The 57,671-nt window shown below is 58.4% G+C and carries 51 protein-coding genes, 1 tRNA gene and 2 pseudogenes (2 of these 54 cut by a window edge); 31 read left to right on the forward strand and 23 right to left on the reverse strand.

Annotated features, from left to right (window positions below; all coding sequences use genetic code 11):
- The 3 genes from ttdB to F2S13_RS18705 form a co-directional block, all read right to left on the reverse strand.
- Positions 1–166 carry the start of a L(+)-tartrate dehydratase subunit beta gene (ttdB, locus tag F2S13_RS18695; RefSeq protein WP_166363442.1) on the reverse strand. Its footprint begins 443 nt before the window's first position, so only the first 166 of its 609 coding nucleotides appear in the window; the start codon lies at positions 164–166; its stop codon lies beyond the left edge, outside the window.
- Positions 163–1,062 (reverse strand): L(+)-tartrate dehydratase subunit alpha, encoded by a 900-nt coding sequence (gene ttdA, locus F2S13_RS18700; RefSeq protein WP_166363444.1) that lies wholly within the window; start codon positions 1,060–1,062, stop codon positions 163–165. The genes ttdB and ttdA overlap by 4 nt, the downstream gene beginning before the upstream one ends.
- Before the next feature lie 62 nt (positions 1,063–1,124).
- Entirely contained in the window at positions 1,125–2,465 is a 1,341-nt protein-coding gene (locus tag F2S13_RS18705) for a dicarboxylate/amino acid:cation symporter (protein ID WP_166363446.1), read from the reverse strand.
- 197 nt (positions 2,466–2,662) lie between these two features.
- On the opposite strand from F2S13_RS18705, the gene F2S13_RS18710 reads away from it, so the two are divergent.
- A complete protein-coding gene (locus F2S13_RS18710) occupies positions 2,663–3,589 on the forward strand; it encodes a LysR family transcriptional regulator (RefSeq protein ID WP_166363448.1) in 927 nt (308 codons plus the stop codon).
- 115 nt (positions 3,590–3,704) lie between these two features.
- Positions 3,705–4,127 (forward strand): PA0061/PA0062 family lipoprotein, encoded by a 423-nt coding sequence (locus F2S13_RS18715; RefSeq protein ID WP_166363450.1) that lies wholly within the window; start codon positions 3,705–3,707, stop codon positions 4,125–4,127.
- A gap of 38 nt (positions 4,128–4,165) precedes the next feature.
- On the opposite strand, the gene F2S13_RS18720 is transcribed toward F2S13_RS18715, so the two are convergent.
- The 3 genes from F2S13_RS18720 to F2S13_RS18730 form a co-directional block, all read right to left on the reverse strand.
- Complete coding sequence (locus F2S13_RS18720) at positions 4,166–4,453, reverse strand: helix-turn-helix domain-containing protein (protein WP_166363452.1); 288 nt, start codon at positions 4,451–4,453, stop codon at positions 4,166–4,168.
- 2 nt (positions 4,454–4,455) lie between these two features.
- Positions 4,456–4,770: a type II toxin-antitoxin system RelE/ParE family toxin gene (locus F2S13_RS18725; RefSeq protein ID WP_166363454.1), complete on the reverse strand. Its 315-nt coding sequence runs from the start codon at positions 4,768–4,770 to the stop codon at positions 4,456–4,458.
- Between the two features lie 332 nt (positions 4,771–5,102).
- On the reverse strand, positions 5,103–5,975 hold the full coding sequence (locus tag F2S13_RS18730) for a LysR family transcriptional regulator (RefSeq protein WP_166363456.1): 873 nt from the start codon (positions 5,973–5,975) through the stop codon (positions 5,103–5,105).
- Positions 5,976–6,139: 164 nt separating this feature from the next.
- Between F2S13_RS18730 and F2S13_RS18735 the strand changes: the two genes are divergently transcribed.
- From F2S13_RS18735 to F2S13_RS18765, 7 genes are all read left to right on the forward strand, one after another.
- Entirely contained in the window at positions 6,140–7,363 is a 1,224-nt protein-coding gene (locus tag F2S13_RS18735; protein ID WP_166363458.1) for a cyanate transporter, read from the forward strand.
- 83 nt (positions 7,364–7,446) lie between these two features.
- Positions 7,447–8,217: an ABC transporter substrate-binding protein gene (locus tag F2S13_RS18740; protein ID WP_166363460.1), complete on the forward strand. Its 771-nt coding sequence runs from the start codon at positions 7,447–7,449 to the stop codon at positions 8,215–8,217.
- A gap of 112 nt (positions 8,218–8,329) precedes the next feature.
- Positions 8,330–9,019: an ABC transporter permease gene (locus F2S13_RS18745; RefSeq protein ID WP_166363462.1), complete on the forward strand. Its 690-nt coding sequence runs from the start codon at positions 8,330–8,332 to the stop codon at positions 9,017–9,019.
- Positions 9,016–9,729, forward strand: a complete 714-nt coding sequence (locus F2S13_RS18750) for a histidine ABC transporter permease HisM (protein WP_166363464.1) — start codon at positions 9,016–9,018, stop codon at positions 9,727–9,729. The genes F2S13_RS18745 and F2S13_RS18750 overlap by 4 nt, the downstream gene beginning before the upstream one ends.
- A gap of 25 nt (positions 9,730–9,754) precedes the next feature.
- Positions 9,755–10,522 carry an ABC transporter ATP-binding protein gene (locus F2S13_RS18755; RefSeq protein ID WP_166363466.1) on the forward strand — a complete coding sequence of 256 codons (768 nt, stop codon included), beginning with the start codon at positions 9,755–9,757 and terminating at the stop codon, positions 10,520–10,522.
- 67 nt (positions 10,523–10,589) lie between these two features.
- Complete coding sequence (locus F2S13_RS18760) at positions 10,590–11,789, forward strand: amidohydrolase family protein (protein WP_166363468.1); 1,200 nt, start codon at positions 10,590–10,592, stop codon at positions 11,787–11,789.
- A complete protein-coding gene (locus F2S13_RS18765; RefSeq protein WP_166363470.1) occupies positions 11,786–13,255 on the forward strand; it encodes an amidohydrolase family protein in 1,470 nt (489 codons plus the stop codon). The genes F2S13_RS18760 and F2S13_RS18765 overlap by 4 nt, the downstream gene beginning before the upstream one ends.
- Positions 13,256–13,347: 92 nt before the next feature.
- Here the strand turns inward: F2S13_RS18765 and F2S13_RS18770 are convergent, their stop codons facing one another.
- Positions 13,348–14,238 carry a helix-turn-helix domain-containing protein gene (locus F2S13_RS18770; RefSeq protein WP_166363472.1) on the reverse strand — a complete coding sequence of 297 codons (891 nt, stop codon included), beginning with the start codon at positions 14,236–14,238 and terminating at the stop codon, positions 13,348–13,350.
- Positions 14,239–14,441: 203 nt separating this feature from the next.
- On the opposite strand from F2S13_RS18770, the gene pobA reads away from it, so the two are divergent.
- Together pobA and F2S13_RS18780 are read left to right on the forward strand one after the other, a co-directional pair.
- Positions 14,442–15,629, forward strand: coding sequence for a 4-hydroxybenzoate 3-monooxygenase (gene pobA / locus F2S13_RS18775; protein WP_166363474.1), 1,188 nt, complete (start codon positions 14,442–14,444; stop codon positions 15,627–15,629).
- A 151-nt stretch (positions 15,630–15,780) separates the two neighbouring features.
- A pseudogene (locus F2S13_RS18780) lies at positions 15,781–16,758 on the forward strand (amino acid permease); the annotation flags it as partial.
- Between the two features lie 75 nt (positions 16,759–16,833).
- Here F2S13_RS18780 and F2S13_RS18785 read toward each other — a convergent pair.
- The 4 genes from F2S13_RS18785 to F2S13_RS18800 all read right to left on the reverse strand — a co-directional run bounded on the left by F2S13_RS18785 (position 16,834) and on the right by F2S13_RS18800 (position 24,313).
- Positions 16,834–17,877, reverse strand: coding sequence for a patatin-like phospholipase family protein (locus tag F2S13_RS18785; RefSeq protein ID WP_246237937.1), 1,044 nt, complete (start codon positions 17,875–17,877; stop codon positions 16,834–16,836).
- A 26-nt stretch (positions 17,878–17,903) separates the two neighbouring features.
- Positions 17,904–21,344: an adenylate/guanylate cyclase domain-containing protein gene (locus F2S13_RS18790; RefSeq protein ID WP_166363478.1), complete on the reverse strand. Its 3,441-nt coding sequence runs from the start codon at positions 21,342–21,344 to the stop codon at positions 17,904–17,906.
- A 392-nt stretch (positions 21,345–21,736) separates the two neighbouring features.
- Positions 21,737–22,939 (reverse strand): HD-GYP domain-containing protein, encoded by a 1,203-nt coding sequence (locus F2S13_RS18795; RefSeq protein WP_166363480.1) that lies wholly within the window; start codon positions 22,937–22,939, stop codon positions 21,737–21,739.
- Between the two features lie 333 nt (positions 22,940–23,272).
- Complete coding sequence (locus F2S13_RS18800) at positions 23,273–24,313, reverse strand: GGDEF domain-containing protein (RefSeq protein ID WP_166363482.1); 1,041 nt, start codon at positions 24,311–24,313, stop codon at positions 23,273–23,275.
- Between the two features lie 206 nt (positions 24,314–24,519).
- Between F2S13_RS18800 and F2S13_RS18805 the strand changes: the two genes are divergently transcribed.
- Positions 24,520–24,885, forward strand: a complete 366-nt coding sequence (locus F2S13_RS18805; protein ID WP_166363484.1) for a histone-like nucleoid-structuring protein, MvaT/MvaU family — start codon at positions 24,520–24,522, stop codon at positions 24,883–24,885.
- Positions 24,886–25,199: 314 nt separating this feature from the next.
- On the opposite strand, the pseudogene F2S13_RS18810 reads toward F2S13_RS18805, so the two are convergent.
- Positions 25,200–25,400, reverse strand: a pseudogene (locus F2S13_RS18810) (Lrp/AsnC ligand binding domain-containing protein); the annotation flags it as partial.
- Between the two features lie 323 nt (positions 25,401–25,723).
- Between F2S13_RS18810 and F2S13_RS18815 the strand changes: the two are divergent.
- A tRNA-Phe gene (locus tag F2S13_RS18815) sits at positions 25,724–25,799 on the forward strand.
- A gap of 285 nt (positions 25,800–26,084) precedes the next feature.
- On the opposite strand, the gene F2S13_RS18820 is transcribed toward F2S13_RS18815, so the two are convergent.
- From F2S13_RS18820 to F2S13_RS18835, 4 genes are all read right to left on the reverse strand, one after another.
- Positions 26,085–26,315, reverse strand: coding sequence for a DUF6429 family protein (locus tag F2S13_RS18820; protein ID WP_166363486.1), 231 nt, complete (start codon positions 26,313–26,315; stop codon positions 26,085–26,087).
- A 60-nt stretch (positions 26,316–26,375) separates the two neighbouring features.
- Positions 26,376–27,956 (reverse strand): toll/interleukin-1 receptor domain-containing protein, encoded by a 1,581-nt coding sequence (locus F2S13_RS18825; protein WP_166363488.1) that lies wholly within the window; start codon positions 27,954–27,956, stop codon positions 26,376–26,378.
- A gap of 21 nt (positions 27,957–27,977) precedes the next feature.
- Complete coding sequence (locus F2S13_RS18830) at positions 27,978–28,925, reverse strand: hypothetical protein (RefSeq protein WP_166363490.1); 948 nt, start codon at positions 28,923–28,925, stop codon at positions 27,978–27,980.
- Positions 28,926–29,157: 232 nt separating this feature from the next.
- Positions 29,158–29,484: a DUF3077 domain-containing protein gene (locus tag F2S13_RS18835; protein WP_166363492.1), complete on the reverse strand. Its 327-nt coding sequence runs from the start codon at positions 29,482–29,484 to the stop codon at positions 29,158–29,160.
- Positions 29,485–30,088: 604 nt separating this feature from the next.
- On the opposite strand from F2S13_RS18835, the gene F2S13_RS18840 reads away from it, so the two are divergent.
- The 4 genes from F2S13_RS18840 to F2S13_RS18850 all read left to right on the forward strand — a co-directional run bounded on the left by F2S13_RS18840 (position 30,089) and on the right by F2S13_RS18850 (position 32,935).
- Positions 30,089–31,276, forward strand: a complete 1,188-nt coding sequence (locus F2S13_RS18840; RefSeq protein WP_166363494.1) for an NnrS family protein — start codon at positions 30,089–30,091, stop codon at positions 31,274–31,276.
- 10 nt (positions 31,277–31,286) lie between these two features.
- Positions 31,287–31,727: a CopD family copper resistance protein gene (locus F2S13_RS18845; RefSeq protein WP_166363496.1), complete on the forward strand. Its 441-nt coding sequence runs from the start codon at positions 31,287–31,289 to the stop codon at positions 31,725–31,727.
- Positions 31,728–32,029: 302 nt separating this feature from the next.
- On the forward strand, positions 32,030–32,155 hold the full coding sequence (locus F2S13_RS29650; RefSeq protein WP_281354573.1) for a hypothetical protein: 126 nt from the start codon (positions 32,030–32,032) through the stop codon (positions 32,153–32,155).
- Between the two features lie 162 nt (positions 32,156–32,317).
- The gene (locus F2S13_RS18850) at positions 32,318–32,935 is read left to right on the forward strand and encodes a dTMP kinase (RefSeq protein ID WP_166363498.1); all 618 of its coding nucleotides are present in this window, start codon (positions 32,318–32,320) and stop codon (positions 32,933–32,935) included.
- A 549-nt stretch (positions 32,936–33,484) separates the two neighbouring features.
- Here F2S13_RS18850 and F2S13_RS18855 read toward each other — a convergent pair.
- From F2S13_RS18855 to F2S13_RS18870, 4 genes are all read right to left on the reverse strand, one after another.
- Complete coding sequence (locus F2S13_RS18855) at positions 33,485–35,503, reverse strand: FUSC family protein (RefSeq protein ID WP_166363500.1); 2,019 nt, start codon at positions 35,501–35,503, stop codon at positions 33,485–33,487.
- A gap of 46 nt (positions 35,504–35,549) precedes the next feature.
- Positions 35,550–36,824 carry an MFS transporter gene (locus F2S13_RS18860; RefSeq protein WP_166363502.1) on the reverse strand — a complete coding sequence of 425 codons (1,275 nt, stop codon included), beginning with the start codon at positions 36,822–36,824 and terminating at the stop codon, positions 35,550–35,552.
- 61 nt (positions 36,825–36,885) lie between these two features.
- On the reverse strand, positions 36,886–38,040 hold the full coding sequence (locus F2S13_RS18865; RefSeq protein WP_166363504.1) for an acyl-CoA dehydrogenase family protein: 1,155 nt from the start codon (positions 38,038–38,040) through the stop codon (positions 36,886–36,888).
- 81 nt (positions 38,041–38,121) lie between these two features.
- Positions 38,122–38,298: a hypothetical protein gene (locus F2S13_RS18870; protein WP_166363506.1), complete on the reverse strand. Its 177-nt coding sequence runs from the start codon at positions 38,296–38,298 to the stop codon at positions 38,122–38,124.
- 326 nt (positions 38,299–38,624) lie between these two features.
- On the opposite strand from F2S13_RS18870, the gene F2S13_RS18875 reads away from it, so the two are divergent.
- Complete coding sequence (locus F2S13_RS18875; protein WP_166363508.1) at positions 38,625–40,154, forward strand: 3-hydroxyacyl-CoA dehydrogenase; 1,530 nt, start codon at positions 38,625–38,627, stop codon at positions 40,152–40,154.
- Between the two features lie 24 nt (positions 40,155–40,178).
- Positions 40,179–41,417, forward strand: a complete 1,239-nt coding sequence (locus F2S13_RS18880; protein ID WP_166363510.1) for a CaiB/BaiF CoA transferase family protein — start codon at positions 40,179–40,181, stop codon at positions 41,415–41,417.
- 68 nt (positions 41,418–41,485) lie between these two features.
- Here F2S13_RS18880 and F2S13_RS18885 read toward each other — a convergent pair whose 3' ends face one another.
- A complete protein-coding gene (locus F2S13_RS18885; protein ID WP_166363512.1) occupies positions 41,486–42,244 on the reverse strand; it encodes a sulfite exporter TauE/SafE family protein in 759 nt (252 codons plus the stop codon).
- A 187-nt stretch (positions 42,245–42,431) separates the two neighbouring features.
- On the reverse strand, positions 42,432–43,904 hold the full coding sequence (locus F2S13_RS18890) for an aldehyde dehydrogenase family protein (RefSeq protein WP_166363514.1): 1,473 nt from the start codon (positions 43,902–43,904) through the stop codon (positions 42,432–42,434).
- 226 nt (positions 43,905–44,130) lie between these two features.
- On the opposite strand from F2S13_RS18890, the gene F2S13_RS18895 reads away from it, so the two are divergent.
- Complete coding sequence (locus tag F2S13_RS18895) at positions 44,131–45,153, forward strand: AraC family transcriptional regulator (RefSeq protein ID WP_166363515.1); 1,023 nt, start codon at positions 44,131–44,133, stop codon at positions 45,151–45,153.
- 45 nt (positions 45,154–45,198) lie between these two features.
- Here F2S13_RS18895 and F2S13_RS18900 read toward each other — a convergent pair whose 3' ends face one another.
- Positions 45,199–46,209 carry an AraC family transcriptional regulator gene (locus tag F2S13_RS18900; protein WP_218583989.1) on the reverse strand — a complete coding sequence of 337 codons (1,011 nt, stop codon included), beginning with the start codon at positions 46,207–46,209 and terminating at the stop codon, positions 45,199–45,201.
- Between the two features lie 601 nt (positions 46,210–46,810).
- Between F2S13_RS18900 and antA the strand changes: the two genes are divergently transcribed.
- The 11 genes from antA to dmpG form a co-directional block, all read left to right on the forward strand.
- Complete coding sequence (gene antA / locus F2S13_RS18905) at positions 46,811–48,196, forward strand: anthranilate 1,2-dioxygenase large subunit (protein ID WP_166363517.1); 1,386 nt, start codon at positions 46,811–46,813, stop codon at positions 48,194–48,196.
- 1 nt (position 48,197) lies between these two features.
- Positions 48,198–48,689 (forward strand): anthranilate 1,2-dioxygenase small subunit, encoded by a 492-nt coding sequence (antB, locus tag F2S13_RS18910; RefSeq protein WP_166363519.1) that lies wholly within the window; start codon positions 48,198–48,200, stop codon positions 48,687–48,689.
- Positions 48,690–48,706: 17 nt separating this feature from the next.
- Entirely contained in the window at positions 48,707–49,735 is a 1,029-nt protein-coding gene (gene antC / locus F2S13_RS18915) for an anthranilate 1,2-dioxygenase electron transfer component AntC (protein ID WP_166363521.1), read from the forward strand.
- A gap of 113 nt (positions 49,736–49,848) precedes the next feature.
- Complete coding sequence (locus F2S13_RS18920; protein WP_218583990.1) at positions 49,849–50,784, forward strand: SphA family protein; 936 nt, start codon at positions 49,849–49,851, stop codon at positions 50,782–50,784.
- Between the two features lie 49 nt (positions 50,785–50,833).
- Positions 50,834–51,955 carry an NAD(P)-dependent alcohol dehydrogenase gene (locus F2S13_RS18925; protein ID WP_166363523.1) on the forward strand — a complete coding sequence of 374 codons (1,122 nt, stop codon included), beginning with the start codon at positions 50,834–50,836 and terminating at the stop codon, positions 51,953–51,955.
- Between the two features lie 322 nt (positions 51,956–52,277).
- Positions 52,278–52,823, forward strand: a complete 546-nt coding sequence (locus tag F2S13_RS18930) for a 4-hydroxylaminobenzoate lyase (protein WP_166363525.1) — start codon at positions 52,278–52,280, stop codon at positions 52,821–52,823.
- Positions 52,824–52,876: 53 nt separating this feature from the next.
- Entirely contained in the window at positions 52,877–53,479 is a 603-nt protein-coding gene (locus F2S13_RS18935; protein WP_166363527.1) for an NADPH-dependent FMN reductase, read from the forward strand.
- Positions 53,480–53,579: 100 nt separating this feature from the next.
- Positions 53,580–55,082 carry a 2-hydroxymuconic semialdehyde dehydrogenase gene (locus tag F2S13_RS18940; RefSeq protein ID WP_166363529.1) on the forward strand — a complete coding sequence of 501 codons (1,503 nt, stop codon included), beginning with the start codon at positions 53,580–53,582 and terminating at the stop codon, positions 55,080–55,082.
- Positions 55,083–55,098: 16 nt separating this feature from the next.
- On the forward strand, positions 55,099–55,890 hold the full coding sequence (locus F2S13_RS18945) for a 2-keto-4-pentenoate hydratase (RefSeq protein ID WP_166363531.1): 792 nt from the start codon (positions 55,099–55,101) through the stop codon (positions 55,888–55,890).
- Between the two features lie 6 nt (positions 55,891–55,896).
- Entirely contained in the window at positions 55,897–56,859 is a 963-nt protein-coding gene (locus F2S13_RS18950; protein ID WP_166363533.1) for an acetaldehyde dehydrogenase (acetylating), read from the forward strand.
- Positions 56,852–57,671, forward strand: partial view of a 4-hydroxy-2-oxovalerate aldolase gene (gene dmpG, locus F2S13_RS18955; protein ID WP_166363535.1) — the 5' portion only. The gene runs 209 nt beyond the window's last position; 820 of the gene's 1,029 nt are visible here — the first part of the coding sequence; its start codon is at positions 56,852–56,854; its stop codon lies off the right edge, out of view. Before F2S13_RS18950 ends, dmpG begins: the two co-directional genes overlap by 8 nt.

Raw genomic sequence — 57,671 nt, forward strand, 5'->3', positions numbered from 1 at the left:
TCGCCCCGCCGCGCAGATCAACCGGCAACTCGCGCTTGAGCTCAATCAGCCGACGGTGAGCCACATCTCGGCAGGTCACCAACTGGCCGGTAAGGTAAACGACATCGCCGACATTGAGGCCTGCGAGATCTTCATCCTTGATCGGGGTGTTGAGCACTTTAATCACAGTACTACTCCTTCATGAGAGAGGATGTCGTAGGACAGATCGGCATTGATCCGGATTTTCCCGCGGCGGTGCGCCCAGCAGCCTGTTGACACTGCAACACCGATGGTTGATGGGTGTCGCGCCGAGGATTCGATGTTCACGCCCATCACGCTGCTGTTACCGGTCAAGCCCTGTGGGCCGATGCCGATCTCATTGAGGCCTTCCTCCAGGAGCTTTTCCATCAATGCAGCACTTTCATTGGGGTGGCTTGAATCCACAGGGCGCAGGATCGCCTTCTTGGACAGACGCGCTGCCGTCTCCACCGAGGTGGAAACGCCGACGCCGACCAGCAGTGGTGGACAAGCGTTGATGCCGCGCGAGGTGATCACGTCGAAGACGAACTCGGTCACACCTTCGTAACCTTGGCCAGGCATCAGCACCTTGGCAGAACCCGGGAGGGTGCAGCCGCCACCAGCCATGTAGACGTCGATGAGCGCGTAATCGGCATCGGGGATGATTTCCCAGTCCAGCCACGGGATCTTCGAGCCCGTGTTGGTACCGGTATTCTTCTCGATGAAGGTTTCCACGGCGTTGTGGCGCAGCGGACCCTTGATCGTCGCTTCTTTCGTTGCGTTTTCCAGGATGTTTTCAAGCTCTCCCAACAATGGGAAGCGGGCACCAGCGGCAATGAAGTACTGGATGACACCCGTGTCCTGGCAGCTTGGGCGATCCAGCTTGTCGGCATAGTCCTGGTTCTCCGCCATCGAGTCGTACACCGCGATAGCCAGCGGATTGGTTTCCGCAGCGCGTAACTGGGCGGTTTTCTTCTTGACGTCGGTTGGGAGACGCTTGCCAATGTAGGCTGTAAACTTGGCCATCACGTCGGTCAGCGTTTCAACGGCTGATTCTTTATCCACTTTCTTCTCCTCATTGCATCACAAGACTTGTCTTTCGGGGTTTTGACGACGTGTTCGTTGAGTCAGGCGCCAGTGGCTGTGGTTGTCGGTTCCACCACCTGGTTTCGTGATACCGCTTGCTGTGGCTGTTTCTGTTCCGGCAGTGGGCTGCCATTGAGAACCTGCTCCACTCGTGATTTGTCGAGCGCGCCGACCCATTTGGCGATCGCCATGGTGCCGACCGCATTGCCGATCGTGTTGGTAATGGCGCGGGCCTCGGACATGAAGCGGTCGACCCCGAGCAACAGCACCATGCCGGCAACCGGGATGTTGTCCAGCGAGGCCAGGGTTGCGGCCAGGGTGATGAAGCCGGAGCCGGTAACGCCCGCAGAACCTTTCGAGCTGAGCAGCAGTACGCCGAGCACGATCAACTGATCGGTCAGTGTCAGCGGGGTGTTGGTGGCCTGAGCGATGAAGATCGCCGCCATGGTGTAGTAGATGCACTGGCCGTCAGGGTTGAAGGTCAGGCCCGAGGGGATTACCAGGCCCACCACTGGCTTGGAAACGCCGACGTTCTCCAGCTTGGTCATCAGTTGCGGCACCACCGATTCAGACGAACTGGTGCCCAGTACGGTGAACAGCTCTTCCTTGATGTACTTGAGGAACTTCCACAGGCTGAAGCCGGACAGGCGTGCGACGAAGCCGAGGACGATGACCACAAACAGGAAGCAGGTCACGTACATGGTCGCCATCAGCTTGCCAAGCGAAACGATGGAGCCCAGACCGTACTTGCCAACGGTGAAGGCCATCGCGCCACAGGCAGCCAGTGGGGCAAGGCGCATGACCATGCCGACGATGTAGAACATGCCGTGGGAAAAGGCTTCCAGCACGTCGACCATGGGTTTGCCGCGTGGCCCCAGATGAGAGAGCGCGATGCCGAACAGGGTCGAGAAAAGCAGGATCTGCAAAATCTCGTTCTTAGCAAAAGCGTCGGTGACGCTCGCAGGAATGACGTGCAGCAGGAAGTCCGTGAAGCTGCCGGAACCGCTCGCCGCGGCTGCCGTGTAATTGGAAATACTCTGGATATCGAGGGTGGCGGGGTCGACGTTCATGCCTTGGCCGGGCTGCACGAAATTGACCACGATCAGGCCCAGCACCAGGGCGAACGTCGAGAGAACCTCGAAATAGATCAGCGCTCTTACGCCCACCCGGCCGAGCTCTTTCATGCTCTCCATCTTGGCGATGCCGAGCACCACGGTGGCGAAAATGATGGGGGCGAAAACCATCTTGATCAGTTTGATGAACGCATCGCCGACGGGCTTCAGATCGGTGCCGACTTGCGGCCAGAACACACCGAGCACTATGCCGATGGTCACGCCTATCAGAACCTGGACGTACAGCTTTCCTATGAGTCGCTTGGCCATTGTCTTCTCCGCATTATTGTTGTGAGTCGGATGCTTACTGGCGGCTGGGCTACCACACGGAGCAGGCGAAGCCGTGCTGTAGCAGTCAAATAGCCCAGGTCTTTTTGTGGTGGTTAATCACGGGAGTTAAAGGTAATGGTTTTTCAGGAATGGTGTAATACAATGGAATTTACTTCATTGTTTCCCTCAGGTTAATTATGAATCCGATATCGGAGCTGGCCTTTTTTACCCAACTGGTCAAGGTGGGTAGCCTTACGGCTACAGCGCGGGAGCTGAACCTGACGCCGCCCGCGGTCTCCAAACGACTGGTTCAACTGGAGCAGCGGCTCGGTGTGCGGCTGCTCAATCGCACCACGCGCAGCATCAGCCTCACGGCCGAGGGCGAGACCTACCTGATCAATGCACAGCGGATACTGGGCGAGATCGAGGAAATGGAGCGCCAGGTATCCAGCAGTCGGGCGGAACCGAAAGGTCTGCTACGGGTAAATGCACCTTTGGGTTTCGGGCGCACTCATGTGGGCCCTGCGGTGTCTTCGTTTGCCAAACGCTATCCGGAAGTCGAGGTGCAACTGCACCTCACCGACCGGCCTATAAACTTGCCGGACGATGCGATCGACGTTGCCATCCGCTTCGGGGAGTTGCCCGACTCCCGGTTGATCGCCAGCAAGATCGCGGTGAACCGCCGTCGCTTGTGCGCAGCGCCGGCCTACCTGGAAGAGTTTGGTCACCCGGAGTCCCCGAAGGATCTCGCCCAGCACGACTGCATCGTGCTCCGCCAGAACGACTCAGCCTTCGGTAGCTGGCGGCTGAGCCGGGGTAAACATACCGAGACGGTCAAAGTGCGTGGTCGCCTGAGCACCAATGACGGAGAGGTGGCGTTGAACTGGGCGCTGGATGGCCAGGGTATTCTGATGCGCGCCGAATGGAACCTCGCAGGTCACCTGCGCTCTGGCCGGCTGGTAGAGGTGCTGAGTGATTACGAGACGCCCCCGGCGGATATCTACGCTGTCTATCTCGAGCGCCTCAATCTGTCCGCGAAGGTCTCCTGCTTTGTTGAGCACCTGCGCGACTTCTTCCGACGCAACGCCGACAAGCCGGACGATAGCCTCGCGGCGTGGCAGTGAGCCGTCTGAAAACGCTACGATCAACAGCGAAAAGTTATCGGGCAAGGCACAGCTGCTGGCTGCCGACGTATCTGGTCGGCGTTATGCTGAATGCTTAATCCTTGGGACATTCAGCATGAGCAGGTTAATGCTGTTACTCGCCGTCAGCGTTGTTGCTGGCTGTCAGACCCCGATACCGGCGGCCAATCCGCAAAAGGCCTGGGTCGACTTGTCGACGCCATTCCCCAACGACAGAGTGCTGTTGGCCGAGCGGCTGGATAAACAGCGGTTGAGCGATGGGCGCTTTTTCGAAGTCACGCCCGGCAGCCATGAGCTGATCGTCCGGTTCGATTTCGAAGTGCCCGGTAGCGGGGGCCTGGGTGTGATGGGCGGCCCGTCCACACGCACATGCTACCTGACCGTCAATTACGATCATTTCGAAGCTGGTCAACGCTATGTGCTCGAGGGGCGCTCGATGTCCTTCACGCCCGAGGCATGGTTGTACAACGCCAGGCGCGAGATTGTTGCGCAAGTCAGTGAGACCTTTTGCCTTGCGTGAGGCGAATCTTGCCGGCGACGCGGTCCGCCTGAAGCCTCTCAGCCAGCAAGCGCACTGAGCACGTGTACAGGGTCGTTATGAATGGCCTTCAAGAGCGCTTTGGCCGGACCTGTGGGTTGGCGCCGTCCTTGCTCCCAATTTCGCAGGGTGCTCAACTGGACATCAATCATTGCAGCGAACTTGGCTTGGGTGAGCCCCGTGGCCTTGCGAATCTCTTTGACCTGGAGCGCATCGACGGTGAATTCACGAGAAGGCTGTCGTTCGCCACGTACGATTTCGTCCATTTGCTGAACGCTTTCCATCAGTTCTTCAAAAAATTTACTCATGGTTACCTCCAGTGATCAATCACTGCTTTCAGCGCTTTACATTGATCGGTTGTCAGGTCTTGCTGTTCGTTCTTTGGATAGATCATCAGTAGAGCAATTTGCGACGCTGACACAAAGTGATAGTAGATCACTCGCGCTCCTCCACGTTTACCGTGACCTTTAGCCCCAACGCGAATCTTGCGTATGCCGCCGGTGCCTTCGATCACATCGCCTGACGCAGGGTCACTGATAAGGGCTTGCTGAAATCTCACGTAGGTCTCGTCATCCAGCAGCTCCTTGACGCGTCTGGTGAATATCGAGGTTTCGATAAAAATCATGAGGTGATTGTACGCCAATGACTTACATGGTGCGAGTCGAATGGATCTCTGCAATGGGAGTCCACCCGGTTATGAATTTCAAACGATGCGAGGAGGGTAGAGCGCGGTTTCAGGGCGGGCAACCACGGCACGGACTAGTGTTGGGTAGGATATTTCCTAAGCAAAAAAATCGCTAAGGTTCGAAGCTCGCGGCAATCAGGTGTGTGTTCTGTCTTGGCCTTTTCGCTGGCAACCCAGCAACAGGTCGCCAATATCCTCTGAGCTATGAATGGCTGTTTCAGAGCAAAGCGCCTTAGGTATGCAGCCGCACCCCAATGTGTTGTTTGCGCACGTCAGCCGACGTGGCCGGTCACCTGGGCACACAACTTTGTCAGCTGTTCGGCCAGGTCAATCACGCGGCGTGGTGCGTCGGCGCGCAGGTGTAGTGCGATTTCCAGTGCCGCCAGTTCAGGGAAAGACTCGGCCACGCCCAACCGTCGGTGGCCGGGCAGTGCAAGGCGCGAAGGGAGCACGCTGACGCCCAGACCATCGGCGACGGCCGAGCGCACGCTCGCCAGGCTCGCGCTGCTGTAGCCGATGCGCCAGCGGCGGCCGGCGCTCTCGAGTGCGTGGATCATTTCATCGCGATACAAGCCGCCGACCGGAAACACCACCAGTGGCAGCGGGTCGCGCTCATACGTCGGCTCGTTGAGGCTGTCGAACCAGGAGAGCGGTTCGGGCCAGGCGGCGTGCCCGACAACCTGTCCCGGGCGCTGTTTGACCAGCACCAGGTCGTAGTCGCCTGCACAGAACTGTTGCCATAGGGTGTTGCTGAGTCCACTGCTGATCTCAAGCCTTATCGCCGGGTTCGCGCGTGCGAAGGCGGCAAGCGTCGGGGTCAGCAAGTCTGAGGCGAAGTCTTCTGGCACGCCGATGTGCACCTCGCCCTGGGCGTTGCCCTGGCGTAATTCTTCGACCACCTCTTCCATCAGCCCAAGAAGCCTGCGTGCGTAGCTGAGCAAGCGCTCGCCGTCCTCGGTGGTGACGACGTAACGCCCGCTGCGGTTGACCAGCTCGCAGCCGAGTTGCTCCTCGAGTCGCTTCAACTGTTGGCTGATGGTCGACTGGCTCAGGTGCACGCGTTCCCCGGCGCGCGTGAAGCTACCGCTCTCTACCACCGCGACGAAACTCTTGAGTAGCAACGGATCGATCAGCGTCGAAGTCATTACGTAATCCACTAATTGTCATTCGAACATTTCATTTCCGAATAATAGCACCTGCTCTTAGTCTTGAAGAACAGCGGCTGATGCAGCCTGTTGGCCAGATTCCCCAAGGTAAATGTGATGACAAGTAACGTGACGTTGAAGCCCGCACCCGAGAAGTACGCGCCATGACTGACCGCGCATCGGCTGTCATCGCAACGGGCGTGTCGCGCGTGGCTGAGGTGTCACTGGCCGCACTGGTGCTCCTGGTGCTACTGGGCTTGAATCTGCGGCCATTCCTGACGTCGGTCGGGCCAGTGCTCGATCTGGTACGCGCCGACATCGGCCTCGATTTTCGCAGCGCCGCGATGCTGACCACCTTGCCCTTCGTGCTGATGGGCCTGATTGCCTTCATTGGCATCGGTGTCGCACGTCGCTTCGGCGAGCGGCGGGCGCTGGCCGGCGCATTATTGCTATTGATGCTTGGGTGCGCGTCACGCGCCGTGGTCAAGGACGGCGCGCAGTTGATTGCCAGCGCCGGTATCGCCGGCACCGGCGTGGCGGTGATCCAGGCCTTGATACCGGGTGTCGCCAAGCGTTGGTTCGCTGACCGTATAGCGATGGTGATGGGGCTCTACTCGGCGGCATTGGTTGGCGGCGGGGCGCTTGGCTCGCTGGCAAGCACATGGCTGAACGCGTATGGCGGCTGGCGGTTGGGACTTTCCATGTGGGCCTTGCCAGCGCTTGCAGTGCTCCTGCTCTGGCTGGTGTGTGCGCCACGCACGCCGCCGATAGCGACTGGCGGACCTGCGCCGGTCAAAACCGGCAGCTTCTTCAGGAATCGGCGTGCATGGCAGTTGGCTGCCTACTTTGGTCTGACCAACAGCGGCTACTCGAGTCTGGTGGCATGGTTGCCTTCCTTCTATCAGCAGCAGGGCATGGGCCTGCAGGCCTCGGGCAACTTGCTCGCGTGGTTGGCGATGTTCCAGGCGACGGCGGCGTTCGCAATGCCGATGCTGGCCCGCCGCAGCGCTGATCGGCGCGCTGCCTTATGGCTGACGATCGCGCTGCAGGTCGCGGGCTTCGCAGGCTTTGCGCTTGCCCCCAACGCAGCGCCGTGGGTGTGGGTCGGATTGGTCGGGTTTGGCCTGGGCGGGTTCTTCTCGCTCAGCCTGATTGTCAGCCTCGACCACCTGGCCAGCGCGCAAGCGGCCGGCACCTTGGCGGCCTTCGTTCAGGGGATTGGTTTCATGCTCGCATCGAGTGCTCCCTGGCTGATCGGCTGGCTGCGCGACTCCGGCGGGAGCTTCATCACCGGCTGGTGGTTGCACATCGGGGTGCTCGCCGCGATGGCGGTGCTGACTTTCAAGTTCTCCCCGGCGAGCTACCGACGCAGCATGCAAGAGGTGTGACCCGGCGGACTTTTTATAGGGAAAACCCTATAGAGGTCGGCCACTTTTAAAACCCCAGTACCAGTGTGCCTACGGAGATTGATATGAAGAAGTTTGCAGTTTCAGTTGTTCTGGCCTTGGCCGCCAGTGGTGTCTATGCGAAAGACTTGCAAGTCATTCGTTTCGGCGTTGACCCTACTTACGCCCCGTTCGAGTCGAAGGCGCCGGATGGCACCCTTGTGGGCTTCGATATCGATCTTGGCAACGCGATCTGCGAAAAGCTGAAGGTCAAATGTGTATGGGTCGAGAACTCCTTCGACGGCATCATCCCGGCGCTGAAAGCCAAGAAGTTCGACGGCATTCTTTCCTCCATGAGTGTGACTGAGAAACGTCAGGCGCAGATAGCCTTCTCCGACAAGATCAATAATGTCCTGCCCCGTCTCGTTGCGAAAAAAGGCTCCGATCTCCTGCCAACGCCCGAATCCCTTCAAGGCAAGCGTGTAGGGGTCGAGCAGGGCTCCACGCAGGAAACCTATGCCAAAACTTACTGGACGTCGAAAGGCGTCACCGTAACGACATACCAGAACCAGGACCTGGTTTACCAGGACTTGATCGCAGGCCGCCTGGATGCAGCGCTGCAATCTTCCGTCCAGGCCGATCTGGGTTTTTTGAAAACCGAGAGAGGACGTGATTTTGCGTTTGTCGGCCCAGAGTTGCGCGACCCGAAAACCCTCGGTGTGGGTGCCGGGATTGGTTTGCGCAAGGAAGACAATGAGCTTCGCGAACAGATCAATGGGGCGCTTGCCGAGATTATCAAGGACGGAACTTACAGGACGATCTCCGATAAATATTTCTCCTTTGATATCTACAACTGATTGATTTCAAGTCGACTACGACTCCAGGCTTTTGCGGCATTTAAAAACAAGAAAAGTACTGCTGAACAAGATAGGCAGCATCGGCTGAGCTATCGTGTTCAAGGAGAATGCAATGTCCTTGGTAGACTATGGGCCGCTGATCGCGAGTGGCACCTGGATGACACTGAAGCTGGCGATATTATCGCTGCTGGCGGCAGTGCTGATTGGTTTGGCAGGCGCCAGTTCCAAGTTGTCAGGTAATAAGTGGCTGCGCAATAGTGCCACCCTCTACACCACGATGATCCGCAGTGTTCCGGATCTTGTGACCATGCTGTTGCTGTTCTACAGCATTCAGATACTCCTCAATCAGGTCACCGAAGGGCTTGGTATGGATCAAATTGATATTGATCCCTTCCTCGCGGGTGTAGCGACGCTCGGGTTTATCTACGGTGCTTATTTTACCGAGACCTTCCGCGGTGCTTTCCAGGCGGTCCCGCGTGGTCAGATCGAGGCGGCCATGGCCTATGGCCTGAGCCCATGGCAGGCGTTCTATCGCATTTTATTCCCGCAAATGATGCGTTTTGCCTTGCCGGGTATTGCCAACAACTGGCAGGTCATGATCAAGGCGACCGCGCTGGTGTCCATCATCGGTCTGTCCGATATCGTCCGGGCCACCCAGGATGCCGGCAAGAGCTCCATGCAACTGTTCTATTTCACCGTGATCGGCGCGCTGATTTATCTCGCCATTACCACGGTCTCCAATGGCGTCTTGATCTGGCTCAAGCATCATTACTCTGTCGGCATTCGGGAGGCTGAACTGTGATCGCTATTATCCAGGAATATTGGCAAGCGTATTTGTGGTCGGATGGCGCCAACTTTTCCGGTCTGTCCATCACCCTGTGGCTGCTGGTGCTGTCGATCGCGATCGGTTTTGTCATGTCGGTGCCGCTGGCCGTGGCTCGGGTATCAAAAAACCGGTTTATCCGACTGCCAGTCTGGTTTTACACCTATGTGTTTCGTGGCACGCCGCTCTATATCCAACTGTTGATCATCTACACCGGTGTCTACAGCCTGAGCGTGGTGCGCGAGCACGCATTCCTCGACATGTTCTTTCGTGAAGGCTTCAACTGCACGGTGCTGGCGTTCGCGCTCAATACCTGCGCCTACACCACGGAAGTCTTCGCTGGCGCGATCAGGTCGGTGCCGTACGGCGAGGTCGAGGCGGCCCGTGCCTTCGGCTTGTCGAAGTTCAACCTGTACCGCCGCATCATTCTGCCCTCGGCGCTGCGTCGCGCACTGCCGTACTACAGTAACGAGGTGATCATGATGCTGCACTCGACCTCGGTGGCGTTTACCGCCACGGTTCCTGACCTGCTGAAGGTCGCCCGCGACGTCAACTCGGCGACCTATGCATCGTTCGAGGCCTTCTTCATCGCTGCACTGTTGTACGCGGTGATCGCGCTGTCGCTTGTCTGGCTATTTCGTCGCGGTGAAACCCGCTGGCTGGCCTTCCTGAAACCCCAGGCCGCCTGAAGGCCGCCTACGCAGAGTCAACACCATGTACAAACTGACCGTAGACGATCTGTACAAGAACTATGGCAACCACGAAGTGCTCAAGGGCGTGTCGATCAAGGCCAGGGCAGGCGATGTGATCAGCATCATCGGCTCTTCGGGTTCGGGCAAGAGTACCTTCCTGCGCTGCATCAACTTCCTCGAGCAGCCGAACTCCGGGCGAATCACGGTGAACGCCGAGGAGATTCGCACCGAGAAGGACAAGAACGGCGGGCTGCGCGTGGCCAACCAGAAGCAGCTGCAAAGCATGCGCACCAAACTGTCCATGGTGTTTCAGCACTTCAACCTGTGGGCGCACATGTCGGTGCTGGAAAACGTTATCGAAGCGCCGATGCATGCCCTGGGCCTCAGCCGCGATGAGGCGGTGGCCCGCGCACGCAAGTACCTGGCCAAAGTCGGCCTGCCGGCCAGCATGGAGGACAAGTACCCGTCGCACCTGTCCGGCGGCCAGCAGCAGCGTGTGGCGATCGCCCGGGCCCTGGCGATGGAGCCGGAAGTGATGCTGTTCGACGAGCCGACTTCGGCCCTCGACCCCGAGCTGGTCGGCGAGGTGCTGAAGGTGATGCAGGCCCTGGCCGAAGAGGGCCGGACCATGGTGGTAGTGACCCACGAGATGGCCTTTGCCCGCGAGGTGTCCAACCACGTGATCTTCCTGCACCAGGGCAAGATCGAGGAAGAAGGCAGCCCCGAGCAACTGTTCAAGCACACCAGGAGCGAGCGCCTCAAGCAGTTCCTTGCAGGCAACTTGAAGTAGCCCCCGTAAACAGTGTCCCCGCAGGCGTTCTGGCGGCGGGGCTCACTCAAGCAGTGATGAGGTTCAAATGAGCAATTCGTTCTGGTTGCGTAATGTCCGCCCCTACGGCGGCGCAATCGAAGACATACAGATTATCGAGGGTCGTATCGGCGATCGTCAGCCCGCCAGTGGCAATCCAGTCGCTGGCGCTGACCTTGACGGGCAAGGTCAACTGCTCGTGCCGTCACTGGTGGAAAGCCACATCCATCTGGACAAGACCCTGTGGGGGCAACCCTGGCGGCCGCACAGTGCAGGCCCGAACCTCAAGGCGCGCATAGCCAATGAGCGGCAAATCCTGCGCGAGCTCACATCTCCCATTGCCGAGCGGGCCGGTGCTCTGCTGGAGCAATGCATAGCTCGCGGCTCGCTGATGTTCCGCTGTCATGTGGACGCCGATCCCGAGCTGGGTATCGAGCATGCGCAAGCCATGTTGGAACTGCGCGAACGCTACGCCGACCTGGTGGATATCGAGTTCGTCACCTTCCCTCAGATTGGCCTGGTAAACCGCCCGGGGGTCGAAGCATTGATGCGCGAAGCCCTGGAGCTGGGGGTCGAGGTAGTAGGGGGGTTGGACCCCTGCGGCATCGACAATGATCCCATCGCGCACCTCACGACCATCTTCGAGCTTGCGGACAAGTTTGATCGCGGTATCGACATCCACCTGCATGACGGTGGGGAGCTGGGGCTCTGGCAGATTGCTCGCATCATCGATTTCACCGAGCGCTATCAGCGCCAGGGGCAAGTGATGATCAGCCATGCGTTTTGCATGGGCATGAAAGACTGGGCTCAAGTGCTGCCGTTGGCTGAACGCCTGGCGGCCAATCGAATTTCACTGATGACCACGGCGCCAGCGGACATTGCCATTCCGCCCTTTACCGAGCTGCACTCGGCGGGGGTGAATGTCTGCCTCGGTTCGGATGGCATTCGCGACGCCTGGACCCCAATGGGCAATGGCGACATGCTCGAACGCGCGATGCTGCTCGCCTTGCGCTGCGGCATGCGAACCGATCCTGAAATCTGCACAGCCTTCGAAGCCGCTGCCGGCAATGGTGCGCGGGCACTTGGGCGGAGTGACCACGGATTGGCATCGGGGCAGACAGCCAACCTGTTGTTGCTGCCTGCAGAGACATTGGCCGAAGCCGTCGTGGGGCGCCCGCTGGCGCGGACGGTGATCAGCCGCGGAGTCGTCGTGGCGAAAAATGGCAGTCTGCTCAGGAGCCGCCTGTGACTCAAAATACGCTCAACAAAGTAGACCTGCTCATCGAGCACGGCGTGGTCATCACCGTGGACGAGCAACGGCGCGTGATTGCCGACGGCGCAGTGGCCGTGCTCGGCAACCGCATCGTGGCGGTGGGGCGCACGGATGAACTGCGGGCTCGCTTCACGGCGGAAAAAATCATCGATGCCCGCAACAAGGCGGTGCTCCCTGGCTTGATCGACAGCCATGCCCATGCTGGCCATGCCATGCTGAAAACCATCGGCGCCGGGGAGGGGGATGCCTGGATGCAGGCGTGCCAGACCATCTATACCTCGGCCTCCGGCGTCGAGTTCTGGGAGGTCGAGGCCAGGTTGTCGGCGCTGGAGCGGCTCAAATGTGGCACCACCACTGGCGTGTCGCTATTGGGCGGAGGTGATTCGATCATGCGGGTCGACGACCCGGTTTACGCCCAACGCCACGCCCAGGCCATCGCCGAAATCGGTACCCGCTCGGTAGTGGCCGTCGGGCCGTCGGGGCCACCAGCGCCGCGCACCTACCTGGACTGGTCGACCGAACCGCCCACTCGGCGCGACGTCAGTTTCGAGACCATGTTCGAAGTCTGCGAAGAAATTGCCAGGAGCTGCGACGGCATGGGTGACGGCCGGGTGCGCGTCGCCATCACGCTGCCGGTTTACGCGCCCCAATACGAGCCCAGCCATCGGGAGCTGGCACCGCTGTTTCGCCAGCAAGCCCAGGACTACCTGGCTCTGGCCCAGCGCCATGGCCTGACCTTCACCCAGGATGGCCACCGCGGCGGCACGCTGGCGCTGGCCCACCGCGAACTGGGCCTGCTCGGCCCGACATCCTTCATGTCCCACTGCATTGACCTGACAGAGGAGGACATCGCCCTGTGTCGCGAGACCCAGACCAAGATCGTGCACAACCCGAGCGCCATCATGTCGATCCTGGGTCGCTGCCCGGTACCGGAACTGATCGAGGCCAATGTCACCGTCGCCCTCGGCTCCGACGGCGCCGCCCCGGACCGTGGTTACGACATGTTCCGCCACATGTTCCAGTGCATGCATTACCACCGCCGCCATTTCCGCGACCCGGACATCCTGCCCCAGGGCAAGGTGCTGGAAATGGTCACTATCGACGCCGCCAAGGCACTGTCGATGGACCATGAGATCGGTTCGCTGGAAGTTGGCAAGAAGGCTGACATCATTCTGATCGACCTGTTCAAGCCGCACCTGATGCCGATGAACATGCCGGTCCACCGTATCACCTGCTTCGCCAACGGCGGGGACGTATGTACCACCATCGTTGACGGCCGGATCCTGATGGAAGACTACGTCGTATGCGCCGTCGACGAGGCGGCGGTGCTGGCCGCGGTGCAAGAGGAGTCGGAACGCATGCTGGACCGTAGTGGCTTGCGTCATCTGACCGAAGAATCGCAAAACCTCTGGCGGGCGGCACGGTATCCCGCGGCAGGTTGAGTGATGCGGCTGAAAATGCCCGCTCAAAATAAAGGGCACCAGCAGCTTCTGGAATTGCCAGCAAGCCTGAATATCAGGCCTTGCTGGCAAATTCAGGCACCGCTGTCGCGGTGGCCGGCAGCCTGGCGGAAGGTGTTCGGTGTCTGGCCGCTGAGGCGGCGAAAGAAGCGGGAGAAGTACGTCGGGTCGCTGAAGCCCAGACTGTCAGACAACTGACTGATGCTCATGTTGGTGTAGATCAGGTTGCGTTTGGCTTCCAGCAGCAGGCGCTGATGAATGATCTGAAGCGCTGTTTGTCCGGCCAGCTCCCGGCACAGGGTGTTGAGGTGCACGCTGGAAAGACCAACACGGTGGGCGAAGGTTTCTACCGAGAAATGCTCGCGGTAGTGCTGTTCTACCAGCTTGATGAAGTTGCTCAGCAAGTGCTGATTTCGTTCGCCACTGCTGCTCGGTGGTGTGTTCAGTTGTCTGTGACGGCTGATCCAGACCATCAGCACACTGACCAACGAGTGCAATACCACGTCGCGTGCGGGCTCACTACCGTCGTACTCCTGGTGCAGAGCAGTGAACAGGGTGTTGATGTAGCGGCGATCACGCCCCACCGGGTAGCAACCTGAGGAGGCCAGGACGGTCAGGGGCGCGCCCAGTTGTGCTTCCAATCTGGCCACCAGCGGGGCTCCCAGGGTGAGCACGTACCCCTCGATGTTTTCCGAGAACTGGAAACCATGCACGGTCATCGGCGGCGTGACCTGAATCGCCGCTTCCAGCACATCACTGCGCCTGCCCTCGATCTCGACTACCGCCTGACCACGCTGCACGTAGAGCAGCTGGAACAGATCGGCATGGCGGTGCGGCTTGATCTCCCAATGGTGCAAGCTGCTGCGTTTGGGAATTGACTCACAGTGCAGCAGGTCCGGGGTTGGCCATGCCTGGTTTTCGCCATACAGCTTGAATACAGGGATGCTGGAAAGACGGCTTTTCATCGCGCGTAATGACCTGATGAGGTTAGACCTTTCGGATCTTTCGGACCGTTCGATAATCGAACAGACTTTGTAAAAGTGCAATTTAAGCCGGGAATATCACCTTTTTTCCAGTGTTTTGTCAGCAAAAATGCAGGGGCAAAATAAATCTAAAAAATCCAGTCGCGGCATGCAATCGGCTGGATTGCCCATGTGAGAGCAGAATAATGAAAACTCAGGTTGCGATTATCGGTGCCGGTCCATCCGGACTTCTGTTGGGCCAATTGCTGCATAACGCTGGCATCGACAACATCGTCCTCGAACGCCAGACACCCGATTACGTCCTCAGCCGGATTCGTGCCGGAGTGCTGGAGCAAGGTACTGTCGACATGCTGCGCGAAGCCGGTGTTTCCGAACGCATGGATACTGAAGGCCTGGTCCACGATGGCGTCGAACTGCTGGTTTGCGGAAAACGCATCCGTGTTGACCTCAAGGCACTGACCGGTGGCAAGACCGTGATGGTCTATGGCCAGACCGAGGTTACACGGGACCTGATGGACGCCCGCACCGCCAACGGCGCGCCGATCATCTACTCGGCCGAAAACGTGCAGTTGCACGAGATGAAGGGCGAAAACCCTTACGTCACCTACGAAAAAAGTGGCGAAACCCATCGCATCGACTGCGACTACATCGCCGGCTGCGACGGTTTCCACGGTATCGCACGCAGAAGTATCCCTGCCGACGTGCTCACCCACTATGAGCGAGTGTATCCGTTCGGTTGGTTGGGCCTGTTGTCCGACACACCGCCGGTTAACCATGAGCTGATCTATGCCCATCACGACCGTGGTTTCGTCCTTTGCAGCCAGCGCTCGCTGAGCCGCAGCCGTTACTACCTGCAAGTGCCTCTGACCGACAAGGTCGAAGCGTGGTCCGATGAGCGTTTCTGGGGTGAACTCAAGACACGCCTGCCGCAAGAGGTGGCCGACAAGCTGGTGACCGGTCTTTCGTTGGAGAAGAGCATCGCTCCGCTGCGCAGTTACGTGGTCGAGCCGATGCAGTACGGCAAGCTGTTCCTGGTCGGCGACGCGGCGCACATCGTGCCACCTACCGGCGCCAAAGGGTTGAATCTGGCCGCCTCCGATGTGTGTTACCTGTATCGCATCCTGGTCAAGGTCTACAAGGAAGGCCGTACCGACTTGCTGGAAAAATACTCCGAGTTGGCGCTGCGTCGTATCTGGAAAGGCGAGCGTTTCAGCTGGTTCATGACCAACCTGTTGCACGACTTCGGTGATCACAAAGACGCATGGGACCAGAAGATGCAGCAAGCCGACCGCGAATACTTCTTCAACTCCCACGCTGGCCTGGTCAATATCGCGGAGAACTACGTGGGCCTGCCTTACGAAGACGTCGAGTAATCAGGTTGCTCGCAACCTGTACCCGGAAACTTTGGTGAGCTGCATGCAGCGGATACAGATCTGCATTGGTTGGATATCGCCCGTCCCGCAGACGCTCCACATTCCTGGCTGAAGCTTTGCCCTCCCAAGTACAATAAAAAGGGTAAACATCATGTCCAGCAGTTTTACGTTGGCCCCAGGCCTCAAGCAGCGTCACGTCACCATGCTTTCCATTGCCGGCGCCATCGGTGCCGGCCTGTTCATCGGCTCAGGGCACGCCATCGCCTCCGCAGGTCCGGCCGCGATTCTGGCCTATATCTTTTCCGGCACGCTGGTGGTGCTGGTCATGCGCATGCTGGGCGAAATGGCCGTGGCCTCGCCCGATACCGGCTCCTTTTCGACCTACGCCGAGCGGGCCATGGGGCGCAGCGCCGGCTTCACCATCGGCTGGCTGTACTGGTGGTTCTGGGTGTTGGTCATTCCGATCGAAGCCATTGCCGCCGCGGCCATTCTGCATGCCTGGTTTCCTGCAGTGCAGACGTGGGAGTTTGCCATAGCGGTCACCGCCCTGTTGACCGTAACCAACCTGTTCAGCGTCGCGCGTTATGGCGAATTCGAATTCTGGTTCGCCATGCTCAAGGTCATTGCCGTACTGGGCTTCATTGCGCTGGGCGCGCTGGCCCTGGTTGGTGGACTGCCTGAGCGGGAAGTGAGCGGTGTCCTGCAACTGAGCAAGGACTTTGGTGGCTTCATGCCCAATGGCATGACCGCGGTGGTCGGTGCGATGCTCACCACGGTGTTCAGCTTCATGGGTACGGAAATCGTCACCATTGCCGCCGCCGAATCCCAGAACCCATCGAAGCAGATCACCCGCGCAACAAACTCCGTGGTCTGGCGCATGGGGATTTTCTACATTGTCTCGGTCTTCCTCATCATCTCCATCGTGCCCTGGAATGACCCGATGCTCAGGGAAGTCGGCTCTTATCAGCGCGCGCTTGAGCTGATGAATATCCCCCATGCGAAAATGATCGTGGATATCGTGGTACTGATCGCCGTGGCCAGCTGCCTCAACTCCGCCATCTATACGGCCTCACGCATGGTCTACTCCCTGAGCAAGCGCGGCGACGGTCCCAAGATGCTGCAGAAAACCACCGTGCAAACCCTGGAAGTGGCTTCAACGCAAAGCGCTTGATCGCCAGCCAGCTTTTTCGTGTCATGGCGGCGTTCAAAGAAATTCCTTTCGGATGTCGATGCTCGACCGTTCGCCAATATTCCGGTAGTTCTGCGCGAGCCACGCCTCGGCCTCGCGTCGTCCGTTGTCGCGCAGTCCACAGAGGAAGTCCCAGTCCGCGTTGTACTTGCTGGACACGCTAAGCGCACACATCGCCTCGTCGGACTTGATGGAGTGGATCAGCATCTCCTTCATTTCGTTGCGATCGACCTTGCCTTGCTGAATGAGGTCGGTGACAAAAGCGATGGTGCGCAGCTCACGCATCAGCGACGAGTTGAAGCTGATTTCACTGATGCGATTGAGGATGTCGGCAGCGGTAATGGGCACGCCCGGACGGACGAGCGGGTTGATGTGGACGATCACCACATCGCGCGTATTGCAGTGGTAGATCAACGGAAAAATGGCCGGATTGCCCATATAGCCGCCATCCCAGTAGTTCTGCCCGTCGATCGTCACCGCCTGGAACAATGTCGGCACACAGGCCGAAGCCAGCACGGCTTCGGCGCTGACTTCCTCGCCCGAGAAGATGCGTATCTTCCCCGTCTCGACATTGGTCGCACACAGATAGAGGTGGAACGGGCATTGGCTTCGCAAGGCGGCGAAATCGACCTGACTCTCCAGCACCTCCCGCAACGGACTCAAGTTGCGGCGATTGAACTGGTAAGGCGAGAAGATACGAAGCGTCATGTCCGCGAACGTATACATGGGTGAATAGTCCAGCCCGAAACTGTGCTTCCCTTTCAACCATGGCACCCAGCGCAACGGGTTATAACGCTCGGCGGACTGCGCCACGGCGTACCAGAAATCGTGCAGCGCCTGGCGCGCGCCGGCCTCGTCACCGTGCAGCATGCCATTGGCCAGCACAACGGCATTCATCGCACCGGCACTGGTCGCGCTCACGCCTTCAATGGCAAGCCGGCCGTCCTCGAGCAACCGATCGAGCACGCCCCAGGTGAACGCACCGTGCATCCCGCCGCCCTGCAGAGCTAGCGCGATCGGCTTACGCCCGTCACTGCCTCGAGGCTGTCCGTTCTTCATGGTCATCACCCTTTGTCATCGAGCGTTCATCCCCCGTTTGATGCCCATGCATCGAGCAGCGCCTTGGCTTGTAGCGAATCAACGCTGTCGAAACCTTCGGTGAAGAAGCTATAGATATCGGCCAGCATTTCTCTGGCCGTCTCCTTGTCTCGTGTTTCCCAGAGCTGAGCAAGGCTCACGGTGGCGCGTAGCTCGAATGACTTTGCCCCTTGTTGACGAGCGATCGAGATCGCCGTTTGGAAGCATGCTTGCGCTTCTTGCCACACGGAAGAATCCAGTCGGTCTTGCCCTGGACATTGCAGGGTAAGGGCGCCCTTGAGGCGGTGCAGCTCTGCTTCGTAAAAGTGCTCGCCTGTTCTGTTCACCATAGCCAGAGCGTCGGCCACGGCCTTCAATCCTGCCTGCGGTTGCCCGGCGCGCCCGTGCGCTGCGGCCAGCAGGGCCAGAAAATAAGAACATCCAAGCTCTGATCCGGCTGCGCGGTAATTGGCGATACCGTTGGTTATCTGAGCGATTCCCTCGTCAATGTGGCCCTGCTCGGTGCGGGCCCAACCTTGAAGAATATTCCCCCTTGCCAAATACAACGGAAACCCTTGTTCGAGAGAAAGCTTGATGGCGGCATCTGCATACTCTTCGGCGAGTTGTACGTCGTGCCGAAACTGTCCCAGTATCGACGTAGCGGACAGGGTGAAGGCCAGGCTTAATGGGTGGGCAATCTTCCTGGCCAGAGCAAGGGCATCCTGGCTGCGCATGCTTGCCTGATTGGGAAAACCCAAGTACCAAAGGCTCCAGGCCGAAAATGTCAGGGCATAGCCCGGATCCATGCCGTACGTAATGGCATGTGTGCGATGGCGATCAGGGTCGTAGAGGACACGCGCCCGCTCCTGATGGTCAAGGGCATTTTTCAGATCACCCTGGAAAAGCAATGTCTGCCCAAGTGCCGCATGGGCTTCCACGAGCAAGTCTGGATCCTGCGCGGTTTGCGCAATACTGAACAAGCGTTCAGCCAGTTCGCATGCAGTTGTGCATTCGGCGCGCAACTCGTAGTAAGTCCACAGCCCCTGCAGCGCAGGGAAAAGCACCGAGTCGTCCCCGACTTGCGCGCATAGCGCCAGTGCGCGGGTGTAAGTGGTCGCTACTTCGGGCGCACTAAAGCCGCGCACGGCCATCACGGCCGGCCCAAAGGACAGTAACAACGCCAGCTCCTGATGAGCACGCGCGGGCGTGTCGGGCAAATGCTTGAGCAATTCCAGCGCTGCGCCGAGGTGACGCATTGCATCGAGATGGGCGGAATGCTGGAGGGCCTGTTGTCCGGTACGGTGAAGGTATTCCACGGCCTTCGGAACATTGCCGCTCAGCCTGTAGTGGTGCGCCAGTTCGCTGCAGTAATCCGCGATGCGAGTGGGGAACAGTGCCTCGATGGCCTGCGCCGTGCGCTCATGCAGCGCGCTACGTCGCTCCGTGAGTAGCGATTGGCCCGCGATCTCCTGTGTCAGCGCATGCTTGAACGAATATTCCACCTCCGGAAATGCGGGCCGCTGGTAGATGAAGTCTGCGGCCTCCAGTCGTGCGAGCAGATCGCACAAATCTTCGTCCCGCCCAACACAGATGCACTGGATCAGACTGAATGGAAACTCTTTGCCGATAACGGCGAGGGTCTGCAGCAATTCCTTCTCCGCTACCGGGAGGCGGTCGATACGGGCGGCGAGTACACCCTGCACGGTGGTGGGAATATGCAGCGCAGCCGGAGTTTGCTCGATCCGATATTGACCGGCTTCACCCAGCAGCCATTTCTCCTCGACCAGCGTTTGCACCACTTCCTCCATGAAGAAAGGGTTGCCCTCCGTCTTATCCAGGATGAGCTGTTTGAGGGGGATGAGGGCAGGATCGTCCCCAAGCAGAGTCGCGAGCATTGCCTGTGCTTCGACCGGGCCCAGCGGTTCGAGCCGCAGTTGGCTGCAATGACTCGCGCGCGTCCAAACAGGCTGATACTCGGGGCGGTAGTTCACGAGGAGCAGGATCGGGGTGCTTGCCAAGTGGTCGATCAAGTACGCGAGGAATGCTTCGGTTTCGCCGTCCAGCCATTGCAAATCCTCGAACAGCAGCTCGATCGGTTGATTGCGGCTCTCGCGTGCAAGAAGTTGAGTGATCGCGTCGAAGGTGCGATCGCGCCGGATCTGTGGATCCATTGCCGCGAGCACTGAACTGCGTTCGCCGATACCCAGCAGATAGAGCAGGTAGGGCACGAGATCCTCGAAGCTTCGCTCGAGCGCAAGGGTCTTGCCCATGACCTTTTCCCGGCACCGACGCTCGTCGTCCTGGGCGGTGATCTGAAAATAGTTGTTCAGAAGCTCGATGAGCGGGAAATAGGCAAAGGCCTTGCCGTGCGACACTGAGAACGTCTCCAGCACCAGACATCCGTGCCGCGAGCGCTCCTTGAACTCAAGAAACAGCCGCGACTTCCCGACGCCGGCTTCACCTATCACCGCGACGACCTTACTGTGGCCCGCTTTGGACTGTTCAAGCGCCTGATACAGGTGGTCGAGCTCGACCTGGCGGCCGACGAACCTGGCCAGCCCGCGGTGTGCCGACAGTTGCAGGCGTGTGCGCAGCGCGCCGAGACCCTGCACCTCGTACACAACAAGGGGGTCGGGAATGCCTTTGACCTGGGCGGCCCCCAGCGCCTTGAATTCGAAATAACCTTCCGCCAGCTTGTACGTAGGCTCGCTCACCAGGATCGACGAGGGTGCGGCGATTCCCTCCATCCGGGAGGCAATGTGGATCGTGTTCCCGACCGGATCGTAATCGGTGTGCAAATCGTCCGTGCGGATCGAGCGTACGACGACCTCTCCGGTATGGATGCCGACGCGGATTTGCAGGGGAATGCCTTTCTCCAGGCGAATGCGGTCGCCATGTCGGCGTATCGCCTGCTGCATGCGCAGTGCTGCATACAACGCCCGCTGCGGATGATCCTCATGGGCGATGGGGGCTCCGAACAGCGCGAGTATGCCATCGCCCAGTGTCTTGGCGACGTAGCCTTCGTAGTGGTGGACGGCTTCCATCATCAGCGCGACAACTGGCTCGATCAGGCGGTGGGCCTCTTCCGGATCGAGGTCGTGGATCAACGCCGTGGAACCGGCCATGTCGGCAAACAATGCCGTGACGGTCTTGCGCTCACCGGCGGTCTCGCCCCGGGCTTCCATGGCCGCCTGTTCGGCGCGGATGCGCTCGGCAAGGTGGTGGGGCGTGTAATGAATGGGCGCTGGAGAGGGCTCTGAAACGGGCTCGGGGCGTGGGGATGACGCAGCAGGCGCATCGGTCAGCGGCGCGCCGCATTCACTGCAAAATTTGGCGGACAGGCCCGCCTCGTGACCGCAGCGCGGACAGCTGCGAGACAACCTGACGCCGCACGCTTCACAGAAGCTGGCCCCGGAGGGATTCTCGAGTCCGCAGTTTGCGCAGCGCATACGATCTCTTCCCTTTTGCACGCGTTCAAGAAGACCACTCAAAAGACGGAAAAGCGTGACATCGATCTGGAGACAGACTGAAGTCGTCGGGCTAGCAGCCCTTGTTTCAAAGATACGTTTGTATCGTTGTATCGAGAAGTAAAATTCACTGACTGAGGAGGACTTGTGATGTCCTGCTTCGAGAAGCAGCGAGATAGGGGGATCTCGGCTCTGATCCACAGATGATCTTCACCCAACCGGTGAACTACGAGCTTCCCGAGGACGGCATCATGGCATTAAAGGTTGAGGATCGTGTTCGGTCGGCAAGACGGTGGAGGAGGGAGGTAAAGTTGGCCAAGCCAGCCATATCCCAGCGCCGTTTGGGGCCGTGTCGATCACCTGGTCAGAAAAAGTCAGACCGCGGAGGTCGATAGACCCGTCCAGAGGGAATCGAGCTGACTAAACCCCCACTTCGCTGGACTCTCTCGGCTAATGATTTTTTCACGCCCTACTAATTTGGCGAGGTCAATGATTTCATGAGGAACGGGTCGATTGGAATGCGTTGAGAAAAACACCTTGACCTGTGGTGTCAACAGCGATTTTTCATGCTGCTCCATTACTACTCCCAGCAGCCCACTTTCCAGTCTAACCAGAGCACCCACCGGGTAAACACCGATTGTTCTAATGAACGCGTGCAGTATTTCGGTATCGAAGTGGCCTTGCCATGTCGCCATCTGATGGATAGCCTCGGCGGGATCCCAACCGGGTTTGTAAGGGCGTGTCGATGTCAGCGCATCGTACACATCGCATACCGCTCCCATGCGCGAAAATAGACTGATCTGCTCGCTGGCCAGGCGATGTGGGTAGCCACTGCCATCGTACTTTTCGTGGTGGTGCAGGCATACATCAAGCACTAAATCACTTACGTATTGATTATCGGTAAGTATGTTGATTGCCGCTTTCGGATGCTTGCGAATAATTTCAAACTCTTCGTCGGTGAGTTTCCCAGGCTTGTCAAGGATTGTCTCAGGGATCGCGATTTTGCCGATGTCGTGCAACAGCCCTGCGATGCCTGCCTCAAGTATCAAGTCTTGACTCAGATTCAACTCGTGAGCGAGGGCGATCATGAGCGCGCTGACCGCCACCGAGTGCATGTGCGTGTAGTCGTTGGCAGTCTTCAGGCGCGCCAGGCTGATCAGTGCACTGGGGTGGCGCAGCACTGAATCGGAGAACTCCGAAACCAGTTCGCCAACACGGGCCAGTTTTAGCGGCTGGCCCATGCGCGCCTTGCGGAACATCGCAACCACGGCCATTTTGGCCTCCGCACAGAGCTTTTGTGCTTGAGGCAGCTCAGCCGCTAACGTCGTCAAGTCTCGCGGTGCAGAACTCACTATTGTCGAGCGCTGTGGCACCTCAAGTCGCCCGGACGCGGCATCTATCCCCTTGCCGACATCAATCCACACTTCATGAACAGCCGAGTCCTTGATACGTTTCAGATCATATGAAGTCTGGATCAGGAATCCTCCCTTCCAGAAAGTCGGATCTATTCCTGAATCGCTGAATTCATGGACATACATGCCGAGGCAAAGCTCATGAACAGGGATAAGCTTGATCATTACCAGGTAATATCCATATACAGATAGCCGCTATTTGCCAGAAATCGATCACCCACGTGAACACTAGCACATTGATATCATTTTTTCCGGTGGCGCGCATTAGCCTGGGGCAGCTACCAGAACAGGGCCACCAACGTCCCCCCCATGGCACAAGTAATAATTATGACAATGACGAAAACCACGTCGAGCAACGTTGGACGCAAGCTCATCTAACACCCTCCATGTGAATGATCTGAATAATAGCTCATGGCTATCATCCGTCCAGAATTATCCATGCGGCCAATAAGGGTTTAGCTACAAATAATCTCTGCCCCTCCATTCGTAGTCGGTGAGCTACCCTTGGACCTGGTTGCGCCCATTGCGCTTGGCTTGGTAAAGCGCATCATCGGCGCGAGTCAGGAGTGTTTCCAGATTGTCACCCGTTTCGGCGAGAGCAACACCGAACGACGCGGTTATGGTGTCGAGCACCTTGTCGGTGTTTCGCGCCGTGATCCGTAACTTCTGGATTTTCAGGCGCAGTTGCTCAGCGAAGGCATGGGCGCTGGTGATGTCGGTGCACTCCTGCAGGATGACGCAGAACTCTTCACCACCATAACGTGCCGCCAGCGCATGGGGTGGAAGCGAGTTGCGCAGCACCTGGCCGACATGCTGGAGTACACGGTCTCCCAAAGGGTGACCGTACTGGTCATTGAATTGCTTGAAGTGATCAATATCCAGTATGACCAGAGCCACACCCCGAGGGGAATTGTTCAGCGCTTGCTCCAGCAGGCGAGTGAAGGTGTTTCGGTTGAGCACCTGAGTCAGACTGTCCAGCGTCGCAGCCTGTTGGGCGCGTTCCAGCTTTTCTCGCAGACTTTTGATCTCATTTTGAGCAGTGCGTAGCTGGAAGAGGAATAGTGCTTGCTGATCCTGCATAAGCTGAGTGCTCTGTTGCAGCTCGCTTAATATCTCGGGCAACCTTTCGTTGATCGGATCCTCAAGCATTTCCAGGCAGTGACCGAGGCTGGTCTGAAAGTTTTGGCTCCCCTTCACACTGCGCGAGACGTCGCGCTCCATGTCGTCAACCAAATTGATTGCTTGTTGCTGACCCGCGCGTGCGTCCTCCAACTCGTCGCGAATAATGTAGTCACGAAAAAGCTGGGCAGCGGATTCGGGGGGGAAACTGCCAAAGTCTTTGACGGCTTTATCCAGGCGGCGATTGAGTTCGGGTTCCTGGCCTTTGCTGTAGGTGTACCAGAGGGCGTAGTGCACCGGGTTAGGTGGAATGTTGTGACGCACCATCAGTGGTACAGCTTGCTTGAGCAGGGCTGCCGCCTCGCGGGTGTCCTCTGGATATTGCGCCAGGGCAGTCGCACGCTTCTCTGATTGGCTCATAAGGTCACGGTCGTTGTTTGTTGTTGGCAAATATACAACAAGAGATGCATAAGCATGCGTCGGCCAAACGGTTACTCAAGCAATTTTTAATTCAGGACACCTCTCTAGAGATTTGCCTTTACGATTCTCATGGATGACGAGGTCGGAGGTATCATTTAGCATCGACTTGTTAGCGTCCCAATCCTAATTTTAAGGAACGAATCTACATGTCTCGTCTTGCCGAATTCAGAAAGTTGGAACAGCAGCTCGCTCAGCAATTGGCCGAGCTGGAAGCCCTGAAAAAAGACTCCGGATTGCAGAAAGAGATCGAGTTTGAGACCAAACTACGGGCTTTGCTTGCCGAGTACGGGTTCAGTCTCACGAACGTTATTAAGCTGCTCGACCCTCAGGCCAACCGTCGTAGTGTCGTTCCGACCCCGTCGAAAATCACCCGTAAAGCACGGGAAATGAAGGTGTACAAACACCCTGTATCCGGGGAGCTGGTAGAGACGAAGGGGGGGAACCACAAGATTCTTAAAGAGTGGAAAGCCGAGCACGGTTCTGCGACCGTGGAGTCCTGGCGAGTTCAGTGAATCTCGTAAGCCGCTTTCTTGGGGATAGATAGAGGGCGAGATCAGTATCAACAAAGTGCTGGTCGAAGAGTTGAACTGCAGTCAATGCAATGGCACCAGGGAAAGCAAAACCCCGGAGGTTGGCCCTTCCGGGGTTTTTATGTTCTCCCTGTCTCCCTGTTGGGAAGAGAACATGGCGAAATGGTATCTGAAAGATGCATCTCCATCATGTCGATGCGCGACACTTGGGCGTAGTTCCCCGGGCAATCTAAGAAATCGCCCAAGCCTGCAACGCTCGGATCGCTTGATGTAATTGCATCGCCTTGGTACCGCGCTCAGTCACGAGAAATCGTGGGAACAAACAGGCCGGATTTCACGGTACTCATGGACACCAACGTCTTGAAGCGATTGACGTTATTGCCCTCAAAAAACAGCTCGCGCGTCAGATGGGTGTATTGCTCCATGTTTTTCACCAGCATGATCAGGACGAAATCGCACTCGCCGGCGACGTAGTAGCACTGCTGAACCTGTGGACACCATCGGGAATGGCGCGGAGGGCCAGGAAGGGGCGACGCCACTGCATAACGCGCTGTATGACTTCAACGACGCGATCCTGTCGACGGGCGCACGTTATTTCGCTGAAGTAGTGCGTGTAAGCCTGCCGACCTAGGTAGTCGTGCGTTGGCGATGTAGCCCAGCCATCTGGCAAGGACGGGCTGCATCGTCAGCGTAGTGGAAGCCAGACTCGACTTTCGCGAGGTTTTCCAAATGACGGACAATCGTAAGCATAGGTATTTATTGAGTTTTTTTGAATTCGTGCTTGACGTCACAGCCGTAAAAAACGTTTAATTCCGCCGCGGCCCAGATAGCTCAGTCGGTAGAGCAGGGGATTGAAAATCCCCGTGTCGGCGGTTCGATTCCGTCTCTGGGCACCACTACTTCCAAACCCCTGACGCCTATTGGCTTCAGGGGTTTTCTATTTTTGGCCGCCGCAGCTAGCTACTGGAATTGCCAGCAAGCCTGAATATCAAGCCTTGCTGGCAAAGGCTTTATGAGAAGCAAGGGGCACCTGTGGGAGCTGGCTTGCCAGCGATGCGGGCGACGCGGTCCGTCTGAAGCAACTCAGCCAGACAGAGCGTTGAGTATGTGTACAGGGTCATAGGTGCACCTAGGGTGGCCGTAGCATGAAGTCAGGTATCCGAGTCGGATATGTGGCCCACTCAAGTTCTCACCCCAAACAGTCGGTCGGCTATCTGCCGGCCTTGCTCCAGCCCTTCCGTCGTCAACCAGATCGATTTGTTCTTGCTCACCGGATTACTGATCAGGCCTTGTTCATGCAACCGGTTCATGGTTTCGAAGTCGAACCCTTTCCAGGCATTGCCGTTGTCGAAACTGAAGGTTGCCAACAGGGCAAGCACGGCTTCTTCAATCAGTTTGTTGTCGTATTCCATGATCTTTGCTCCGCTCTTACTCAAATGTCGGAATCCAATATACGAACCAGTGCCTGTCCGTCATTCCTCTTCGTGCTCCACTGGATTGACGACAGGCCGCAGTGCCTCTGCGAGGTATGCAATGTCTTCATCCAGTCGCACATCCGATATTTCCATGGCGCTGTGTTCCAGCAAGCTGGCCAGCTCGGCGGGCAGGTCCTGAGGGCGGGGCAGCTGGGTACCGCCGACCAGCACCGGTACGACATCGAGCTGCAGGGCTAGAGCCTGAGCAATTTCGTAACGGACGATATCCTTCGGATCGTCGAGGCGGCGCTGGCCGTCGCGTGTGGCAATCAGCCAGCCGGGGCCGATCAGCACGACGACCGCGTGGCAGCGGGCAAGGGTGTCGGTGATGCGCTGCACAAAGCGCTCGCCGGGTTGGATGTCTTCCAAATCGATGAACACACGCTCGACACCGAAGTATTTGCCCAGGCGATCGGCGATCAGGCGGGCGTAGGCGGTGCTGTCCACTCGGCGGTAGCTGATGAATATGCCGGGGGCGTGTTCGTCTCGGCGCCGGTGCCGGCTCCAGGCGCGGTACAGTGGCAATCCTGCGCCCAGTATCAGCACAAGGTCGCCGAAAGCGACGGCGGCGAAAAGCGTCGGATTGGCACGCACTCGCTCGAAGAACGGTGCATTGATCGCAACGCCTTCGCGCGCTATCCATGCCGTGCCGCGCAACGTCATCATCAATGCGTCGGGTGAAACCTCGAGCTGTGTGGCGGTCAGTGCCGGCGCGCTCGGCCCGAGATCGCAGATGCCCTCTGCAAGCCGGCCGGCTCCACGCCAGTAGGGACCACGTGGGGGCGCAGAGCAGGCGAACTGGCGCAGGTGAGGGTTGGCGCCATTGCCTGAGCTGACGCCGGCCGCCCGCAGTGGGAGTGCGCCGTTGCTGTCACCGGTACCGAAGATGAAATGCCCCGCCGGGCTGGCCGACGCCCCGGCGACAGCGCGCAAAACCACTCGCACACGCAGACTCTGGCCTTCGGTAACCACAAGGTTGAGGGGGAGCGCCGCCGGCAGCAACCAGCGACGTCCGCCAACGGTCAATTGGCGCATCGGTGCTGTGGCGGCGAAGAGATCGTCGCCAGACGTCGCTATTGTCAACGAAAGTTCGGTGCCTTGTGCGCGCAGTTCGAAGTACGGGTTACCACGTGCTTCCTGCGGCAGCTGGAAGAGCTCGACGCGGGCTTCAGCGCTGCCCTCCTGCGGCTTTGGATTCACCGTGAGGAAGGTGCGGGCGTTGCCGACATCTTCACTCAGTAACTCGAGTGCTCCTTCATCACTGGGCGGATCGAACCCGGCGACGCGCAGAGTCGCCAGTGTGTCCGCCGACAGGGAGGCACCCTCGAAACGTACGTCCACTCTATCGCCTGGCCGACTTTCGTAACGGATCAGCGGCGTCGTACTGGAAGGGGCGATCAACTTCAGGCGCTCGCCTGGGGCAGCGGCAAACGGCGGCGCACGGCTCGCATCGAGGGGAAACGGCAGTCGCGCCAGCATGCCGTTGCCCACAAGGGTGGCGAGAATCAACGCGATCCACACCGCACGCACCAGATACATGCCGGAGCGGGGTAAAGTGGACGCCTCCTCTTGTCGCATCCAACCACCCTCCGTGCCGATTCAGGGTTGCACTTCGACCGCGCGCGGCGACCATGCGATCACCCAGTCGCCCGGATCTGTCGCCCAGGCGCGGACATAAAGTAGATGCGCTCCACTGGAGGCCTTGCCGGCCTGATTCAGACCGTTCCAGTATAGCGGCGGCTGGCGCCCAACCCAGGTGTTGCGCGCCACCGACTGCTGCACAGTCTCGCTACGCACAAGCACCAGACGCGCGCTGCCGTCGCGGCCATCGAGCCGGGCGATGTCGATGCTGGCTTTGTTGAAGTCCGATTTCGAATGAAAACTGTAGTAAGCGCGCTCGCCGGTGGCCAACTGCAGGCGCTCGGGCTCGAACACCACTTCGTCGATCGACACCGAGCCCACCGCCAGCGGACCCGCGCCGAGTCCGTATAGCCGCACCACCGGCAAGCTGCCATCGCCTTTTCCGCTGACACGTACGCTCACCGTACCGACGGTGAGCACCTTGCCAAAGCTCGCCGGCAATTCCACCTTGAGCAGCTGCCGCTGGCGCACTTTGCTTGTGGCTGGCGGCGCAGATAGCCGAAAACGCGTCACGGTGCGGTCGGTATTGAATTCGAGTTCGACGAATGCACCGGGAGCGACATCGTAGACGGCCACCACCGGCCAGCCACCCTTGAGCACGGCCTCAAAGCTGAGGCTGGCAAAGGCGTAGACAAGGGGCAGCCGTGGCCCTTCGCGTGCCAGCGCCACTGCTTGGGGGTTGCTGCGGCTGATGTCGTCTCTCCCGGGACGATCGCCATGACCGTTGCCACCGCCTCCAGTGCCACCACCAGTACCGCCGCTTCCACCGTCGCCGCCGCCACCGCTGCCGGCACCGCAACTGCTGCTCGGCGGGAAAGAGGGGCCATTCGATGCCTCGACCAGTGCCACGTTCATTGCGAGCATGCAGATCAGCAGGGTCAGGAACCGGGGGGCTTGTCCGATCATGCCATGTCACCAATGGGTCATCGCTGCGTGAGCACCGAGCGAGAAAATAACTTCAAAGTGAACTTGTGATCGAGCGAAGCACACGACACCTGGATACTACCGGGCAGCGCAGTCACGAGTGTCAGCATAGCAGTGGGTAACAGACCCGATGGCGCCTGCGCATATGGGCGCAAGCCAGCAAGCCTGACTATCAGGCCTTGCTGGCAAAGGCTTTATGAGGAAAGACGCAAAATCAACCTTCGGCTTTTTCCGAACGCGCGGCAGCCTCGGTTTCAATCCCATCCACCACGGCATCCACTAATGCCTTGGCCATTTCGATGGAGTGGAAGGTCGACCACAGCAACCCCGTGTTGGCGTCGGTATCGCTGATACAGATCTGGTAGGTGGTTTCCCGCGCGCATCTGAGCGACAGGGAGGCATGTACCAGTGCATCTTCGGCGCTGATGCCGCCGCACACGGCAAACAAGGGGCCATGGCCGGCATCACAGGTGCCGAAGGCGGTGGCTACGGTTTTGTAGAGGTCTTCAGAGGAGGGTGGATCGGGAACGATTTTTTTCATGATGAAGCTCCTAGGTGTGTACATGGGAGCTACCACTTTTCGCTTGCACACGAATGGGTGGCAGCTGTGCGCAGGTGTGCAAGACCGATCACCTAGCAACTCGGCAGACCCGAAAGTCTCCCGCGCACAGCCGCCATAAATCACCTCGCGAAGGAGGTACTCCAGCGAAGGTTATGGCGTTGTTTGTAACTAGGTTGACCCGAGCTTGCACACTCGATCGCTGATTTTGCAGCGACCGAACGAGACTAGATCGCGGACCAACCAGACGCAACCTTCAGGAGGGCGACACGGGTTGTAGGATAATTCCTTAAGTCGAATTCAAGAAGGAAATTCCTCTTGAAATCCGTGGAAGAGGGTGTCGCGCCATGACTGCGTGGCCTTCAAGGAAACATGGGACGGTGGCATAGGTGCGCAACTATCCGGCGGTGGATGGAACCCACCCGGTGAAGGGTTATTTCCGCATCCTTCAACTGAGCAAGATAACCCAACCAATAAGACCAGGTGCGACTAGCCCGAGGCTTGATTTGCGTCATGTTGACTATCAACAGACCTGCGACACTGAAGTGTCTATCGCATCCGCGCAGGCCTGCCTTTTGGAGAGACCATGCAGATTCTCGACAAACGCAAGGCGATGAGCACGTGGCCTTTGCTACGCCTGGGTTTTCGCCCCTTTTTCCTGCTGGGCAGCACGTTGGCTGCCGTGGCTATTGTGTTCTGGATTTTCGCCCTGCAGGGCCACATCTTCACGGGTCAGCCTTTGGGAGGTTGGCTGGCATGGCATCGGCATGAGCTGGTATTTGGTTTTGCCGGCGCCATCATTGCCGGTTTTCTGCTGACCGCGGTACAGACGTGGACGGGGCGCGCCGGCCTGTCCGGCACGCCGCTCGGCATGCTGGTGGCAATCTGGTTGGTGGCGCGTGTGGCATGGTGGACGGCTTCGCCACTGTTGCTGTTACTGGCCAACGTGCTGTTCTTTGCCGGTGTGGCAACGGTCATGGCGCATTCACTTTGGGCTGTGCGGCAGACACGCAATTATCCGATTGTGGCGGTGCTTGTGTTGTTGCTGGTCGCCGACCTGCTGACACTGCTGGGGGTGCTGCAGGCAAACGATGGCTGGCAGCGGCAGGGCGCCTGGGCTGCAGTCTGGTTGGTCGCTGCCATGTTGGGATTGATTGGTGGGCGGGTGATTCCATTTTTCACCCAGCGAGGTCTCGGGCGAGCCGCCGCCGTCCAGCCCTGGGTCTGGTTGGACTGGGCTCTGTTGGTTGTCTGCGCCATGGTGGCGATCCTGTGTGCGTCAGGTGTGGCTCTGCAGGTGCATGCCTGGCTGGGGCTGGTGTTCACCGCCTTGGCCGTGGGCCACGGCATTCGCCTGCTGCGCTGGTTTGATCGCGGCTTGCTGCGCGTACCTCTATTGTGGTCACTGCACCTGGCGTATGCCTGGCTGGTGATAGTCTGCATCGGTATGGCGCTCTGGCATTTCGGCCTGATTGGCGCTAATAGCCAGGCGCTGCACGCCCTCACGGTCGGCGCTTTGGGCGGTTCGATCCTGGCCATGCTGGCGCGGGTCTCGCTAGGTCATACCGGGCGTGCGCTGGAGCTGCCACGCGGTTTTGCCTTTGCATTCATATTGCTCAACCTGGGTGGCTTGTTCCGTGTACTGGCTGTCGGTGCCTGGTATCAGCCGGCGCTGTGGCTGGCGGCTTTCTGTTGGGTCGGCGCGTTTGTCCAGTATCTCTACTGCTATGCGCCCATGCTCTGTCGCACTCGCGCTGATGGCCATCCGGGCTGATGGAGAAGGTATGAGTTATCTGTTGTTGAAGTTCATCCACTTGATGGCGGCAGCCTTCTTCATTGGCGGTGTGTTCTTCGAGGTGATGATCCTCAGTCCCGCAGCCCGACAGTTGGATCAGGCGCCCCGTGAGCAACTGGCGAAGGCCTTGGGCGTGCGGGCGCGCCGTGTCATGCATTGGGTCATACTGACGCTGTACGGCGCGGGCCTGGGGTTGGCCTGGCAGTATCGTGCGGTGCTGCACGATCCGTTGGCCAGCAGCTTTGGCACCTTGTTGGCGCTGAAAATCGGCCTGGCCCTGAGTATCCTCGGTCACTTCATCTACGCGGTTTACCTGATGCGTACGGGGCGCATGACAGCGCTGCGATCCCGGTGGATCCACCGCAGCGTACTGGTACATATGCTCGGTATCCTGTTTCTGGCCAAGGCGATGGTCTTGCTGTCCTGGTGATGCGTGGCAACATGTTCTTCGACTATCGCGCTCTCAAACGACAAGACTGTCATGAAATGATAAGAAACTGTCGTCCAATGAAAAGCTGACAACCCTCCCTCGGTTCATAAACTCCTCCTCACGGCCTGCGCGCAAAGCCCAGCTATTCAGCGGCTCGCCATGTCCGGCGTATGACCTTCAGTCCTGAAGAGAACAGCAAGGTGTGCGAAGAACATTCGGTGAATGCCGAAGGCTCCGACGCTGAAGACGTCGAACCAACCCAGTGTCGTCCGCGCTCACGGGACAAAGAAAGAGAAGGGATCATGGATCTTCGTATTACGGCGGCCGATTGGATGTGCATAGTAATGGCAGTTGCCAGCGGGCTGGCGTTGCTGTCCCTGGTCATCTGGTGGGATGCGTTCCAGGTACTCTTGCACCGCCTGACCTAGCTCACCCTGCGACCTTCCTTTCCCACGAGCAGCCAGAAACTGGGTTAGAGTGTTCATCAATGGCTGTTCATAAGGACCCTCCACTCGATACGCGTAGTCGCGCCAAGCGGTTCCAGCGAACGAACCGGGCAAAAAAACCGTATATCAATCGATATTTGAAGAATGAATCGTTCGCTGTTTGTTTCTCTGGATGGGCCCAAGGGGACCGGCAAAACCACACTTTTGGAGGCCGTTACCAAAGCACTCCGGGCCGACAACAAAAAGGTGATCCGACTTAGCGAGGCGAAAAGCGATCCCTGTAGGGGTGAAACAATGGCCCTCGTTAACAAACTCGTCAGAAATCCCTCCCGTGATTTGGAGTTGGGAGTTTGTGAGCGCCTGGCTGATAGCCGTACCTGGATTTCCCAGCACGTGCTGGCTAAACAGCCACCCGGCAGCATCATCCTGATCGATCGCTGGTACCCGTCTGATGCCGCGTTTCGCCGGATAGTCCCGTTTGCAGAAATTCTACAGTTGAACATTGATCGAAACGTGCGAGTACCAGACCTGCATGTCGGGGTTGTCACCGACCCTGATATTTCATGGGCGAGGGCTGCGGCACGATCGCGTGGGCTGAGCAGTACTGTGATGCACAAGCTGGAAGAACATGTCGCTTGTACCCAGGCGTTCGAGCGAGCGATTGCAGATCACGGCTGGGTTTTATGCCGTAATGAAGGAACAATCGAAGACGCAACGATGCAGGTGATTTCCGAGATCTATAGAGTCCTTCAATGCCCGTAGGCGAAGTTCGCTGCGCCGGCTTTGATGCGGTTTAGATGGCCGTAGATAAAGATCGTTAGCAGGATCCAAGGGGTGATTTGTCGCTACAGTGATAGCCTGCTGATGCTTTGATCTGGGTGCCTGTCATCGAACTCTGAGCCGAAGCAGCCCGAGGTGGGTCTTACATGATCAGACGGTTCGAGCGTCGATTGCTGGATATTTATGCCAGGAGGAAAGCAGACTGGTAGGGAAACGACAGGACGTCAAGCTGCTCACTTCGCTTGAGGCATTTGCCGGCGATTGAGCAGCTTGGCCAAGGTGACATAGCTACAGCGCCATGGTTATGTTCTATGAACGAATTTTACAACGTTGCCAGCGGAGCTGACACCTTCAAGGACGCGAAGTGCTTAAGCTGATCGAAAATGCCATATCGAGTTTGAGTTCAAGCGGTTGATGAAGTGGGGGGACCGCGTGCATTCTCAATGCAGTATTTAACTTATGGGCGATGTTGATTGTTCACGGCAAGTAAAAAACAAGCTCTCGCAGTTACTTATGATCTATGCAGTAACATCATGTGTACGCCGAGATGTTCATGAGTGAATTTGCACTCCACCGCCGCCAAACAAACTGCAACTGCAACACCGCCGCCTGCGCCAGTTCCTGTCGCCTCACGGTCAACTGTGTGTCCGCTTCCAGCACCTTGAGCAGCTGTACGCTGGGCTCATCCAGCCGCGTAATCTGTTCCAGCGCTGGCGGACCCTGTTTGAGCAGGCGAGCCACATCGTGCATATACCGATCACGTTCGCGCGCCGTCGGGCCGGTAGCTTCGGTCAGGCAGCCGCGCAGATGCAGCAGTTCGCCACCCAGGTCGAGGCTGTGGAGGCCGTTGTACCAATGCAGGTTGGGTTCATCCGGGTATTGGGTGCGGTAGCGCCCCAAGCGCATCAGGCGGTCGGCCATGCGGCCGCCGAACCAGCCTTCGGCCTGTTCCAGTGGCCGCTGGGTGAGCTGGGAGAGGTCGGCCAAGGATGCTTCGACCAGCCGGCGATGGTGCCGCAAGCCAGGCCCCAGGGTCACCAGCCGGAAGACCACGACGGCAATGCCAACCCCGAACAAGGTGGCCAAGGCTCCGTTGAGGTAGCGTTCGAGGTCGTAGTTCATGACATTTCTAGGCGCGACGTTGGTAACGAAGAAGATGCAGAACGCCGAGGCAATGGGAGCGATGCTGGGTTGGCTCAGGCACAGCGAGGCTATGAACAGTGGTATGCCGAGCCCCAGGCACAGCATGGGGAAACCTTCCCAGGCGGGCAGCAGGCCGTAGGCGACCAGGGCCGCGATCGGCACCGACAGCGCGATGCCCTTGAGGAAGCTCAGCGCCGCGTCGGCAGGCGCTTCACGCCCGGCAAACAGGCTGAGCACCACGCCGCAGCTCGACACCGCGCCAAGCCCGGCAGGCCAGGCAGTGAACACCCAAAACCCGGCCACCGCAAGAAAGGCCAAAGCGCTGCGTAGACCGGACATGACGCCTTGCTCGATATCTCGGTGCCAGGCCAGCGGCCCAGGGACATTGCTGACAGGCTCGCGTTGCTCCACTGCCTTGAGTGACTGCACGGCGACGTTGGCCAGGCGCAGCACCACGGTCATGCGCATCAGGCACGCGCGCACCTGTGGATCGAGGCCCTCAACCAGCAGGCTTTCATCCAGCACGATAGCCTGCTGGTCGAGGGCCGCTTTGGCGCCATCGGCCAGCGCCCGGGCGACGCCTTTGATCAGAGGGTCGACGTAGTCGCCCGACGCCTGGTCCAGTGTCAGACGAAGGCGCGCTACGCCACGGGTCACGCGCAGCAGGCTGAGCAAATCACGGCTCATCACCTGCAGCGCTTGCGCCCGCAGGCGCCCCGAGGAACCCTCGAACGCGGCATGATCGCGCTGGGAGTCCACCGAAACGATGCGGCCCAAAGCATCGAGCAAGCCCTGGCGCTGGTCGACACCAAGCAGCTCGGATGCCGCCGCGGCCATCCCGGACTGCCAGGCTCCACGGGCCTGGAGCGCGAGCTGGCGTTCGAGGCGACGCGGCCACAGCAAGGTGCTTACGAGCGATGCACAGACGATACCCAGGGTGATTTCAAAAAAGCGCGCCTGGGCTTGATCGAAGATATTCAGCGGCGCGGCGGTGGACGGCAGGGCAACGATCGCGGTGGTGTAGCCGGCGAGCACGAAACCATAGGACGCGTTGTTGCGGTACAGCGAAGCCCCTGCCGTGCAAAAGCCCAGCCAAAGCGCCATACACGGCAGGAACAGCCAGGGTGACTGGCCGAGCAGGGCGATCATGCCCAGGGAGACCACCGCGCCGACAAGGGTGCCCAGCAACCGGTAGGCACCCTTGGACAGCACCATGCCACTCAATGGCTGGTTGACGATGAACACCGTAATCAACGCCCATTGCGGCTGCTGCATTTGCAGGATGAACGCCAGGTACAGCGCCAGGCCGCCGCCGAGCATGTTCTTGACGGCAAACTGGAGCGCCGGGATCGACGGGTTGAAAAGCGCCTTGAAGAAATCGTTCAGTGCTCGTGGGAGGGTCGGCATTGTATTCAAATCAACTTGGCTGGCTGAAGCGGTGTCGTTATCGAAACTACTGCTTCTGTGGGTCGAACTGCTTGTCCTTGATAAGCAGCGCCGGAATCAGGCCACAAATGAAGTAGGCCGCGCCCATGACGAGGAAACCCACGCCAATCGAGCCATGAGAAGCGAGGAAACCGATTGCGGCTGGCGCAATCGCTGCGCCCAGGCGCCCGATGTTGTAGGCGCCTCCTACGGCAGACCCGCGGAATTTGGCCTCGAAGCTTTCAGTCATGTAGGTGGCGTTCACACCGTATGGAATGCCATACAGGAATCCGAACACCACCAGCATCCACAGGATATTTTCCGGGCTTTGGAAAAGTACGATCACTGGCAGGAAGATCGCGGTGCCCAGCGCCCCAAAGGCGAACACAGCACGGCGCCCCAGACGGTCAGCCGCCACGCCGGCAAGCACCTTGCCGAGGATCATGGCGGTGTAGGTACCAACCATATAGCCGGTCATGGACTGCAGGTTCATGCCCAATTCGCTTTCCAGGTACGTCGGCATCCAGTTGTTCACGCCGTAGTAGCCGAACTGCAGAAAGCCGGCAGTCAGGGACCAGGAAATGAACATGCGTCGAGCCTGTGGATCAGCAAAAATGAGCTTGTACTGGCTTTGGTGTTTTTCGGTGGTGACCTTTCTGATGCCATTCACTTTTTTTCTGACGCGTTCGGCCTGGGCCTTGAGCCATGCTTGTGGTTCTGGAACAAGACCTTGCATCACTACGGCCAGGATCACCGGGATAATGGCAATGTAGAACAGCCAGCGCCAGCCATGGGTCGGCAATATCCAGCCGGCCAGCAGGGTCGCGACGATATAGCCCACCGACCAACCTGCTTGCAACGTCCCCAGCACCGTAGTGCGGTAGCGGGTGGGTACATATTCGGCCATCAGCGTATTGCAAGCCACATACAGCGCGCCAATCCCCAATGATGCAAAAAACCGGGTGATCGCGAACTGCCAATAGCTATGGGTCAGGCCCAGCACTACCGTGCCGACGGAAAAAAGCACGATACTCCAGACCACGGTTTTAACCCGGCCGAAACGATCGCAGGCCCAGCCACCGTAGATGCCACCGATGGCCATGCCTGCCAGGGTGAAGCTGCCCAGGCTACCGGCCTCAACGTTGCTCAAGCCAAACTCGGCCTTCAGGCTGCTCAGGCTGTAGGAGAGCAGCATCAGGTCGGCGCCGTCGATCAATAATCCAAGAAAGCAGAAGACGAATACCAGCACCCACGTGCTGGTTTTGGCCTGTGCAATTGCACTGGCCTGAGCAGCAGCATCCATAACGTTACCTTTTTTATTCATGGGAACAGGGGCTTGAGCCCGGAACCGATGGCGCGCGGCCTCAGCCTCGAGCGTCGCGGATCATGTTGCGGGCGATAACCACCTGCTGGATTTGCGTGGTGCCCTCGTAGATGCGGAACAGACGCACGTCCCGATAGAAACGTTCGATCGCATACTCACTGACGTACCCCGCGCCCCCATGGATCTGCACGCAACGGTCGGCAACCCGTCCGCACATCTCGGTGGCGAACATCTTGGCGCATGAGGCTTCGGTGCTGACGTTGCGGCCTTCGTCGCGCTTGCGCGCGGCATCCAGCACCATGCACCGGCTTGCATAGATTTCAGCCTTGCTGTCGGCGAGCATGGCCTGAATGAGTTGAAACTCCGCGATGGGTTGGCCGAACTGTTTGCGTTCCAGCGCGTAGCGCAGGGCATCGTCGAGCATTCGCTCGGCGGCGCCGACGCTCAGGGCGGCAATATGCAGGCGACCCTTGTCGAGCACTTTCATTGCCGTCTTGAAACCGACACCCTCGACGCCGCCAATCAGTTGGCTGGCAGGCACCCGGACATTGTCGAATATCACGTCGCAGGTGTGCGCACCTTTGTGGCCCATTTTGTGGTCGGGCTTACCGAGTGAAACGCCTGGTGTTCCGCGCTCGACAATAAAGGCACTGATGCCGCCGGCACCCTTGATCTGGGGATTGGTGCGCGCCATCACGGTGTAGATGCCTGCGTGCGGGGCGTTGGTGATGAAGCGCTTGGTGCCATTGAGGATATAAGTGTCGCCTTCGCGTACGGCGCTGGTTTTGAGCGAGGCTGCATCTGAGCCGGAGTCCGGTTCAGTCAGGCAGAAGGATCCAAGCAGCTCCCCGCTGGCCAGCCTGGGCAGGTAGTGATGCTTCTGCGCTTGCGTGCCGTCCAGGAGGATACCGATGGAGCCGATCCCGTTGTTGGTACCTATATAGGAGCGGAACGCCGGTGAAGTGCGGCCCAGCTCGAAGGCAATATTCACCTCCTCTTCCATGGTCAAGCCCATGCCGCCAAACTCTTCCGGGAGCGTCAGGCCGAACAGACCCATTGCGCGCATCTGCTCGACGATGTCTGGAGGAATCGAATCGGTCTCGGCCACTTCATTCTCGCGAGGGATCAGTACCTCGTCGACGAACTGATGAAGGGAGTCGAGCAGAATCTGCAGGGTTTCGGTATCACGGATCATGTGCGCTTCTCAAGGCTCGCAAGCGAGCCGGTTTTTAGGGGCGACGCGACCCCATTGTGTCAGCGAGCAGCGGCGCCAATGTTATTGACCATGTCGATCAGGCGAGGGCCCACGCGCCAGTGCTGTCACGACCTGTCCACTGCTTTCAGTTTCCTTCGTCACGCTTGTCGGATCGAGCATGCCCGTTCTCAGCAGGCCGATTTCTTCGACCCTGCTGATCTTGTCCGCTGGGGTTTGGTTGCCCTCGTTACGTTCCATGTTAGAACCCCGATTCTGAGAAATGCAAGAAAATAAAACTGTATTCCGTCAAGCGGAACAGCATTCTGCTCGACCACAAAGGCAAAAAATTAATTTTTCTATTTTTTAAGCGATTGATTAATAAAGATTTTATTGGATTTCATTGAGCGGTTCTTTACAGGGTCTTGAGAGAAAACCTATGAAAAATCACTAAAACGGTATCTAATTCCGTACAGCGAAACACATTGAGAGAAAATCATGAGCCTACGATACGAGTGCGCGCGCTATCGTCCCGACCGGTGGCGAGCAATGAAAAACGCAAAATCAACTGCGCAGGGGAGTGACGCATGACACGCGTGATCAACCAGATGGCCATTGTCGGTACCGGAGTGATGGGCACCGGCATCGCCCAGATTGCTGCCCAGGCGGGCATACAGGTAATGCTGTTCGACAATCGCGAAGGTGCCGCCCAGTCAGCTCGAGACAACTTGAAGCACACGTTGGACAAACTGGTGAGCAAGGACAAGATCACCAGCAGCCAGGCGCAGCTCACACTTGAGCGTGTGCAGGTAGCGACTTCGCTGGCGGAATTGAAGCACGTCGACCTCGTTGTAGAGGCCATCATCGAACGTCTCGAGGCCAAGCAGGCTTTGCTGGAGGCGCTTGAGGCAGTCGTTGCCGACGATTGCATTTTGGCCACCAATACCTCGTCACTGTCCGTGACCAGCATCGCAAGAAAATGTCTGCACCCGGAGCGTGTTGCAGGATTCCATTTCTTCAACCCGGTTCCACTGATGAAAGTGGTGGAAGTCATCGACGGCCTGGCCAGCGATCCGATGGTTGGAGACTGCCTGCAGGCGTTGGCAACGCGCATGGGCCACCGCGGTATTCGGGCCAAGGACACGCCCGGCTTCATCATCAATCACGCCGGTCGCGCCTACAGCACCGAAGCCCTGCAAGTTCTCAAGGAAGGCGTTGCAGAGCCAGCCGAGGTGGACCGCATCCTGCGTGAGGGCCTTGGCTTTCGAATGGGGCCGCTGGAGCTGTTGGACCTCACGGCGCTGGACGTTTCTCATCCTGTGATCGAGTCGATCTATAACCAGTTCTATCAGGAGCCACGCTATCGTCCGGCGGCGCTGACTCGGCAGATGCTGGAGGCCGGGTATCTCGGTCGCAAAGTCGGGCGTGGGTTTTATCGGTACGCCAATGGTCAGATGATCGACCCACCGCCGGCGCAGCCAGTACCCACAGTTGAGGCACTGCCACCTGTGTGGCTCGGTACCGAAAATGCAGAGGATCGCGCCACCCTGATTGCGTTGCTCGAAGAGCTGGGCGCACGGGTAGAGCAGGGCAGCCAACCGAGCAGTGAAGCGCTCTGCTTGCTCGCCCCCTACGGCGTGGACGCCACCACTGCCGCTGGCCACTTCGCCACCGACCCGGCGCGCACGGTTTGCATCGACCCGTTGCTCGACCTGCGCCGCTATCGAACGCTGATGCCGACGCCGGCCACGCGCTTCGATATGTGCCAGGCCGCCCATGCGTTGATGGCCCGCGATGGTGTCGGCGTGAGCGTGATCAATGACAGTGTCGGTTTCGTCGCCCAGCGTGTGCTGGCGATGATCGTCAATCTGGCTGGCGACATCGTCCAGCAACGCATTGCCAGTGTCGACGACCTGGATGACGGGGTGCGCCTCGGTCTGGGCTATCCGCAAGGGCCGCTGGCCTGGGGCGACAGTCTCGGCGCAAAGCGCATATTGACCATTCTCGAGCGCATGACCGAACTGACCGGAGACCCTCGTTACCGGCCAGGCCCCTGGTTGCGTCGTCGAGCCGCCCTCGGGCTATCGCTGCGTCACCTTGAACCGACGCTCAACTGACCTATCACTTGCAGGTGGAATGAAATGGGTGCTTTGACTGGATACCGCGTGCTCGATCTGAGCCGTGTGCTGGCCGGCCCATGGTGCGGCCAGACGTTGGCTGACCTTGGGGCTGAAGTGATAAAGATCGAACGGCCTGGCGCGGGTGATGATACCCGTGGCTGGGGGCCACCGTGGATGAACGATGAAAACGACGAGCCCACTGAGGAAGCGTCCTATTACCAGTCCACCAACCGCGGCAAGCTATCGGTAGCGCTCAACCTGGCCGCGCAGGAAGGTCAGGAAATGGTGCGTGCCTTGGCCGCCAGTTGCGACGTGCTGATCGAGAACTATAAGGCTGGCTCACTGGCTAAATACGGTCTGGACTATGCAAGTATGTCCCGGATCAACCCGCGCCTGGTCTATTGCTCGGTAACCGGCTTCGGGCAGACCGGCCCGCGTGCTGCCGAACCCGGCTACGACTTTATCGTTCAGGGGATCGGTGGGCTGATGAGCATCACTGGCGAGCGCGATGATCTACCTGGAGGAGGGCCGCAGAAAGTAGGGGTCGCGTTCTCCGACCTGATGACAGGCCTTTACGCCACTGTCGCCATTCAGGCCGCGCTGTTGAGTCGCGAAAAAACCGGCCTGGGCCAGCACATCGACATGGCCCTGCTGGATGTGCAGGTGGCTACCCTGTGCAACCAGAGCCAGAACTACCTGGCCTCGGGGAAGCCGCCGGGGCGCTATGGCAACGCTCACGCCAACATCGTCCCGTATCAGGTATTCCGCGCCAAGGATCGCGATTTCATTATCGCTTGCGGCAACGATTCGCAGTTTGTCGACCTGTGCGCGGCCATTGGTCTGCCTGAACTGCCCCAGGACCCGCGCTTTACGCGCAACGCAGATCGAGTAACCCATCGCGAGAAGATCATCAGCATCCTGTCGCAACACTTTCTGGGCGGCTGTGCCGATGAGTGGGTGCAACGGATTCACCCGCGGGGCGTTCCAGTCGGGGCGATCAACAGCATCGCCCAGGCACTGGACGAGCCACAGGTGAAGGCGCGCGACATGCTGGTGAATATCCCTCATCCGCTGAAGGCAGACTTCGTCACGGTTGGCAGCCCTATCAAGCTGTCCGGTACGCCGGTGGAGTACCTGCGCCCGGCGCCAATGCTGGGCGAACATACGGACGAGGTACTCAAGCGTCAATTGGGGCTCGACGAGGCACGCCTGGCCGAATTGAAGAGCCGCGGTGTAATCGAGCAACTGGGCGAACGTTGAGTGTACTTACTGAATGTCCGCGATTACGCCTTGGCATCTACAAAACTTCGAATATTGACGCGCCAGGTTCAGGCGATATAGCCGAAGACGCCGTCCCATAGAAGTTTCAGGGCCGTGACGACGAGCAAACCGTAGCAGGCACGGTACATCTGGCGCTGGTTCAGTCTTGCGTGCAGCCGCCAGCCAAGCCAGACGCCGCAAGGAATGGCGAGCAGACAGATGACCATCAGGCTCAATACATTGCCTGTCGGTCTGGCCAGTAGCAACCAGGGCGCGGCCTTGAGAAGATTGCCCACTGTGAAGAACATACTGGTTGTTCCGGCATACACCTGCTTACTCAGGCCGAGCGGCAGCAAGTACATCGCCAGCGGTGGTCCGCCTGAATGCGCGACCATGGTTGTGATGCCCGATGTGAAGCCTGCGGCCACCGCTTTGGGCGATGAGCGCGGCCGTACCCTGACTTCTCCGCCGGCCTTGAACCAGATGCCGACAAAAATCAAGGTGATCACTGCCATCACGATAGCAATCGCGCGATGGTCCAGGGAGCGGAAGAGCAGATAACCGACGCCTATTCCGGCGACAAGCCCTGGTACCAACAAATTCAGGTCAGGTTTTGACCAGGTGGATGGTTTCCAATAGCGCAGGCTGAACAAGTCCATAGCGATAAACAGTGGCGCAAGCAGGCCGCCGGCGGTGATCGGGTCCATCACCAGGGACAACAGCGGGATACCGATGATGGCAAATCCGCCGCCGAACGCGCCTTTCATGAAACAGATCAGAAAGACGCCGGCGAACGTGACAAGAAGCGTGGTAGTGGTCAGTTCCAAGGTATTGTCTCCCTGTTTGTGTAGGCCTGTATAACCTTTTGACGGGGCGGACACATCGCAGAAATCGGGGTAGTCTCGATCACAGGCGGCCGAGCAGTACTTCATCGGCAAAGAGAGTCGGCATGAGATCAACCGAATTCCCGTCTTACCGATGAAGTTCATTGCGTGATACTTACCACACTCAATCTCAAGGTGCAGGTGCAAACCATGGAGCAACTACATCGTTTTGCACGGTGATGGATTTCAGGTGCGAGTACTGATTGAGCGTGTCGTGGCAGTGCTCACGACCGATGCCGCTTTCCTTGACCCCGCCAAACGGTGCGCCACTGTTGAGATTGAAGTAGTGGTTGATCCAGACGTTACCGGCTTCCAGGGCGTCGGCGGTTTTCATCGCATTGCCCAGGTTGGAGGTATAGATGCCAGAGGCCAAGCCATAGCGCACGTCGTTGGCCTGCTCAAGCATGGTGTCGTAGTTGTTCCAGCGGATCACGCTCAGCACCGGGCCGAAGATCTCTTCTTGGGCGATGCGCATGTTATTGGTGGCTTCGAATACCGTTGGTTCGATGAAATAGCCGTGCTCATGCCCCGGGATGACCGTGCGTTGACCGCCGACCAACAGCTTGGCTTTTTCCGCCTTGCCAATCTCGATGTAGTTGAGCACGCGTTCGCCCTGCTTCTGGTTGATCAAGCCGCTCAGTTGCGTCGTCTCGGACATCGGATCGCCGACCTTCACCCGGGACACGGCATTGGCCAGCTTGTCGGTGAAATTGGCGTAGATGTCGTCATGGATGAACAGCCGCGTGCCGGCCAGGCACGACTGACCATTGCAATACATCGCTGCGAACAGCACGTTGTCGACCACAGCGTCGATATCGGCAATATCCGGAAAAACGATGTTCGGGCTCTTGCCGCCCAGTTCCAGTGACACCGGCACCAGGCGTTGCGCGCCGGCACAACCGATGATCTTGCCCACTTCCGGGCTGCCGGTGAACGCCAGCTTGGCAATGCCAGGGTGCGCGGTCAGCGCCGAACCCACTTGCGCGCCGAAACCGGGCACCACGTTGATTACCCCTGGGGGGAAGATGCTGCCCGCAAGTTCAGCGAACTCAAGGGTCGACAGGGAGGCATTTTCATCCGGCTTGAGTACCACGGTATTACCTGCCGCAACCGCCGGCGCTACCTTCAGTGCGACCATGATCGCCGGGACGTTCCAGGGAATGATCTGGCCCACGACGCCGATCGGTTCGCGCTTGGCCATCAGGTAGCCGTTGGGTATCGGCCGACCGAAGCCTTCGTGGGTCAGGATCGCCCCGGCGAAGTAGCGGTATTGCGCCACCGCGATGTGGTAGTCAGTGATCACTTCGCCTATGCGTCGACCGACGTCCGCTGCATCGATGGCTGCGAGGCGCGGAGCAGCCTTTTCCAGCTCGTCCGCCAGGCGGTTGAGCAGCGCCGAGCGTTGCTCGAAGGTGGTTTTTTTCCATTCCTTTTGCGCGCGGTGCGCGGCGCGAACTGCCAGGTCGACTTCAGCGGCGGTGCAGCTGGCAATAGTTGCCAGGTGTTCGCCGGTGGACGCGTTTACGGCGGGGAATGTCGCAGCAGTGCTAATGAATTGACCATCAATGTAAGCAGCGTATTCGTTTTTCAGTGACAGGTTCATTGTTGTTATCCAGTGGCCACAGGGAGGATCGAGACGACATGTTCGACCTTGCCTGTATCTTCGAACGGCCGATGGCGTGGCGATATCAATGACTGGTCATGACTATCAACTGCTGGCCCATATTTGCCTGAAATATTGCTTCGACCACCATAATGGCGTATTCAGAAAGCTCGTAGAGCACAAGTGCATCGCAGAATGCACCGGAGCATCCGTGATGAGTTTTCCGATGTCTTTGGATAACAGCGTACAACCACCAGCAGAGGGTGCGTTCGTACTGACCGGTGCAGGCGATATGCCTTTGCAGTCGCTATTGTTTGCGACCACCGATCTGGGTCAGGCAAGCGAGCAGGTCAGCCGCATCTACACCAGCTATCGCTATCACACCCGGGGCCCGTGTCACGTGCCGGCAAGCATGTACAACCTGCCGGGAGACTCGATCGGCCTGTCGAAGTTCGCCTATGGCACCGATATCACCATTGAGCCGGAGCCATTTGAAGACTTCGTGCTGGTGCTGACCACCCTCAGCGGTCATTCGACGATTTGCACGCCTGCGGTCCAGAGCAGTGGCGGGGTCGGCAATACCGTGTTGGTGGCGCCGGGAGAGCGTTCCAGCTACCGCTACGACGCAGACAACAGTCAACTGGTGACGCGAATTGATGCCAAACGGATCGTTGAACTGGCTGGATCCATGTTCAACCTCAAAGCCTGGGAATTTCCGCTGGTGTCGCAAGCGATCACGGATCCCCGGCAGCGCGCACAATGGCATGCCTCGTTGAATCAGCTGCGGCAGATTCTCGACCCGGCAATCAGTGAGCAAAGTCGAATGTTGCTGCTGCCCAGGGCGGAAGAGTTGTTGATTCTGTCGTTGCTCTGCGCTCAATCCGACCGCCTGCATTCCCATTCGGCCATGAGTACCTCCGTCTGCCCGGCCTACCTCAAGCGCGCCATCGCCTATATCGAAGACCATGCCGACCAGCCCATGACGCTGCTGGATGTTGCCCAGGCAGCACACTGCGGTATCCGCTCCCTGCACCGCGCCTTCCACGAATGGCGCGGCATCAGCCCGATGCGCTACCTGAAGGAGGTGCGCCTGCGCAATGTGCGCCAGGCGCTTCTCAACCCGGGCGAAGGTGATTGCGTTACCGACCTGGCCGTTCGCTGGGGCTTTTTGCACCTGGGGCAGTTTTCAGCCGATTACCGGCTGGCCTTCGGTGAAAAGCCCTCGGATACCATCCGTCGTGCCCGTTGATCGGTGGCAAGGGAGCTTGCTCCCTCGCCACCGGGTTTGCGAAGCTCAGCGGCGGCGCTCCAGGGTGTCGGAAGGCGTCTCGGCAAACGCCTTGCGGTAGTCCGATGAGAACCGTCCCATGTGATTGAACCCGCAGCCCATCGCCACTGCCGAGATGTTCTGTTTGATCGGCCCATCCAGTAATGCCTGGCGCACTGCGTGTAAACGGTAGCGCTTGAGATAGTTCGTGGGCGAGAGACTGCAATGACGACGGAAGGCGTCATACAGCGTGGCATGGGAAACACCGGACGCCCGCTCCAGGTCGGCCAGTTGCAAGTCCTCGCTGGCGTTCTCGCGAATGAACTGGCAGGCCCGACGCAAGTACTGTGGATAGGCCGCTTCGCTGGAGTCGGCAAGCTCGGCGGAGTAAGTGTTCGGCTGCGACAGAATCAGCCCCTTGATCAACGCCCGCTCCATGTCGCGGGTCATCGATACATCGCCGAACAGGCTCTGCTCCTGACTGGTTTCCTGCATCAGAAACCTTACCATCCGCCACCAGCCGGCGACCGCGCCCTCACTGGCCACCATTCGTGGCTCGAAGACCAGCGGCCGTTGTGCTGGATGCAGCAGTAACTCCTCAAGCACCTTGTGCATGGCGCTGTGGCAGATCGCGACCTGCAATTTGCAGCAGTTGCCGGCGATGGTCAGTTCCTGGCGCACCTGAGGCGAGATGATCACGCCGTAATTGACATCCGAACGTGCGAGCCCGGCCGGCAACCGAAGCTCCTGCTGACCTTCCAGGGGCAAGCTGATGCTGTAGCAATTGAGTTGTGCTTCGTCGATTCCGATTCGCACATCAGTGCCGTATTGAACCCGTCCCAATACCGTCGACATCGACTTGAGCACCGTCGCGGTGTGCTGGAATTGCAGACGCTGTGGTGCGCCAACCTGCAATTGATGGGGGCCGCAGATCGATTCCATCCAGGACTGCGCCTCGCACGGATCGTGATGGACGACCCGCAGTGTGTTGACCCGCGCTTGATGCACTGGTGTAGCCCCGTGACGTAGCTGGTTCATCGCATCACCTTTGGATTGTTCCCAGTGACGTCCACGCTAATGCCGCGCGGGAGCAGGGCGCTATCCGCAGAACGTCAGCACTATCAACCCCGGGACTAAATCGTGTCGGTCATTCGAATGCGGATAGAACGACCCGTGAAAGCGGATAGAGGCCAGCGGCGCGAGGCTGCTCAATAGCCTTCAGGAAACGAATGGCGGGCCTGCTTCCACAGGGACGCGTTCCCTCTGAGCTGCCGCAGGCTGCGATCTTCTGATCCTGTTCAGCCCCGTCATCCATTTTCTCAAGTGAACGGCAATAGCCAAATTGCCGGCCTTTCAACGTTCTGACCGGGGTACTCCATGAGCCAGCCAACAGTCGACACCTCACCGACCAATTGCGCTCCGAGCAATACGGCGCGCCGACCCTCTTCGGCCAATCCATTGAAAATAACGCTTCTGCTGACGGCGATGTTTATGGCGCTCCACAGCCGCGACCGATCCGGACATCGCTGAATCTTCCAATCGACGAAAACGGATAGAGAGCGGGCCGAATCCGGATATAGGACAGCGCCACGCAGGCATCCAATGGACACATGCCTGAACCATAAAAAGAGGTGATCTGATGAGTGACTATCGAATCAATGAGCAGTGGCAGGACTATATCCGCGGCTGTCTCGATTTCCAGCCGCAGGCGGGAATCTATCGCGTGGCCCGAGACATGTTCACCGAGCCGCAGCTATTCGATCTGGAGATGGAACTGATCTTCGAAAAGGTCTGGGTCTACGCCTGTCACGAAAGTGAAATCCCATTGGCCAACGACTTCGTGACCATCAAGGTCGGCCGCCAGCCGCTCATCATCACCCGTGATGCAGGCGGCCAGCTAAACGGGCTGATCAATGCCTGCCAGCACCGTGGTGCCACGCTGACACGTGTCGGCAAGGGCAACCAGTCCACCTTCACCTGTCCGTTCCACGCCTGGTGCTACAAAAACGACGGCCGACTGGTCAAGGTCAAAGCCGAGGGCGAATACCCGGAAAGTTTCGACAAGGCCACCCGTGGCCTGAAAAAAGCCCGGATTGCCAGCTACAAGGGTTTCGTCTTTGTCAGCCTGGATGTGATGGGCACGGATTCGCTCGAGGATTATCTGGGCGATGCGAAAATTTTTTTCGACATGATGGTCGCCCAATCCCCAACCGGTGAGCTGGAGATTCTCCCCGGCAAATCGACTTACAGCTACGAAGGCAACTGGAAGTTGCAACACGAAAACGGCCTGGATGGTTATCACGTCAGTACCGTGCATTACAACTACGTATCCACCGTGCAACATCGCCAACAGGTCAATGCCCAGAACGGCGAAGCTTCCACGACCCTGGACTACAGCAAACTGGGTGCCGGCGATGCCGAGACCGACGATGGCTGGTTCTCTTTCAACAACGGTCACAGCCTGCTGTTCAGCGAAATGCCCAACCCGAATGTGCGTCCGGGTTATGCCAGCGTGATGCCTCGACTGGTAGAAGTGCACGGCCAGGAAAGGGCCGAGTGGATGATGCATCGTCTGCGCAATCTCAACATTTACCCCAGCCTGTTTTTCATGGACCAGATCAGTTCGCAGCTGCGCACCGTGCGGCCGGTCGCCTGGAACAAGACCGAAATCGTCAGCCAGTGCATTGGTGTGAAAGGTGAGTCCGATGCCGACCGGGAAAATCGCATTCGCCAGTTCGAAGACTTCTTCAACGTTTCGGGCCTGGGTACGCCGGACGATCTGGTGGAGTTTCGTGAGGCTCAACGCGGCTTCCAGGCCCGCCTGGAGCGCTGGAACGAAATCACTCGCGGCAATCATCAATGGGTCCAGGGGCCGACCGCCAACAGCGAGGCGCTGGGTATTTCGCCGGTATTGACTGGCACCGAATTCACCCACGAAGGCTTGTATGTCAACCAGCACGGCACCTGGCAGCGCCTCCTGCTTGAAGGCCTGCAACGCCAAGCCCTGCAGTTGAAGGAGGTATGAGATGAGCCAGGCCCTGCAGTATTCCGTGGAGCAGTTCCTCTATCGCAAAGCCGAGCTATGCGATGGCCAGGATTGGGACGCTTACCTCGAGCTGTTCGACCCGCAGAGCGAATTTCACTTGCCCCAGTGGGAATCCGAGCATGCCTACACCACTGACCCCAAACGCGGCATGTCGCTGATCTATTACGCCAATCGCAGTGGCCTGGAAGATCGGGTGTTTCGGCTGCGCACCGGCAAGTCCGCCGCCTCGACGCCGTTGCCGCGCACCTTGCACCAGATCAGCAACGTGCGCATTCACGAGCGGGCCGACGGCCAGCTGGAGGTACGCGCTGGCTGGGTCACGCTGTTCACCCGCCAAGCCGTGTCGAACCAGTTTTTCGGTCATGTCACTTATCACCTCAAAGCGGTGGGCGACAGCTGGAAGATCACCCGCAAACACATCGTCTTGCTGAACGACACAATCGATTCGGTTCTGGACTTTTACCACCTGTGAACCGCGGAGCCGTTGTCATGAACCATAAAGTCGCCTTCAGTTTTGCCGATGGCAAAACCTTGTTTTTCGAAGCGGGTGCGAACGAGCTGTTGCTTGATGCTGCGTTACGCAATGGCGTGAATATCCCGCTCGATTGTCGGGAAGGGGTGTGCGGAACCTGCCAGGGACGCTGCGAGTCGGGCCAATACACCTTGGACTATGTCGACGAAGAAGCCCTGAGTGCGCAAGACCTGGCGCAACGCAAGATTCTCGCTTGCCAGACCCGCTTGCAGTCGGACGCGACCTTCTTGTTCGATTTCGACTCCAGCCTGTGCAATGCCGCTGGCACACAAACCGTGCAGGGCGTTGTAACGAACATCGAATTGGTCTCGCGTAGCACTGCCATCCTGCACCTGGACGCCAGCGCCAACGCGCAGCAGCTCGATTTTCTGCCCGGCCAGTACGCTCGCCTCAAAGTCCCCGAGACCTCGCAATGGCGCTCTTACTCATTCGCCAATCGGCCCAACTCCCGCAATCAATTGCAGTTTTTGATTCGTTTGCTGCCTGACGGGGTCATGAGCAATTTCCTGCGTGAGCAGTGCCAGCCTGGCATGACGATAGAGCTCGAAGCGCCATTAGGCAGCTTCTACTTGCGGCACGTGGACAAGCCACTGGTGCTGGTGGCTGGCGGCACGGGGCTGTCGGCGTTTCTGGGGATGCTCGACGAACTGGCCGTCGAAGGAGGTCGCGGCCACCCCGTGCATCTGTTCTACGGCGTCACCCAGGACGCGGACCTTTGCGAGATCCAGCGCCTGGACAGCTACCAGGCACGCATTCCGGGTTTTGAATACCAGGCCATTGTTTCGCAACCTTCGGAACAATGGCAGGGCAAAGTCGGATTTATTCCTGAACACTTCGATGTAGAGCGACTTCAAAGGCGATCTTTCGATATTTACATGTGCGGACCGCCGCCGATGGTTGAGGCAATTAAAGGGTGGCTTGATAAGCAACAATTACAAAAATTCACTATGTACCACGAAAAGTTCATAGACAGTAACTCCAGATAAAAAACCTTGTGCAGCTCTGCCTTGGTGTTAACAAAACAACAATAAAAAGTTGTACCGCCGGCTTTCGGCGAATACCCGAGTTCTGCGTTTAGCGGAGGTCGAAGGAGATTCTTATGAAAATGTCTGCAATTTTTTTGTCATTGTGTCTGGCGTGTGGTGCGCACTTTGCCCAGGCGTATGACTTGCCCTCGGTCAACCTCGGGTTGACCTCCTTCCTCGATGGTGGACTTCCGGCAGGTACCGGTTGGTACTTCCAGGAGTACGCGATTGACTACAACGCCCATCGACTCAACGACAATCGTGGCAACAACGTACCGCTGCCCAAGCGCGATGTGCATTTTCAGGCCTTGGCCAGTCAACTGAGTTATATGTCGGATGTCCATTGGGGCAGCGCCGCTCTGGGCTGGAACATGGTATTGCCGATCGTGACGAAAATGGACGTCGACGATGGCTTGAACCACAACGCATTGAAGGCCCAGAGCGGGATGGGCGATCTGATGTTCGGGCCGTTCTTTCAGTTCGATCCGATCATGGGTGAGAACGGTCCCAAGTTTCTTCATCGCATTGAATTGGATGTGATTGCCCCCACGGGCGATTACGATGCACACCACGACATCAATCCCAGTAACCACGCCTGGGCCTTCAACCCGTATTGGGCCGGGACCTACTTCTTCACACCGAAATGGACGGCGTCGGCTCGCCTGCACTATCTCTACAACTTCAAGAATAAAGACCCGGGCTACGGTTATGGCGATGTATCGGATGTGCAGGCCGGGCAAGCCATTCACGCCAACTTTGCGACCGAGTATGCCGTCACCGACAAGTTGCGCCTGGGTATGAACGGTTATTGGCTAAACCAAATAACCGACACCAAAGTGGATGGCCATGAGGTGTCCGGTCGTCGGGAAAAAGTCTGGGCCGTCGGGCCAGGAGCAATGTATAGCTTCTCCCAGGACGACCATATTTTTGCCAACGCTTATTTTGAACAGGATGTGAAGAATCGGCCGGAAGGCACGCGGTTGGTATTTCGCTATACCCACCACTTTTGATTGAGCCGTTCTCTTTAATGCAGTAACCGACAACCCGCTGGAGATAACAATGAGTGACTCAAAGACGCTGCAAATAAAAGCTGCTGTGGTACGTTCCAAAGGCGCTCCTTTCGTCATCGAACCGGCGACCCTGCGTCGTCCGGAGAATGATGAAGTGCTGGTCAAAATCATCGCCACCGGCATGTGCCACACCGACATGATTATCCGTGACCAGTATTACCCGGTGCCGCTGCCAGCGGTTCTGGGTCATGAAGGCGCCGGGATCGTCGAAGCCGTGGGGCCTCAGGTCCGCGACCTGGTCATCGGCGACCATGTGGTACTGACCTTTGGCAGCTGCGGCCACTGCGTACCTTGTGCAGGGGGGCACTCCACCTACTGCAAGGATTACTACAACATGAACTTCAGCGGAGCGGATCCCCATGGTCACTGCGCAATCGACGATGCACAGGGCAAGCCGCTGCATGATCACTTCTTCTCCCAGTCATCATTTGCCACCTATTCCTTGAGCCGCGAAAGCAATGCCATCAAGGTGCCGAAAGAGGCACCCCTGGAATTGCTCGGGCCACTGGGTTGCGGCATCCAGACGGGCGCGGGTTCGGTGATCAACTCACTCAAGGTGACGCCCGGCAGCAGCTTTGCAGCTTTCGGGTCCGGCGCAGTGGGGCTGAGTGCGATTCTGGCTGCCAAGGTGGCTGGCGCCACGGTCATCATTGCGGTGGACGTTGTACCTTCCCGGCTGCAACTGGCACTGGATCTGGGGGCAACCCATGCGATCAACAGCAAGAACGAGGACCCCGTCGCGGCGATTCAAGCGATCACTGGTGGCGGTGTCGACTTTGCGCTGGAATCGACCGGTATACCGACGGTGTTGCGTCAGTCTGTGGATGCTTTGGGCGGCCTGGGTTGCGTGGGTGTGGTCGGGGCATCGCACCTTGGGACGCTGGCATCCTTCGACGTCAATGACTTGTTGATCCGCGGCAAGAGCATTCGGGGCATCTGCGAGGGCGATAGCGTGCCGCAGAAGTTCATCCCTGACTTGGTGAACTTGTACATGCAAGGACGCTTCCCGTTTGACAAGATGGTGAAATTTTACTCATTCGAACAGATCAATGAGGCTGCGGCTGACAGTGAGCGCGGTGACACACTCAAACCGATTTTGCGTATAGCCTGAGGACTGCTCCTGGTTGTGGATTGAATCGGTCGATGCAACACCTCTTCTGGTTACACAGAACCCAGTGTGATGCATCGACCGTTTGAGTCCACAATCTCTGCCACACGAAATCGCTCTCTGGGCGATGCCGCAGCCCGTTCGGCTGGAAGGCCGGTCAGGTATTACCATTGGTAATGGTCGATCACGACATCTTGATTTGTCCTTGTTTTTTTTACGCCATAGACTCGATTTCAACAGGCCAATTTACCTTTTCGGTTGCTTCAAGCCGCCTGTTCGGGGCTTACGGCTGCCTGGCTATCTCCCTATTTTGTAAGGAGTCATTATGTCCAATACCCCGATGACACAACTCGGTGTACCGGAAAAAGGCGATGTTCTGCCCTCTGGTCCGAGCAAGCCTGAAATGATGGAGGCTGTGGCGTCGTTACTGTTGTTTCTCAAAGACAAGCCGCTGGACAAGCAACTGGAAGCAGAACTCAACGAGCACTTCGGAGCAACCACCGAGGCCTACGCAAAGCTTTTAAGGCTGTTACGCAAAGGGATTGAGGAGGGCTGGGCCTGCTATGCGCAGATTGACGGCCCGGATTATTGCCGGGGGCAGTTGGCGAAGGCGACGGACAATCCAAATGGCTACAGCGTCGAAAGCGGAATGCTGAGAGATGTGCAGGGTAACTACCACCTGCACCCTCGGGGCGAGATCAACATGATCGGCCCGGTGGACGACGGCGCTACCTTCTGCGGCAGCGGGGCTGGCTGGAAAGTCTTCGAGCCAGGCAGCCAGCACTATCCGACGGTAAAAGGTGGAAAAGTCACCATGCTGTTCTTTCTCCCCGGCGGGGAGATTCAATACATGGAACCAAGTTGCGACTAAAAAATCGTCGCTGACACTTCTGTACACAGGCTTTAACTGAACGGAGAAACTTCATGAAACCAATAATTAAAATATTGGCGTTGTCCGGTAGCATCCGAAAATCCTCATTAAACGTTAAGTTATTGAAACTCGCCGTCACCGCCATTCAGGAACACGAAGTGCAGGTGACGCACATCGACCTGCGCGATTTCCCGCTGCCGATCTACGACGGAGACCTTGAAGAGGCATCGGGTGTCCCGCAAAACGCTCGAGCGCTGCGTGAGTTGCTGTTGGCGCATGATGGGCTGTTGATCGCCTCGCCTGAATACAACGGCTCGGTGACTGCGTTGTTGAAGAACACGCTGGACTGGTGTTCCCGTCCCGCCGACGGCATTGATGGTTTGGCACCGTTTCGCGGCAAGGCGGTTGGCTTGATGTCGGCTTCGCTGAGCCCTTTTGGCGGACTGCGGGGGATCATCGACTTGCGCGGTATCATGATGAAATTGGGTGCGGTGGTTCTGAGTGACGATGTCGCGCTCCCGTCCGCGCAACATGCATTCGATTCCTTTGATGCCTTTGTTGATCCAAATGCAGGGAAGCTGGTCAAGCAATTCACGTCGAACCTCATCGGGCTGAGCGCAAAACTGCAATCGACCAGCGACGCATTCTCTCTCTGATATCACTTTTACTAATAGACGGTCGTGTTTTTTTGAATTTTGCTTTTAGTGAGGCTCGATAAAATAAAACTATCTTGCAACCACAGCAGAGCAGGAAACTATGAACATCTTGCCAAACCCACTATCGCGGTCACAGTCTTGCGGTATTTCAGGTCAGTTACTTAATTATATCGACGGCAATTTTGTTACTTCAAAGACAAGTTTTGCCAATAGTAATCCGGTCAATGGCGAGCCCATTTCTGAAGTGTTCGAGGCAGATGCCGAGCAAGTCAATGACGCGGTCGTTGCTGCGCGGCGTGCGCTGAAAGGTCCATGGGGCAAGCTGAGTGTTCAAGACCGGGCCGCACTGATTCATAAAATTGCCGATGGTATTCAGGCACGCTTCGAGGATTTCGTGGCAGCAGAAGTTGCCGACACCGGGCGTCCGGTCCACCAGGCCCGCACCCTCGATATTCCGCGGGCCATCGCCAATTTTCGGACCTTCGCCGATCTGGCGAAGACCAGTCACACCGACGTGTTCGAGATGGCGACGTCAGACGGCGCCGGCGCATTGAATTACACCGTTCGCAAGCCACTGGGGGTAATCGGGGTGATTTCTCCATGGAATCTCCCGTTGCTGTTGTTTACCTGGAAAGTTGCACCTGCATTGGCCTGCGGTAATACCGTTGTTGCAAAGCCTTCCGAAGAATCCCCATCGTCGGCAACGTTGTTGGCTGAAGTCATGCACGATGCTGGCGTTCCACCGGGTGTATTCAACTTGATTCACGGGTTCGGCAAGGATTCGGCCGGGGAGTTTCTGACCCGTCATCCCGGTATCAGCGCATTGACGTTTACCGGCGAATCCAGGACGGGGTCGACCATCATGAAAGCGGTGGCCGATGGCGTTAAGGAAGTCTCTTTCGAACTGGGGGGCAAGAACGCCGCGGTGGTGTTTGCCGATGCCGATCTGGACGCTGCCATCGCCGGTGTATTGCGCTCTTCTTTCACCAACTCGGGGCAGGTCTGCCTGTGTTCCGAGCGTGTGTTCGTCCATCGCTCGATCTTCGACCAGTTTGTCTCGGGGCTGAAGGTTGCAGCAGAACGGCTGATCATTGGCTACCCGGACCAGGAAGGCGTGAGCATGGGGCCTCTGATTTCCCATGGGCATCGCGACAAGGTTCTTTCCTACTACCGCCTGGCGGTCGAAGAGGGCGCAACGGTTGTGACGGGCGGAGGTGTTCCCCGGTTCAACGATGAGCGCGATCAAGGCGCTTACGTGCAGCCGACGATCTGGACCGGCCTCCCGGACAACGCGCGTTGCGTGACCGAAGAAATCTTTGGCCCGGTATGCCACATCTCGCCCTTCGATGACGAAGACGAAGTTATCCAACGCGTCAACGACAGCGACTACGGGCTCGCCTGCGCCATCTGGACCACCAACCTTTCCCGCGCGCACCGCGTTTCGCGGCAAATCCATGTCGGCCTGGTCTGGGTCAATACCTGGTATTTGCGTGACCTGCGCACGCCTTTCGGCGGAGTGAAGTTGTCGGGTCTGGGCCGTGAAGGCGGCCGTTTCTCGATGGATTTCTACTCCGACATCGCCAACATCTGCATCAAACTCTAAGGGGGGCCGGGAAGCCATGAACAGCAATATCGAACTCGCCGCCACGCGACTGTGGCAGGCTGAACGGGAAGGAGCACCCTGTGAGCCCGTCCGTGATTTGATCGGCACCGATAACATCGAGCTGGCCTACGCGGTGCAACAAATCAACACCGAGCGCCGCCTCCAGCAAGGCCAGCGCCCGGTCGGTCGCAAAATCGGCCTCACGTCAAAGGTCGTCCAACAGCAACTGGGTGTGGATCAGCCTGACTTCGGCATGCTGTTCGCCGACATGTGTCTGGCAGATGGTGAAGACGTCGCCCCCGGTCGCGTGATCCAGGCCAAGGTCGAGGCGGAGATCGCACTGGTCATCGAGCGTGCGCTGGATCTGCAAAAACACACCGTTGCCGACATTATCCGGGCGACGGCCTTTGCGCTTCCGGCAGTCGAAATCGTTGGTAGTCGTATCGCGAACTGGGACATCAAACTCACCGACACTATCGCCGACAACGCTTCCAGCGGCCTGTTCGTGCTGGGTTCACGGCCAGTCAAACTGGACGCGTTCGATGTCGTAGGCTGTGGAATGGTGATGGAGCGTCGTGGCGAACAGGTCAGTGTCGGCATGGGCGCGGCCTGCATGGGTAACCCGTTGCTGGCCGCCGTATGGCTGGCCAACACCATGGCGCGCCTCGGGCAACCGCTGCAGCCGGGGGACATCATCATGACCGGTGCGTTGGGGCCGATGGTCACCGCCGTCCCTGGCGACATCTTCGATGCCAATATCCAGGGGCTGGGTCGCGTACGCGCCTCCTTCTCCCCCGTGAAGGAGTAACTGAACGTGAATCAGAACACTCGACTGAACGTGGCGATCATCGGCTCCGGCAACATCGGGACCGATCTGATGATCAAGGTCATGCGCAATTCCCGCTACCTGTCCATGGGTGCGATGGTGGGTATCGATGCGACCTCCGATGGTTTGGCCCGCGCCACACGGATGGGGGTTGCGACCACTCATGAAGGCATCGATGGTTTGATCAACCTGCCGAGCTTCGACCAGATCCGAATCGTTTTCGATGCGACCTCGGCCGGCGCTCATGCCAAACACAACGAACTCCTGCAGCAGCACGGCGTCAAGGTAATCGATCTGACCCCGGCGGCCATCGGTCCATACGTAATACCCGTGGTCAATCTGAAGGAACACCTGGCCGGCACCAACATCAATATGGTGACGTGCGGTGGTCAGGCGACGATTCCTGTGGTGCGTGCCGTATCGCGTGTTTCCAGGGTTCGATATGCAGAAATCGTTGCCTCGATTGCCAGCAAGTCCGCCGGCCCCGGTACTCGCGCCAATATCGACGAATTCACCGAAACCACCTCACAAGCCATCGTGAGCGTGGGCGGTGCCGAACAGGGTAAAGCGATCATCGTCCTCAACCCTGCCGAACCGCCGTTGATGATGCGCGATACGGTCCTGTGCCTGACTGACGCCGATGCCGACACCGACGCGATTCGCCAATCGATCGAGCAAATGGTCAAGGAAGTCGCAGCGTACGTGCCGGGCTATCGGATGAAGCAGGACGTGCAGTTCGACACGATCCCGGCCGATCAACCGATCAACATCCCGGGTATAGGTTGGGTGTCGGGAATCAAGGTGTCAGTGTTCCTGGAAGTGGAAGGTGCTGCGCATTACCTGCCCGCTTACGCAGGCAATCTCGACATCATGACGTCAGCCGCGCTCGCCGCCGCCGACCAGATTGCCGCCCAGATGATTGCGGCAGGGCAGGGAGGTCACCATGAATAACACCAGAAAGATATTCATCCAGGATGTGACGCTGCGCGATGGCATGCATGCGATTCGTCATCAGTACTCCCTGGATCAAGTGGTCGTCATCGCCAAGGCGCTCGACGCCGCCAGGGTCGACAGCATCGAGGTGGCCCACGGCGATGGGCTTGCCGGTTCCAGTTTCAATTATGGTTTTGGCGCACACAGCGACCTGGAGTGGATCGAAGCGACTGCGTCAGTGCTCAAGCACGCCCGTCTGGCAACCTTGCTGCTGCCGGGTATCGGCACCCTGCATGACCTGGACGCGGCGTTCAAGGCTGGCGTGCGCACCGTCAGAGTCGCGACCCATTGCACCGAGGCCGACATCTCTCGTCAACACATCGAACACGCGCGCAAGTTGGGCATGGACACCGTCGGCTTCCTGATGATGTCGCACATGGCCACGCCGCAGAAACTCGCCGAGCAGGCGAAGCTGATGGAGAGCTACGGCGCCGAATGTGTGTACGTGGTGGACTCGGGCGGCGCGCTGTCGATGCAGGGCATCGCCGAACGCTTCCAGGCATTCAAGGATGTGCTCGACCCATCGACTCAAACCGGTATGCATGCGCACCACAATCTGTCGCTGGGCGTGGCCAATTCCATCGTTGCCGTGGAAAACGGCTGTGATCGGGTCGATGCGTCACTGGCGGGCATGGGCGCCGGAGCGGGCAATGCGCCGCTTGAAGTCTTTATCGCAGCCATCGAAAAACTGGGATGGAACCACGGCACGGACCTGTTCACGCTGATGGACGCTGCTGAGGATCTGGTACGCCCACTGCAGGATCGCCCTG

It is taken from the genome of Pseudomonas akapageensis, from assembly GCF_011355085.1.
Lineage (GTDB): Bacteria > Pseudomonadota > Gammaproteobacteria > Pseudomonadales > Pseudomonadaceae > Aquipseudomonas > Aquipseudomonas akapageensis.

Bases quoted from the DNA above. Each gene is read 5' to 3' on its own strand.
- F2S13_RS18705 (WP_166363446.1), bottom strand. From the start codon at position 2,465: ATGGCCAAGCGACTCATAGGAAAGCTGTACGTCCAGGTTCTGATAGGC.
- F2S13_RS18710 (WP_166363448.1), top strand. From the start codon at position 2,663: ATGAATCCGATATCGGAGCTGGCCTTTTTTACCCAACTGGTCAAGGTG.
- F2S13_RS18715 (WP_166363450.1), top strand. From the start codon at position 3,705: ATGAGCAGGTTAATGCTGTTACTCGCCGTCAGCGTTGTTGCTGGCTGT.
- F2S13_RS18720 (WP_166363452.1), bottom strand. From the start codon at position 4,453: ATGAGTAAATTTTTTGAAGAACTGATGGAAAGCGTTCAGCAAATGGAC.
- F2S13_RS18725 (WP_166363454.1), bottom strand. From the start codon at position 4,770: ATGATTTTTATCGAAACCTCGATATTCACCAGACGCGTCAAGGAGCTG.
- F2S13_RS18730 (WP_166363456.1), bottom strand. From the start codon at position 5,975: ATGACTTCGACGCTGATCGATCCGTTGCTACTCAAGAGTTTCGTCGCG.
- F2S13_RS18735 (WP_166363458.1), top strand. From the start codon at position 6,140: ATGACTGACCGCGCATCGGCTGTCATCGCAACGGGCGTGTCGCGCGTG.
- F2S13_RS18740 (WP_166363460.1), top strand. From the start codon at position 7,447: ATGAAGAAGTTTGCAGTTTCAGTTGTTCTGGCCTTGGCCGCCAGTGGT.
- F2S13_RS18745 (WP_166363462.1), top strand. From the start codon at position 8,330: ATGTCCTTGGTAGACTATGGGCCGCTGATCGCGAGTGGCACCTGGATG.
- F2S13_RS18755 (WP_166363466.1), top strand. From the start codon at position 9,755: ATGTACAAACTGACCGTAGACGATCTGTACAAGAACTATGGCAACCAC.
- F2S13_RS18760 (WP_166363468.1), top strand. From the start codon at position 10,590: ATGAGCAATTCGTTCTGGTTGCGTAATGTCCGCCCCTACGGCGGCGCA.
- F2S13_RS18770 (WP_166363472.1), bottom strand. From the start codon at position 14,238: ATGAAAAGCCGTCTTTCCAGCATCCCTGTATTCAAGCTGTATGGCGAA.
- pobA (WP_166363474.1), top strand. From the start codon at position 14,442: ATGAAAACTCAGGTTGCGATTATCGGTGCCGGTCCATCCGGACTTCTG.
- F2S13_RS18785 (WP_246237937.1), bottom strand. From the start codon at position 17,877: ATGAAGAACGGACAGCCTCGAGGCAGTGACGGGCGTAAGCCGATCGCG.
- F2S13_RS18790 (WP_166363478.1), bottom strand. From the start codon at position 21,344: ATGCGCTGCGCAAACTGCGGACTCGAGAATCCCTCCGGGGCCAGCTTC.
- F2S13_RS18795 (WP_166363480.1), bottom strand. From the start codon at position 22,939: ATGATCAAGCTTATCCCTGTTCATGAGCTTTGCCTCGGCATGTATGTC.
- F2S13_RS18800 (WP_166363482.1), bottom strand. From the start codon at position 24,313: ATGAGCCAATCAGAGAAGCGTGCGACTGCCCTGGCGCAATATCCAGAG.
- F2S13_RS18805 (WP_166363484.1), top strand. From the start codon at position 24,520: ATGTCTCGTCTTGCCGAATTCAGAAAGTTGGAACAGCAGCTCGCTCAG.
- F2S13_RS18820 (WP_166363486.1), bottom strand. From the start codon at position 26,315: ATGGAATACGACAACAAACTGATTGAAGAAGCCGTGCTTGCCCTGTTG.
- F2S13_RS18825 (WP_166363488.1), bottom strand. From the start codon at position 27,956: ATGCGACAAGAGGAGGCGTCCACTTTACCCCGCTCCGGCATGTATCTG.
- F2S13_RS18830 (WP_166363490.1), bottom strand. From the start codon at position 28,925: ATGATCGGACAAGCCCCCCGGTTCCTGACCCTGCTGATCTGCATGCTC.
- F2S13_RS18835 (WP_166363492.1), bottom strand. From the start codon at position 29,484: ATGAAAAAAATCGTTCCCGATCCACCCTCCTCTGAAGACCTCTACAAA.
- F2S13_RS18840 (WP_166363494.1), top strand. From the start codon at position 30,089: ATGCAGATTCTCGACAAACGCAAGGCGATGAGCACGTGGCCTTTGCTA.
- F2S13_RS18845 (WP_166363496.1), top strand. From the start codon at position 31,287: ATGAGTTATCTGTTGTTGAAGTTCATCCACTTGATGGCGGCAGCCTTC.
- F2S13_RS29650 (WP_281354573.1), top strand. From the start codon at position 32,030: ATGGATCTTCGTATTACGGCGGCCGATTGGATGTGCATAGTAATGGCA.
- F2S13_RS18850 (WP_166363498.1), top strand. From the start codon at position 32,318: ATGAATCGTTCGCTGTTTGTTTCTCTGGATGGGCCCAAGGGGACCGGC.
- F2S13_RS18855 (WP_166363500.1), bottom strand. From the start codon at position 35,503: ATGCCGACCCTCCCACGAGCACTGAACGATTTCTTCAAGGCGCTTTTC.
- F2S13_RS18860 (WP_166363502.1), bottom strand. From the start codon at position 36,824: ATGGATGCTGCTGCTCAGGCCAGTGCAATTGCACAGGCCAAAACCAGC.
- F2S13_RS18865 (WP_166363504.1), bottom strand. From the start codon at position 38,040: ATGATCCGTGATACCGAAACCCTGCAGATTCTGCTCGACTCCCTTCAT.
- F2S13_RS18870 (WP_166363506.1), bottom strand. From the start codon at position 38,298: ATGGAACGTAACGAGGGCAACCAAACCCCAGCGGACAAGATCAGCAGG.
- F2S13_RS18875 (WP_166363508.1), top strand. From the start codon at position 38,625: ATGACACGCGTGATCAACCAGATGGCCATTGTCGGTACCGGAGTGATG.
- F2S13_RS18880 (WP_166363510.1), top strand. From the start codon at position 40,179: ATGGGTGCTTTGACTGGATACCGCGTGCTCGATCTGAGCCGTGTGCTG.
- F2S13_RS18890 (WP_166363514.1), bottom strand. From the start codon at position 43,904: ATGAACCTGTCACTGAAAAACGAATACGCTGCTTACATTGATGGTCAA.
- F2S13_RS18895 (WP_166363515.1), top strand. From the start codon at position 44,131: ATGTCTTTGGATAACAGCGTACAACCACCAGCAGAGGGTGCGTTCGTA.
- F2S13_RS18900 (WP_218583989.1), bottom strand. From the start codon at position 46,209: ATGAACCAGCTACGTCACGGGGCTACACCAGTGCATCAAGCGCGGGTC.
- antA (WP_166363517.1), top strand. From the start codon at position 46,811: ATGAGTGACTATCGAATCAATGAGCAGTGGCAGGACTATATCCGCGGC.
- antB (WP_166363519.1), top strand. From the start codon at position 48,198: ATGAGCCAGGCCCTGCAGTATTCCGTGGAGCAGTTCCTCTATCGCAAA.
- antC (WP_166363521.1), top strand. From the start codon at position 48,707: ATGAACCATAAAGTCGCCTTCAGTTTTGCCGATGGCAAAACCTTGTTT.
- F2S13_RS18920 (WP_218583990.1), top strand. From the start codon at position 49,849: ATGAAAATGTCTGCAATTTTTTTGTCATTGTGTCTGGCGTGTGGTGCG.
- F2S13_RS18925 (WP_166363523.1), top strand. From the start codon at position 50,834: ATGAGTGACTCAAAGACGCTGCAAATAAAAGCTGCTGTGGTACGTTCC.
- F2S13_RS18930 (WP_166363525.1), top strand. From the start codon at position 52,278: ATGTCCAATACCCCGATGACACAACTCGGTGTACCGGAAAAAGGCGAT.
- F2S13_RS18935 (WP_166363527.1), top strand. From the start codon at position 52,877: ATGAAACCAATAATTAAAATATTGGCGTTGTCCGGTAGCATCCGAAAA.
- F2S13_RS18940 (WP_166363529.1), top strand. From the start codon at position 53,580: ATGAACATCTTGCCAAACCCACTATCGCGGTCACAGTCTTGCGGTATT.
- F2S13_RS18945 (WP_166363531.1), top strand. From the start codon at position 55,099: ATGAACAGCAATATCGAACTCGCCGCCACGCGACTGTGGCAGGCTGAA.